Raw genomic sequence first — 57,671 nt, forward strand, 5'->3', positions numbered from 1 at the left:
CGCGATAGCCTGCCTCGTCCAGGCGATAGCTCTGGATCATCGAGCCATAGGGCCCGTCCTTGATCAGGATACGCTCGCTGCCGATCTCGCGCAGCTGTTCGGCTTTCTCTTCCCGTGTCATCGCGGACGTACTCCCAGCAGATGGCAGATCGCGAAGGTGAGATCCGCACGGTTCAGCGTGTAGAAGTGGAACTGCTCGACGCCTTCGCTCTGCAGGCGGCGGCAGAGGTCACCCGCAACAGTGGCGGCGATCAGACGGCGCGTCTCGACATCGTCGTCCAACCCGTCGAACAGGTTGGCGAGCCAGGCCGGTACCTTCGAGCCGCAGAGGCCCGCCATCTTGGTGATGCCCTGGAAATTCGAGACCGGCATGATGCCTGGCACCACGGGCACGTGGACGCCCGCCGCGGCGGCGCTGTCGCGGAAGCGCAGGAAGTCGTCGGCCTCGAAGAAGAACTGCGTGATGCACCGGTCGGCGCCAGCATCGACCTTGCGCTTCAGGTTCTCGAGGTCGGCCTTGGCATCGGCTGAATCCGGATGTTTCTCGGGATAGCCCGCGACGCTGATCTGGAACGGCCCGATCTTCTTCAGGCCGGCGACCAGCGCAGCAGCATTCTCATAGCCGCCCGGATGGACGCTGTACTTGCCGCCCATGCCGCCCGGTGGATCGCCGCGCAGTGCCACGATGTGGCGGATACCGGCATCCCAATAGGCACGGGCGACGTCGTCGATCTCGCCCTGGGTCGCGGCAACGCAGGTGAGGTGAGCGGCTGCATCGATGCCGGTTTCGGATTTCAGGCGGGCAACGGTCTCGTGTGTGCGCTGGCGTGTCGATCCGCCCGCACCGTAGGTCACCGAGAAGAAGGTGGGGTGGAGTGGCGTCAGGCGGCTGACGGTTTCCCAAAGCGTACGCTCCGCTGCCTCGGTCCTGGGCGGCGAGAACTCGAAGGAGACTTTCAGCCGCTGCGGTGCCCGTGCGGGAAACTCGGCGGCATGAGTGCTCGTGCTGAGTGGACCCGTATCGGGGCTCATCGGGAAACTCCTTGGGCGGGAAGAATGGTGGGTCGCGCGGTGGCGCGGGCCGGCAGCTCGCGCTCGCCGCGCCAGATGCCGGTCATCAGGCGCCGGCCGGGGAAGTGGATCGGCTCCAGCGGGTTGAGGCCAGCACTGCGCAGCCAACCCTGCACTTGATTGTCGGCAAAACCGAGATGGACGTGGGCATGCTCGCGCTTCAGCTCGACGAGGTCGTGCGGCGAGAAATCGACCACCAGCACCGTGCCGCCCGGACGCACGACACGCGCGGCCTCGGACAGGGCGGCGGCGGGATCGTCGGCGTAGTGCAGCACGTGATGGATGGTCACGACGTCGAAGCTGTCGGCTTCGAAGGGCAGGGCATACATGTCGCCCTGGCGGATGTCGGCATTGTCGACGCCAGCCCGCGCGAGATTGGCTCGGGCCAGCGCCAGCATCTCGCGCGACTGGTCGACGCCAATGGCCTGTTCGACCTTGGGCGCCAGCACTTCGAGCAGTCGACCGGTGCCGGTGCCGATATCGAGCAGTCGGCGGGCGGACAGCGGCAGGTGATGGGCGAGGGCCCGTTCGATCTCGCGGTCGGCGACGTGGAGCGCGCGGAGCTCGTCCCAGCGCTGGGCATTATCGCGGAAGAAACGCACAGCGGCGGTCTGGCGGCGCTGCTGCAGGGCGTCGAGCCGGGCACGGTCGGCGGCAATCCGGGGATGCTTGGGATCGAGGCGGCGGACGAATTCGTGGACGAGGGCGGCATCTTCACCGCTCGGCGCCAGCCGGAAGCGCGTGAACTGCGCCTCCCGGAAACGCTCCAGCAGGCCGGCTTCGACCAGGAGCTTCAGGTGGCGCGAGACGCGTGGCTGGCTCTGCCCCAGCACGTGGACATAGTCGCTGACCGTCAGATCCTCGCGGGCCGCCAGCGCCAGGATGCGCAGCCGTGTGTCCTCGGCGGCTGCTCGCAGCAAGGTAAGCAGATGATCCATAGATTAAAGAATATAAGCATATCTTTATGTATGCAACACCAAAAAGCATCGATTGCGCGGGGGCGGAAAAATTGTAGCGCGAGAGTCACGATACAACTGTGTCTCTTCGGGCCCCTTCAAAGCGCACCGTGCGTGTGCGACACTCGGCACCTGTGCGGCGCTCTGCGCCGCCTTTTGTTCCAGGGGCCAATGCCTTGGGGCGGACGGAATGAACTCAGGGTTGCGTGTATGATCGACGGTGTGAGGAAAGCCATGGCTGCAAGCATCCGCCGATCGGTTGTTGCGCTTGCCTTATGTGGCGGTCTTGTCGGGGGCTGCGCGAGTGGGGACACCGGCGCCGCCGAGGTCTGGGACCCGCTCGAAACGCCCAATCGCTTCATCTTCTCCATCAATCGCGCCGTCGACATCATCGCGCTGCGACCGCTCGCGGTCATGTATCGCGATCTCGTGCCGGATCGGGCGCAAACGTCGGTTCGCAACGCGCTCGACAATCTCGGAGAGCCGGTCACCGCGATCAACGAAGTGTTCCAGGGCGACCCGAGCCGCGCTGCCACCACGGTGGCGCGCTTCCTGGTGAACTCGACCATCGGCTTGGCCGGCCTGTTCGATGTCGCGGCGAGTTTTGGGCTGGAGCGCACCAAGGAAGATGCGGGCAAGACGATCGGCATGTGGGCCGGTGTCGAACCCGAGAATGGCGGCTTCTATCTCATGCTGCCGCTCGTCGGTCCGTCCAACGCACGTGACGGTACGGGCATGATGATGGACTATCTCGTTGATCCGTTCCGCATCCTCACGTTCAACCTCGCTGGCGGCAATTGGGACGCCTGGCAGTTCGGGCGCTACGGCGCCAACGTGATCGACTATCGCTCCCGCACGATCTTCGCGCTGGACGATCTCGAGAGGAACAGTGTCGACTATTATGCGGCGCTTCGCTCAGCCTACACGCAGAATCGCGCGGATGCGATCCGCCAGAAGCGTGAGAAGACCGATACCAAGAGCGAACTGGAGCGCCGCGAAAACCTCTCGCTGGTGAAGTAGCGGGAGGGGCTGCGGCGCTGGTGCGTTGATGCCGCGTCTGGGCTAGAACCTCCTTCCTTCAGTCTTATCATGGAGCGAACGGTGCCACTGCTCGCCTATCGTCGTGTCGTTTTTCGCCTCGCCGTCGCTGCCGCTGTTTCGGTTGCGGCCTTTCCTGCCATGGCTGCTGATCCGTCGCAGCTCGTGCAGAGCACGGCGCAGCAGGTGATCGATATCGTCAAGACCAAGACCGGTGCTGATCGCCAAGCCGCGATCCTGCAGGTGCTGCAGACGAAGTTCGACCTGCCGGCGATGGGTCGCTCGGCGCTCGGCACGCACTGGAATCAGGCTACCGAGGACCAGCGCACGCGCTTTCTCAAGGCCGTTGCTACTGCCGAGGCTCGCGCTTACAGCGAGCGGTTCGGCCAGTATGGCGGCCAGACGTTGACCGTCGGCAAGGTGACGCCGCGCGCCAATGGCGTGACGATCGTCGACAGCCGGCTGAATCAGAAAACCGGCCAGCCGATCAAGCTCGAGTGGGAGGTCCGCAACGACCGTATCACCGACGTGAAGGTCGAGGGCGTCAGCATGGTCATGACTAGACGTTCGGATTTCAATTCCTACATCCAGAACCATGGCGGAAAAGTGGACGCCCTGGTGCAGGAACTGGAAACCCGGGCCGCTCGCTGATCTCCCATAAAGTTGGGATGGAGTTTGGGGCCGAATTTGCGCCTGTAATGCGTTCGACGTAGTCTTCCCCTAGGGAGGCGCATCGATCGCTTCGCAGGTCATCGAGACGGTCGCGAAGCGAAGGAGAGCGCCATGGACAGCGCAGTTGCCAAGAATGCGGCCAGCAATTCGGCCGAGCTGAGGACGGTCGATCCGGTCTGGGGCCGGATTCGCGAGGCGGCCCTCGCGGCTGCGGCCGCCGAGCCGGTTCTGGCTGGCACCCTCCACGCCACGATCCTGAGCCAACCCAGGTTCGAGAACGCGTTGAGCTATCATCTGGCCCGGCTCACGGGCACGACCGAGGTGCCGGCGGCGCTGATCCGCCAGACCTTCGACGAGGCGCTGACCGCCGATCAGGGCATCGGGCTCGCCGCGCGGGCCGACATCATGGCTGTCGCCGAGCGTGACCCCGCCTGCACGTCCCATCTCGATCCGCTGCTCTGGTTCAAGGGCTACCATGCCCTCCAGACCTATCGGGTGGCGCATTGGCTTTGGCTGCAGGGCCGCCAGGCGCTGGCCCATTACCTGCAGAGCCGCGCAAGCGCGCTCTTCGGGCTCGACATCCATCCCGGCGCGGTGATCGGCAAAGGCATCTTCATCGACCACGGCACAGGCGTGGTGATCGGCGAAACGGCCGTCGTCGAGGATGGCGTTTCCATGCTGCATGGCGTGACTCTGGGCGGCACGGGCAAGGAGCGCGGTGACCGCCATCCCAAGGTGCGCCGCGGCGTGCTGCTGGGCGCCGGCGCCAAGGTGCTGGGCAATATCGAGATCGGTGCCTGCGCCAAGATTGCTGCCGGCAGCGTCGTGCTCGATCCTGTGCCGGCCGGCTGCACGGCCGCCGGTGTGCCGGCGCGCATCATCGGTTGCGTCGATGTGCCGGAACCGGCGCTGGAGATGGATCAGCGGATCTGATCCGGCGTGGGGGACAAGGTGGCGCACAATTTCGCGGGCCTAGCGCTTCACCTCTGGACGATCGATACCACACCACTCGAAGCGGCTCTCAAGGCTGCCAAAGCAGCGGGCTTCGATGCCGTCGAACTGCGCCGGGTCGACTTCAAGCGCTGCCATGAACGCGGCCTATCGAATGAAGCCGTTCTCACCCTGATCCGGGATAGCGGCCTGAAGGTCAGCGCCGTCGGTGCGGAGTATGGTTGGACTTTCGCGGCCAAGGACGATCGCGAACGCTTGTTCGCATCGCTAGAGGAGACCTGCGAGAACGCCGTCGCCCTAGGCTGTGCGACCGTGATGAGCGGCATTGGTCCCGGGACCGCGCCATTCGACGAGGGCGTGGCCAATGTCCGGCGTGCCGGCGAAATCGTCGCGCGCCATGGCCTCAGGCTGGCGCTCGAATATCAGTTCCAGCACCCGATCGTGCGCAACCTCGACATCCTGCGCGATCTCATCGCGCGCGCTGCCCAGCCGAGCGTAGGGCTGCTGCTCGACGCCTATCACTTGCAACGCGGCGGCAGGCCCGGCCGAGGCTTCGAGGAGGTCTCTGGCCCGGAGATCTTTTATGTGCAGTTCAGCGACGTGCCCGATGGGCCGCCCAACGGCGTGCCGCCGACCGATCGATTGCCGCCCGGCAAGGGTATCGTGCGCTGGAGCGACCTCTTCCAGTCACTCGCCGCCAAGGGTTACGGCGGCTTCCTGAGCTACGAAGCGCCTAATCCTGCGCACTGGGCACGCGACGCGGCCGACGTCGCCCGCGAGGGCGAAGAGGCCACGCGCCGTGCCCTCATGCAAACCTTCGGGCGGGCGTCCCAAGCTTAGCCGCGCACCAGCGGCTTGTACTTAATGCGATGCGGCTGGTCGGCGTCGGTGCCGAAGCGGCGGTGCCTATCGGCCTCGTAGTCCTGATAGTTGCCTTCGAACCACTCGACATGGCTGTCGCCTTCGAAGGCCAGCATATGCGTAGCGATGCGGTCCAGGAACCAGCGATCATGGGAGATGATGACGGCGCAGCCGGCATAGTCGACCAGTGCCTCTTCGAGCGCGCGCAAGGTGTCGACGTCGAGATCGTTGGTCGGTTCGTCGAGCAGCAGAACGTTGGCGCCGCTCTTCAGCATCTTGGCGAGGTTGACGCGATTGCGCTCACCGCCCGAGAGCTGGCCGACCTTCTTCTGCTGGTCACCGCCCTTGAAGTTGAACGAGCCGCAGTAAGCGCGGCTGGAGATTTCTCGGTTGCCCAGCTTGATGATGTCGAGGCCGCCTGAAAGCTCCTCCCACACCGTCTTGTTGGGATCGAGCGTCTCACGGCTCTGGTCGACATAGCCCAGCTTCACCGTCGGGCCGACCGAGAAGGTGCCGCTGTCGGGCTTGTCCTGGCCGGTGATCATCTTGAACAGCGTGGTCTTGCCCGCGCCGTTGGGGCCGATCACGCCAACGATACCGCCCGGCGGCAGGTTAAAGGAAAGGTTGTCGATCAGCAGACGGTCGCCGAAGCCCTTGGAGACACCTTCGGCCGTGATGACGTGATCGCCGAGCCGCGGACCGGCCGGAATGACGATCTGCGCCCGGTCGAGCGTCTCCTGCTTGTCCTCTTCGACCATCTGGTTGTAGGCCGCGATACGCGCCTTGCTCTTGGAGCGTCGCGCCGAAGGGCTGGTGCCCATCCATTCCAACTCGCGCTGCATGGTGCGGCGCCGGGCGTCGGCGGTCTTTTCCTCCAGCTCGAGGCGCTTGTCCTTCTGCCGCAGCCAGGAGGAGTAGTTGCCCTCCCAGGGAATGCCGCTGCCGCGGTCGAGTTCGAGGATCCAGCCGGCAACATTGTCGAGGAAGTAGCGATCGTGGGTCACGGCCACGACTGTGCCGGGGAACTCCGCGAGGTGGCGCTCCAGCCAGGCCACCGACTCGGCGTCGAGATGGTTGGTTGGCTCGTCGAGCAGCAGCATGTCGGGCTTGCTGAGCAGCAGGCGGCAGAGGGCGACGCGGCGGCGCTCGCCGCCCGAGAGCTTGTCGACGGCGGCGTCCGAAGGCGGGCAGCGTAGCGCGTCCATCGCGATCTCGACGGTACGTCCGAGGTCCCAGCCGTTGCCGGCGTCGATCTTCTCCTGCAGGTCGGCCTGCTCGGCGATCAGCTTGTCCATGTCGGCGTCGGGATCGGAGAAGGCGTTCGACACCTCCTCGAAGCGCGCCAGCATCTGGGCCATCTCACCGGCGCCGTCCATGACGTTACCCAGCACATCTTTCGTGGCGTCGAGCTGCGGCTCCTGCTCGAGGAAGCCCACCTTGACGCCCTCGGCGGCCCAGGCCTCGCCGGTGAAATTGTCGTCTTGGCCGGACATGACCCGCAGCAGGCTCGACTTGCCCGAGCCGTTCAGGCCCAGCACGCCGATCTTGGCGCCGGGCAGGAATGACAGCCAGATGTCCTTCAGCACCTGCTTGCCGCCCGGATAGGTCTTGTTCAGACCCTTCATGACGTAAATGTACTGATAGGCAGCCATTGGGGCGCTCCTGACGACAAACGGGGCAGACAGGGAAGGCGAGCCTTGTAGCGGCCCGGCAGTTTCTGTTCAATGACAGTGGGGGAAACGCGCACGCATGCTGGCAGAACCGACCGTTCTGGCCCTGTCCTTGGCCTATCTCGGCCTGCTGTTCGCCGTGGCCTATTTCGGCGACCGGTACGCGCGCGACTGGTCGGCAAGCTCGGTCGCCCCGGCCGTCTACGGCCTGTCGCTGGCGATCTACTGCACTTCGTGGACCTTCTACGGCGCGGTCGGCCGGGCGGCGACCTCGGGTATCGACTTTATCCTGATCTATACCGGCCCGGCCCTAGTGGTGACCCTGGGTTATCCGCTGCTGCGCAAGATGGTGCGGCTGGCCAAGCAGCATAACGTGACTTCGATTGCCGACTTCCTGGCCTCGCGCTACGGCAAGAGCCGTGCCGTCGGCGTCACCGCCACGCTGTTCGCCACGATCGGCGTGCTGCCCTACATCGCGCTGCAACTCCAGGCGGTGTCGTCCTCTTTCCGCACGATCGCCGCGCCCGCACCCTGGGTCGATGGTCATCCCGGCGGCGTGGTCCATGCCGATACGTCGCTGATCGTGGCGGCGCTGATGGCGCTGTTCACCATCCTGTTCGGTGTCCGCAACGTGCAGGCCTCCGAGCAGCACCGCGGCATGATGGTAGCTATCGCCTTCGAATCGGTGGTGAAGCTGCTGGCACTGCTGACGGTCGGGCCGTTCGTCCTGTGGTTCCTGTTCGACGGTACCGCCGACATGATGAGCCGCCTCGCCGAGGCGCCGGCGCTGGCCGAACGGGTCACACGCGAAGGCTCGCCGCTCACCTGGATCGTGACCTCAATCCTCTCCGGCATGGCCTTCCTTTGCCTGCCGCGTCAGTTCCATGTCGCAGTGGTGGAACATGGCCATCCGGCGAGCCTGCGCACGGCCCGCTGGCTGTTTCCGCTCTATCTTGTGCTGATCAATCTTTTCGTCGTGCCGATCGCCGCGGGTGGCCTGCTGCTGCTCGGCCCGCAGGTCAGCCCTGACCTTTATGTGCTGCAGCTTCCGCTCGTCCATGGCGCGAGCTGGCTCTCGGTCTTCGTTTTCATCGGTGGCCTGTCGGCTGCGACCTCGATGGTCATTGTGGCCTGCATGGCGTTGTCGGGCATGATCGGCAACGAGCTGGTCATGCCCTACCTGCTGAAGCGACGGGCCGGCGAAGCACGCGAAATGGGGCCGCTCGTTGTCTTCGTGCGTCGCGCTGCTGTCGTGCTGATCCTGATGGCAGGCTATGCCTACGAGCGGATCATCTCGGGCTACCTGCCGCTCGCCTCGATTGGCCTCATTTCTTTCTGCGCCGTCGCCAATTTTGCCCCTGGCCTGATCCTGGGTCTCTACTGGCGGCGGGCGCATCGCTTCGGTGTGGTCGCAGGCCTGGCCGGTGGCTTTATCGTCTGGACCTATGCGCTCCTCTTGCCGACTCTCAAGCAGGAGACGGGCAGTGGCCTCGAGGTGCCGCTCAAGGCCTATCTGCCCCCTATGCTCGCCGAGCTCGATCCGGTGAGCCAGGGCTTCATCGTCGGCATCCTGGTCAACACAGCGCTGCTGGTCGTGGTATCGCTGCTGGCGCGGCCCATCGCGCGCGACCGTGCGCAGGCGGACGCTTTCGTTCTGGGTGCCGACAGGTTGGGAGAAGCCGAGTTGCCGGCGCGGCAGACGCCGGTCGATGCGGCCCGGATCGAGGAGTTGCGCCAGCTCCTCGCGCGTTTCGTCGGTGTCGAACGCGCCGCCCGCGCCCTCGCTGGTGAACAGCTCTCGATCGAGGCCGCGCTGACGCGCACGGAACGTGTGTTGTCGGGCACATTGGGGGCAGCCTCGGCGCGTGTGATCGTCGCGGCGTTCAGCCGGCGCGGCCGGCTGTTGCCGCGCAGCGCTCGCGCCATCATCGACGAGGCGTCGGAGGCGATCCGCTACAATTACGAGATCCTGCGCAACACGCTCGACCATGTCGGCATGGGCATCGCTGCCTTCGATCGCGAGGGCCGACTCGAGATCTACAACGATCGCTTCACCGCGCTCCTGTCGCTCGACGACGACGCTGTCGCCGTCGGCGCCGCGCCGCGCGAGTTCGGCGCCACGGCCGAAGTCGTGGCGCTGCTGCGCCGACCGGAAACACCGCAGACACACGAGATCGTCACGCGCGAGGGCCGGGTGATCGAGCTCCGGCTCGATCCACTGCCCGGCGACGGCTTTGTCGCCACCTGCAACGACGTAACGGCGCGCGTGCGGACTGCCGAGGCACTGCGCGACAGCGACCGCCAGCTTCGCCAATCGAAGGAGACACTCGAGCAGCGAGTCATCGAGCGTACGGCCGAACTGGAAGCGAGCCGTGCCGAAGCCGAAGCCGCCAATCTCGGCAAGACGCGCTTCATCGCCGCCGCCAGCCATGACCTGCTGCAACCCCTGCACGCCGCGCGCCTGTTCACGGCGGCGCTAATCGATCGCGCTCCAGAGAATGATCTCAGCGGCAAGATCGACGCGAGCCTCGGTGCTGTCGAATCCTTGCTCGATGCGCTTCTCGACATTTCCAAGCTCGATGCTGGCGCCTTCAAGCCGGAGAAGCGACCCTTCGCGCTACAGCCGCTGTTCGAATCGCTCGCCACCGCCTTTGCGCCGCTGGCGGCCCGCCGTGGCGTCGAGCTTGTCGTGGCGCCAACCCACGCCTTCGTCGATACGGACCCGGCCTTCCTGCGGCGCATCCTGCAGAACCTGCTGTCCAACGCGCTGCGTTACGGTCAAGTCGAAGGCCGACCGGCGCGCGTGCTGCTGGGCTGCCGTCGCATCGGCGAGGAGCTGCGCATCGAAGTGCGCGACAACGGGCCGGGCATCGATCCCGACAAGCAGACGATCATCTTCGACGAATTCGTGCGCCTGCATCCCGAGGATGACAGGCCACGCGAGGAGCGGGGGCTGGGGCTGGGCCTTGCCATCGTCGATCGTATCGCGCGCATGCTCGACCTTCCGGTCGGATTGGCGTCGGCACCGGGCGAGGGCTCGACTTTCTCCGTTACCGTGCCGCGTGTCGCCGCCGTCGTGGCCGCGCCGCTACCGCCGCCGGTACCGCAACCGGCGCTGTCGATCGAACGTGAGAGTTTCGTCCTCTGCCTCGACAACGAGGCGAGCGTGCGCGAGGCAATGGCTACCCTCCTGGGCGGTTGGGGGTGTCGTGTCGTGACAGCCGCCACGCAGGCCGAAGCCCTGACGGCGGTGGCCAAGGCCGGGCGGCTGCCGGATCTGGTCCTGGCAGATCTTCACCTCGACGAGGGGCCGGATGGGCTGGAAGTCGTCGAGGCGATGCGGACCATCTGGGGCCAGATCGTGCCAGCGGCACTGGTGACGGCCGACCGCGAACCTACCTTGCGTCTGCGCGCTCGCCTGCGGCAGGTCGAACTGCTGCACAAGCCGGTGAAGCCGGCTTCGCTCCGTGCGTTGCTACGGCTGCGCAGTTCGGCTGTCGGTCGTCTTACGGCTTGAGCGTCTCGGCAGCGGTTGGAAGGGCGAGGCCTCTGGCCTCGATGACGGCCTGGGTGCGTGAGCGTACACCGAGTTTGCGCAGGATTACCGTCACATGTGCCTTCACGGTGGCCTCGCCCACGCCCAGCTTGTAGGCGATCACTTTGTTCTGGTCGCCATGCACCATCAGCGCCAGCACGCGCCACTGTTGAGGCGTGAGCTGCGCGGCGCGCTGGGCAATGGTATCGCCAGCCACTGCTTCGGGCGGTGTGAATATCTCACCATCGAGGACGGCGCGTACGATGCCCGCGATCTCCTCGAGCGAGGCCGATTTGTCGATATAGGCCGACGCGCCGAGTTCGTAAGCGCGCCGGACGACCGCTGCCTCGCGCTGCGCTGAAACCACGACAATCGGTACAGTCGGATGTTCGGAGCGCAACCGGGCGAGGCCGGTAAGGCCATCCATACCGGGCATGTCGAGGTCGAGCAGCACGGCATCGGTTTCCGGTGCTTGGTCGAGGGCAGCCTGTGCCTGGCCAAGCGTCCCCGCCATGCTGAAACGCGCGCCGGTGAAGGATTGGGCAAGTGCGGAGACCAGCGCATCGCGGACCATCGGATGGTCGTCGGCAATCAGAAAGGACAGCGTTTCCTCGACCATTGGTTTCTTCTTTGTGCGCCGCCGCATTCCATGTTGCGTCGCACTATTCAGCGTGTCTTGGACCTTGGTCGAATTGCACCACACAAGCTCTGCGAATTACACCGGAATTAAGATGGGGTCCGTGTACGGACACCTATCGTACCTTGGGGAGTAACGCACATGGCCGTAGCAGCACTGGCCGACGATCGCCGTCGACCCATGACGCGCGAGGAGAGGAAGGTCATCGTTGCCTCCTCCGTCGGTACCGTCTTCGAGTGGTATGATTTCTATCTCGCGGGCGCGTTGGCCGCGAACATCAGCGCCGCCTTCTTCTCGGGCGTCAACCCGACCGCGGCCTTCATCTTCACCCTGCTGGGCTTCGCTGCCGGCTTCGCGGTCCGCCCGTTCGGCGCGCTGTTCTTCGGCAGCCTGGGCGACCTGATCGGCCGCAAATACACCTTCCTCGTCACGATGACCTTGATGGGCATCGCGACTTTCGTGGTCGGTATCCTGCCGACCTATGCCTCGATCGGCATTGCCGCTCCCGTACTGTTCATCGCCTGCCGCCTGCTGCAGGGCCTGGCGCTGGGTGGTGAATATGGCGGTGCCGCGACCTACGTCGCCGAGCACGCGCCACAGGATCGTCGCGGCTTCTACACATCGTGGATTCAGACCACTGCCACGGTTGGCCTGTTCCTGTCGCTGCTCGTGATCCTGGGGCTGCGCCTGTCGATGTCACCTCAGGCGTTTGCGGAGTGGGGCTGGCGTATCCCGTTCCTGCTGTCGATCATCCTGCTGGGCGTCTCGATCTGGATCCGTTTGCAGTTGCAGGAGTCGCCTGCCTTCACGCGTATCAAGAGCGAGGGCAAGGGCTCCAAGACACCGTTGCGCGAGGCCTTCGGCAACTGGAAGAACGCCAAGATCGCGATCTTCGCCCTGCTCGGCGGTACCGCCGGCCAGGCGGTGGTCTGGTATACGGGCCAGTTCTACGCCCTGTTCTTCCTCACCCAGACGCTGAAGCTCGATGCGACGACGTCCAACATCGTCATCGCTGCGTCGCTGGCGATCGGCACGCCGTTCTTCATCTTCTTCGGCTGGCTATCGGATAAGATCGGTCGCAAGCCGATCATCCTCGCGGGATGCCTGCTTGCGGTGTTCACCTACTTCCCGTTGTTCGGCGCCCTTACGAAGGCCGTGAACCCGCAGCTCGAACAAGCGCTGCAGAAATCACCGGTGACGGTCATCGCCGATCCGAACGAGTGCTCGTTCCAGTTCAACCCGACCGGAACGGCGAGCTTCACGACATCGTGCGACATCGCCAAGTCGTTCCTCGCGCGCAACGCGGTGAACTACCACAACGAGAGGGCTGCTCCCGGCACGCCGGCGCAGATCAAGATCGGCGACAAGGTCATCACCTCCTTCGACAAGAGGGCAGCGGGGGCCGAGGGCGCAGCCAAGGAAAAGGCCTTCAACGAGCAGGCGACCGCGGCCATCCGCGCCGCCGGCTATCCGGCCGCGGCCGACAAGGCCAAGATCAACATGGTGGCGGTCATCGGTATCCTGACGATCCTCGTCATCTATGTGACGATGGTCTACGGCCCGATCGCGGCCATGCTGGTCGAGCTCTTCCCAACCCGCATCCGCTACTCGGGCATGTCGCTGCCGTACCATATCGGCAACGGCTGGTTCGGCGGCTTCCTGCCTCCGACGGCCTTCGCCATCGTGGCAGCGACCGGCGATATCTACTCCGGCCTCTGGTATCCGATCATCGTGGCTGCGATGACCTTCGTCATCGGCCTGCTGTTCGTGCCTGAGACCAAGGATCGCAACATCTACGCGGACGATTGATCGTCCCCGGCCAACGTGAAAGAACCGGCGGCTTCTCAGAAGCCGCCGGTTTCTTTTTGTGCTTTCGGCGGCCAACGTTCAGGATTGCTGCATGAACCTCGACGCCATCGCGATCGGTCAGAACCCGCCGGAAGACGTCAACACCATCATCGAAGTGCCGATTGGTGGGGAGCCTATCAAGTACGAGATGGACAAGGAGGCCGGCACTCTGGTCGTCGACCGCTTCCTCTACACGCCCATGCGCTATCCGGGGAACTACGGCTTCGTGCCCCATACCTTGTCGGACGACGGCGACCCGATCGACGTGCTGGTGGCAAATACGCGGCCGATCATTCCCGGCGCCGTGATCAATGTGCGACCGATCGGTGTCCTGCGCATGGAGGATGACGGCGGCGGGGACGAGAAGATCATCGCCGTGCCGTCGCCCAAGCTCACGAAGCGCTATGTCCATGTGAAGACCTATACCGACCTGCCCGAGATCACCCGCCAGCAGATCGAGCACTTCTTCATCCACTACAAGGATCTCGAACCCGGCAAATGGGTGAAGCTGCTGGGCTGGGGTGACGTCGACGAGGCCCGCCGGCTCATCAGCGAAGCGATCGAGCGCGCCAAGAAGGCAAAGAAGAAATAGCCTGATCTTCGCTCGGCCCTGCGCAACGGAGGGCGTGATGGCAAACGGTGTTTCGCGTCGTAGCTTCAACATCGGGGTGCTTGCGACCGGCCTTGTCGGCTCCGTCGCGCGGACGCCTCTGGCACAGACTGAACCTCGACGTGGCGGAACACTGGTTGCCACTTTCGGTGGCGGCGAACCGCAAGCCTGCTACGTGCCGGCCGGCGGCGGGAACAGCCCGATCTTCACCGCCTCCAAGATCCTGGAGCGGCTCGGCCGCCGCAAGTCGAGTGGCGACTTCGAGGGCGAGCTGGCGGAAAGCTGGAAGCCGTCGGCCGATTTCAAGAGCTACGCAGTCAAGGTCCGAAAGGGCGTGAAGTTCCACGACGGCAAGGACATGACCGTCGACGACGTCGCCTTCTCCGTCGCCGAGATCTGGAAGAAGTACGCCGCCGTGTCGGCTCTGACCGACTTCGTCGGTATCGAAGCCCCCGATGCCGAGACGGTGGTCCTGAGGTTCGACAAGCCGACGCCGGAATTCTTCTTCTCCGCCCTGGTCTCGGCACCCACGAGCTTCATCGTTCCCAAGCACATCTACGCCGGCACCGATCCCGCCGCCAATCCGGCCAACAATGCGCCGATCGGCACCGGTCCGTGGAAGTTCAAGGAATGGGTGCGCGGCAGCCACGTCGAGTATGTGAAGAACGACGCCTATTGGCAGAAGGGCCTGCCGTATCTCGATCGATTGATCATCCGTTACATACGAGATCCGGCCGGGCGAGCTGCCGCGATGGAAGCGGGTGACATCCAGATCGGCGTGTTCAATCCGGTCACTCAACCCGACATCAAGCGGCTCACCGCGACCGGTAAATTCGTGGCAACGGCCAATGGTTATGACGAGGCCGTGTGGTCGACCACCCTGGAATGCAACATGCGCAATCCAATCTTTGCCACGCGCGAGGTCCGGCAGGCCATCTTCCACGCCATCGATCGCGATTTCATCGCCAAGACCGTCTACTACGGTCATGCGCGGCCGGGCACGAGCCCGATCTATTCGCGAAACAAGGAATTCTTCACTACCGAAATCTACAGGACCGCCTTCAATCCGAGGAAGGCGGCGGCCCTGCTCGATGCCGCCGATTACCGGAAGAAGGCTGATGGCAAGCGCTTCACCTTGAGCTTGCTGGCAGCCGGCTGGTTTCCGGAGAATGGCAAGGTCGGCGCCTATGTGAAGCAGGCACTGGAGGATATCGGTATCGGCATCGATCTCTCGGTGCCGGATCGCCCGACCTCAATCAAGCGCATCTACACCGACTACGATTTCGATCTCGCGATCTCGAACCAGGCCAACCCGTCGGAGCCCGTGCCGTCGACGATGCAGTACTTCTCGACCGACGGCATCATGAAGGGCGTACCCTTCCGCAACGCCTCCGGTTACTCCAATCCCGACGTCGATGCGTTGGTTGCCAGGATCAAGGTCGAGACCGATCCGGCCAGGCGCAGGGCACAGATCGCGGAGTTCCAGAAGATCGCGACCTTCGAGGCGGTGCTGCTGCCCCTGGTCGAGATCGAGTCGATCACCGTGGCCAGCACCCGTGTGCAGAACCACTCGAATGATCCCGACTTCCTCGCCGCAACCTGGGGCGATCTGTGGCTATCCAGCTAGCGCGATCGGCGTTCAGCCACGAAATGTTGCGGAACACGCCAGGATAGAAATCTAATCGGTCGCTCTCCATTCGTGTGCGCTCGCCGTGCATGTATGTTATCTTCCGAACCATTCCTGGTGGGTGGGAGGAATATCAGCCCAATGTCTTGGAGAACTGCCATCGCGTCGCTGGTTGCGGCGGGTGCGGCGTTGCCTGCGTCTGCCCAGACGCAGCCCGTCACCATTCCAGCAAAGGATTTTGGCCCGGCCTGGACCGGCTTTTATATCGGCGCTGCCTTCGGTGCAGGCGGCCTGGTCAACAGGATCGATACCGGCGGCGGTGGCCTCGGCGCGAGCTTCAACTCGGGCGGCAGCGGCGTCCTGGGTTCGATCTATGGTGGTGTGGACTATCAGGTCCTGCCGCGGGCCGTGATCGGCGTGTTGGCCGAAGCAACTCTGTCCAGCATCTCGAGCACGAACTCGGCGACCGTACCGGGTGCCAGTGCAAGCATCACTTCACGGCCCAACTTCGAATGGGCTGTGCTGGCGCGCGCGGGCTTCCTGGCCAATTCTTCGACGCTGTTTTACTTCACCGGCGGATATACGGGACAGAATATACAGACCTCGGGCACTGCATTTGCCGGCGGCCAGGCAGCGAGCTTCTCGCGCACCGATACGTTCAGCGGCTGGACGTTCGGTCCCGGGTTCGAGGCCATGCTGGGCAACAATTGGGCGACCAAGCTCGAATACCGTTATAGCCAGTACGGCGGCCAGTCACTGGGTGGCACGGGCTTCACCATGTCGCCGTCGACGCACACGGTTCGTGCCGGCCTCACTTACAAGTTCGGCGGACTTGGCGTGGCCCCAGCGGAAAGCAGGCCGACCTTCAACGAACCCGCTTTCAACTGGACGGGCGTCTATGCGGGTGTCGCGGCGGGAGCAGGGATGAGCTCAGGGCCGGTAACCGCGACAGCGGGTGGCGCCTCGGCAACGTTCGACACCGGTGGCCAAGGGCTGCTGGCGGGTGTCTTCATCGGCGCAGACTACCAGTTCGCGCGTCAGGCTTTGGTCGGCGTGATGGCCGATTTCACCTGGAGCGGGATGCAGGAAACGGCGACACTCACGACGCCGGTCGGGACGGGCTATGCGGCCGTTTCCCCCAACCGCTCGTGGAGCGTGATGGGACGTGTGGGCTATCTGCCGATTCCTTCGACATTGCTCTACGGCGCGGTCGGCTACACGGGCATGAACGTGAAGGCGACCGGTACGGCGGTGATGGCCGGCGGCGGGACGATGTTCGGTGAGAACGACACATCCGTGAGTGGCTGGACCGTAGGACCGGGCATCGAGACGGTGATCTCCGGCGGATGGACGACGCGGCTGGAGTATCGCTACAGCCAGTACGAGCAGAAGCAAGTCACATGGGGCGTGACGGCTCAGCCGTCGATGCACACGATCCGGCTGGGCATTGCCTACAAGCTGGGTGTCGGCGCCAACAACAACTCGATAGCTGCTGCCGATTGAATCGGGGAGTGATGCAGAGGGGGAGACGATGCGCTTTTTCAGGTTTGGTCTTGCCGCGGCGCTTGCGCTCGGCACAGCAAGTGTAGCGTTTGGTCAAGCCGGCAACACGATCAGCGTGCCGGTGAGCGGCTTGCGCAACAGCAACGGCGATGTCCGGTGCGGGTTGTACAATTCTGCCGCGACTTTCCCCAAGTCCGGTCAGGAATTCAAAGGTGTCGTCGCATCGATCGCCAATCAGCAGGCGACCTGCGTCTTCAGCAACGTACCCTCCGGAACCTACGCCGTCGCGCTGTTCCACGCCGAGAAGGGCGAGACCAAGATGCGCACCGGCTTCTTCGGTCAGCCCGAGGAAGGCTATGGCTTCTCGCGCAATGCCAAAGGCAGCATGGGGCCGCCGGATTTCAGTGCGGCGGCCTATGCCTATTCGGGCGGCAGCACCAGCTGGCCGGTGACGATCACTTATCCGTAAGTCTCGTCAGGCCAGCTGGCGATTGCAGTCTGGCTCGGCCGCTTCAGCCGAGCACGGCGATCTCTACCGGCGGCCGCAAGGCCAGACAGACGGACAGGGCTTGATGAAGGTCGCTGTCGAGGAAGTTCCGGAAGAGGGCCGGATCGGACGGCGTGCCGTGATCCATGGTTGGCAGCACCGTTTGCGTGACGGCGTAATCGAAGCGCGGCGCCCATTTGCGAGCGCCGAGCCGCGCTGTCGTCGAGCAATTGTCGACCATGTAGGCAACGTCGCGATAGTCCATGTAGGGGTTGAGTGAGTCGACCGCTTCGATGATCGATTCGTTGACGATCTCCGAATAGGGGTGGCCTTTCTCGAGCAGCAGGTCGGCCTGCGCCATCATGGTCGCGACATAGATGCCGGCGGTGACCGGGTTTACGCCAGCCTCGCGGTTGGTCTTGGGGTGCCGCGCGACCTGCCACATCTCGGTATTGGCAATCTCGTGCATGGGAAAGCGGTCCAGCCGCCGCGCGGCGCTGACGACGCTGCGGATTTCGTTGCCGCCTTCGACCTCGTCATAGATTTCATGCAGCAAGTCGGCTGCGGAGCGATAACTCGCGGTGTAGGCCTTCTCGAAGAGCTTCTGGTCCTGTGGGCTCAGCGATTGGTAGACGCCCAGAAGGCCACCCTGGGAGATCTTCTTGCTGATGGCGGCCGTCACGCTGCGGGCGGACTCGAGGAACGCATCGTCTGCTTCCATTCCCTGCGTACGGAACCAGCGGTAGAGACTTTCGGAGATGCCATGCACGGCGCCGAGCAGGATGCCGCGCTCGCCCATGATGTCGGATTTGTACTCCTGCGTGAGCGTCGTTTCGAAGGTGCAGGGGGAGCCGATGGCGACTGCCCATGCCAGGGCCTGGTCGGTGGCGCGACCGTCGACGTCCTGGTGAACAGCGAAGCTGCAGTTGATGCCGGCGCCGTTGACGTCCCGGCCCTGCTCGTAGAGGCGGCGCACTGATCGCCCCATGCCTTTGGGGCAGACGCCGATGACATTGATGTTCGATGGGAATTTCTTCCCCGCGCTGTCGAGGTGGGCCAGGAGGAAGCCGTGCGACAGGCCCAAAGTCGTTCCAGGCCGCAGGGCGGCAATGATCCTGTCGTAGTTCTCCACTTGGGCCGCATCGGAGATCAGCAGCAACACCAGGTCAGATTGGGCGATGACGTCGTACATCTCCCCCAAGGTTCCATTCGCTGCGGTGAAGCCGACAGCCTCCGCCGCCGACCACGAGGGCGAGCCGGCCCGCAGGCCCACTTTCACTCTGATGGCGCTGCCTTCCAGCGACTCGCGAAAGTTCTGCGCCTGCGCCGGGGCCTGCGAGGACCAGCCGATGACTCCGATCTGGCGGACCCCCTTCAGCGCGTCCGGCAGACGCGCAAACAGGTGACGGCCTCCGCGCACGATCCATTCCTCAGTGCCGCCCAGTTCGATCCGTTCCTTCTCGAACACCACTGATGAGAAAGCCATTGATTACTCCATTGTGTGGTCCATATAATGGACCTATATTCATGATCAGGATCCATAAATTGACTCGTAGTTTTGAAAAAATGAAGAAAATAATGATTATTGAAGTACCATATAGTGGACCATAGAAGGATGAAACATCTCAAGCCGACGAAGACAGCCGCCTTTCCTGCAGACCCACCCGGCGGCGGGACGCAGAGCATTGAGCGCGCACTCGGACTGCTGCTCGATGTCGGGCGCGCAGATGAGCGCGGCGCGCGCTTGACCGATCTCGTGACAAGCTCCGGGCTGGCCAAGCCGACGGCACGAAGAGCCTTGGGTGCATTGGTCCGCGCCGGGCTGGTCGACCAGGACGAAGTGAGCCGGCGCTACCATCTCGGTCCCGAGAGCTATGTCCTCGGCATGCTCGCGGCACGGCGCTTCGGCATCCAAGCCCAGGCGATCGACGGACTTACGCGTCTCAGCCAGGCCACCGGCGATACGGCCTTTCTGTCCGTGCGGCGCGACCTCCATGTCGTCTGCCTTCACCGGGAGGAGGGACCGTTTCCCATCCGTAGCCATGTGCTGCAGGCGGGTGACCGGCATCCGCTTGGCATCGGCGCCGGCAGTCTCGCCGTTCTGTCGGCCCTGCCGGATGACGAGATCGAACACGCGATCGCAGCCAATGCCGCAACCATTCAGGAGAAGTATCCGGCTTATTCATCCAAGAGCCTGCGCGATGCGGTGACGCGCACGCGGAAGGAGGGATATGCGCTCAACCCCGGTCTTTTGATGAAGGGGTCCTGGGGCATCGGAGTGCCGGTGCGCAATCTTCAGGGACGGCCAGTCTATGCCGTGTCGCTTGCGGCGATCGAGGATCGTCTCGATGAAGCCAGGCGGCGCGAGCTTGTGCCGATGCTGAAGCTCGAGGCTGCGAAGCTCGAGCGTCTGTTGCAAGATGCTTCGGCCTGACAACGCCTGCCAACCTCCCGAAGGCTACCCTTTGTAGCCATTGAAGGTGACCAAGCTCCCCAGTAACGTCTCCAGTGGGAGTTCGGGCGAAAGAGGAAAGCAATCTCATGGCGACCGCTTCCGAAGGCGGGCAAGGCATGCGACGGCTCACAATGCCTGTCGTGACTTGTGCCATTGTCCTGGCGTTGCTCGGCGGGGGTGCTTTCGCGCTCCGGGATCACCTTCCCCCCATGCCCGGAAGTGGCCACGCGTCTCTTTCCATTTCCAAGGCGGCGCAGGTGAAGCCGGTGTACGTTGGTGAGGGGCTGAAACTGCCACCACGTCCCACGGAGCCTGCGGCGATAACACGGGCTAATCCGGAGCCTGCTCAGGAGCTTGGAGTGTCGCCGTCGCCACCGCAAGCCGAAGCGAGCAACGGAGATCCGGTGGGCTTGTCGGCGAAAAATCTGGAACCACCAAAGACCTTGTGCGCCGTTGATATCGGTCCCTGGCCCACCGACCGGACGAACCAGGTCAAGTCCATCCAGCTTCTCTTGCGTGATCTCGGCTTCTATAGCGGCACGACCTACGGCACGATCGGTCCCGCGACGCGCGCGGCCATCGGCAAGTTTCAGCTCGCTGCTAACGAGGCCGAAACGGGTGAACCCAACGAGATGCTCTTCGAAGCGCTCAAGAAGAAGTGCATTTCATCGGTTCCGTGAACGACGCGGCAGGATCTGGCGGAGCGCTCGCTGTCGTTTTAAACCTAACTTCTCCAGTCGCGCAGCGCCTGATCGTCCGAAGATGAAAGAGTGACCGTCATGTTGGCAAAGACAAGCGTCCAGGAATTCTTTCCGACGCCAATCTGGATCGTCGATTTGGAGCCCGAGTTTGCGAAAGGGTTCAATGCTCGGCTGATGACGAATATCGAACGGCTTACCGGCTCACGCCCGCCCGTTGCGCCAGGCGCTACTCTGCAGACCGATCCGGACATGCAAAACCGGCCGGAGTTTGCCGAACTCACGTCTCTCTTGCGGCAGGCTGTCAGTGGCGGCCTCGAGTTCATGCAGATCGACTATCGAGAGTTCGCGATTACCGGTTGCTGGGCGAACTTCAATCCACCCGGAGGGCTCAACAGTGCCCATACCCACCCCAACAATTACCTGAGTGGTGTCTATTACGTCAGGACGCCTGGTGGTGCGGACATCATCGAGTTCACCGATCCCAGGCCAGCCGCCGTCGCACTGATGCCGCGTGTAAAGCAGCTCAACCGCTTCAATGGAAATCGCATGACCGTTCAGGTCAAGCCGGGACGCCTCGTGCTCTTTCCCGCGTGGCTCTCCCACAGTGTGCCGGTCAATCGGACGAACGAAGAACGCGTCAGCATTGCCTTCAACGCAAACTTCCTCTCTTTCGGCGAGACAATGAGTGCGCCTTTGTGGAAGGGAACGCTTCCATTCAAGCCAGCATCCCGCCGATAGTTGAGTCATTCGGGCTGGTCAGTTCGTCGAGCACCCCGCAGTTCATTCTGTTACGTAAAGTCCGATCACCTCGAACCATTCGAGTTGCACAGCGGAAGGAAAACAATGAGCGCGCTCCTCGACGATGTCGACCTGGTCGATCGCATCCTGGCGCATGTCGACGCCAAGTCGACGGACAAGGGCACGTCGGTGTGGCGCGAGCCGGCCGCGAACTACAGCTCCGCAGAGCGCTTCGCCGCCGAGCTGGAGGTGCTGCGTCGCGTGCCGATGGCCTTCTGCCCCTCGGCGGCCTTGCCGGAGCCGGGCTCGTACATCGCGCGCACCACCGTCGGGACGCCGCTTCTCGTGGTGCGGGGACTGGACGGCATCGTCCGTGGATTCCGCAATGCCTGCCGTCACCGCGGCATGAAGCTCGAGGAAGGTGAGGGCTGCAAACGGGCGTTTGCCTGCCCTTATCATGCCTGGATCTACGGTCTCGATGGCACGCTGCGCCATGTTCCTGGCGAAGAGGGCTTTCCGGGACTGGACAAGGAAGAGCACGGGCTCGTGCCGGTAACGGTGCACGAGAAGGGCGGTCTCATCTTCGTGACGCAAGACGCGCCGTTGTCCGATGGCGCGTTGCCGGACGTGCCGGACCTATTGCCGCCCGACTACGTGCTCTTCAACAAGCTCGAATTCGACGACAAGGCCAACTGGAAGCTGATCGGCGAGACTTCCATGGAGGGCTATCACATCAAGGCCCTCCACAATCAATCCTTCTACCCCTACGGCTACGACAACCTGAACGTGGTCGAGTTGCATGGCCGCAATTCGCGCATCGTCTTTCCGTTCCGCCGCATCGAGAAGTTGCGCCAGATGCCGCGCGAGGAGTGGAACGTCCAGGGGCGTCTTACGGACACGCATCAGCTCTTCCCCAATACGCATGTCAGTTTCCTGTCCAGTCATGCCATGCTCGTCATTCTGGAGCCGGTGACGCCCTCGGAAACGCATTGGGTCGTCTATCAGCTCGCTCCGCGAATCAAGAACGGCAAGCCGCTCGATATCGCCGAGGCGAGGCGCGACGCCAACTTTGTGCAGGATGCAGGTTTGACCGAAGACCGGCAGGCGGCCTGCGCCATTCAGGCTGGATTGGCTTCGGGCGCCAACACGCATTTCACCTTCGGCCACTACGAACAGGCGATCGGCCATTTCCACCGCCACCTGACGGAACACATCGAGAAGCTGAAATTTCGCAATTGCCCCACTGCGTGACGCTGTCGCTTGCTTGAGTCAGACGCTCTGAACTAGGGTCCCGCCGGATTTCGGGGCCCACAAGGTCTCGCGGACATAGGGAGATAATATTGAATCCGACGCGGCGCCGCATCATCGCGGCTAGCGCGGGCGTCCTGGCGACCCCCGCCTTGTTCACCACTTCGTCTGCGCAGAGCACCTTCCCGTCGAAGCAGATCCGCATCGTCGTGCCCTATCCGGCCGGCGGTCAGACCGACGGCATCGCACGCTCCTTTGGCGACTACCTCTCGCGCAAGCTCGGCCAGACGGTCATCGTCGACAACAAGGGCGGCGCCAGCGGCACCATCGGCGCCGCGGAGGTCAAGCGCGCGGCGCCTGACGGCCACACGATCCTCTGCACCATCTCCTCGTCGCTGATCCAGAATCGCGTCACGATAAAGGATCTGCCCTACGATCCGGAGAAGGACTTCACCTATCTGACGATGACGACCAGCCTCGGCGGGCCGGTGATCGCGGCCGAGAAGACCGGTGCGACCAACCTCAAGCAGTTCGTCGAATATGCAAAGAAGGTCGACAAGCTGAACTGGGGCTCCTACGGCCCCGGCTCGACCCCGCATGTGCTGATCGAGACGATGGCCAGGCAGTACGGGCTGAAGTTCGAGGTGGTGCAGTATCGCGGCGAGGCAGCGATGTGGGCCGACGTGGCCTCCCAGGCGCTCGATGGTGCGTCGGGCAGCCCCGCCGCGGCGGCGCCGGTGATTACGTCCGGTAAGGGCAAGATCATCGCCGTCCAGGGCGACCGTCTGCCGGCCTATCCCGACGTGCCGAGCATGACGGAGCAGGGCGCGGTCGGCAGCTCCTACGAGACGCGCGCGTTTGCCGCCTTCGCCGTTCCGTCTGCGACGCCGAAGGACATCGTGAAGAAGCTTTCCGACACGCTGATCGAGGCGGGCACCGACGAGAAGGTGAAGCAACTTCTCGCCAACTACATGATCATCGGCCCCCTCAGCTTCGAGGCCACAAACGCCCGCTTCAAGCGCGACACAGAGATCATGCTGGCGGTGCTGAAGGAGATCGGCCTCAAGCCGGAGTAGGCGTAAGCGTCGTCGAAGATCTCAGCCTCAAGCTAGGAAAATCCCGTTTCATGCGGTGTTTCTGGTTAGACCGTCCATCGCCAAAGTCTGTGGCGATGGCTAGGTCGTAGTGGGTAGTTTTTCTCGCAAACGACCCCAAGAAGCGGCGCACCCGCACTGATTCTTCTGAGTTGGAACGCTCTGCAACGCTCGGCGTTGGCGCTCATAGCACCCAAACCACTGATGGTGCTGACGCCTGTCTGTTGTGGAGATATCCATGGAACGCACCATTGTTGCCAGCTTCGCAACCCGTCGCGAAGCAGACCTCGCCATCGAACATCTTGTTCAACAACACGGCATCGACCGCACTGACATTTTTGTCAGAGTGCCGGGTGAGGCCAATAGCGCGGGAACAAAGGCGGCCGGTGCCGATGTCGAAAGTGGGCATCCTGGGGTCAAAAAGGATGGCCGCCCTGAACTCGCAGGACCAATCGAAGTATCGGTTGACTGTCACAGCGGTAAAATTGCCAACGTGGAAGCAGCCTTCCGGGAGGTTGGGGCTTTGAAACTGAAGGCGCAGTGAGCGGTCTAGGATTTCCGAGGCGACGGCAGCCGTTCGGTCGTCAAGTACATGCTTCGTCGCCTATCTCTCGCTTGCAGGAGGGAAATGCCATTTGCCGTCGCGGATCGGCAAGAAGTGGCCATTGTCTTCGCCGACTTCCTCCGCGACGCGGCGGTTGGCTTCCTGATTCAAGGCGACGATGAGATCTCCGTTTCGCTTCCGGTCGATGGCGAGATTGGTCATCTCGTCGGGGTCGTTGTGGAGATCGTAGATCTCGACGTCGTTCATCGCGAAAAGCTCTTCCAGCGAACCAGGCGTGTTGAACCGGATCGGAGAGAAGTAGCGCGAGAAGCGATAGCGGCCGTCCCAGATGCTACGGATCGCCACCCTGTTGAGGAAGTTCGGCGGGTGTTTCGCCAGCGCAGCCAGCTGTTCTTCCGGCCTCGCCGCACGATATGCGCGAGTGTCGACGGTCATCGCCGCCCATTTCGGATCCTGAAAGGACAACATGTCGAAGTTGTAGAGCGAAGCGGGCCTGATCGACTGCAGTTCAGCCTGTGCCGGGTTGCGCAGCCACGTCGAAAAATCCTTACCCTTTAGCCCTTCTGAAGCGCGCGTCCTTGCCGTCACGTCCTTCCCGGTCAGGCCGATGATGGTCGGCGTGAGGTCGAGCTGCGAGGTGATGGCCTTGCACTCGGTGCCACCCTCGAATGCAGGGTGATGGATCATCAGGGGCAGATGGTTCTGCTGCCGGTAGGCGTTCGTGCCTTTGCCCCGCATCTGATGAGTGCCGCCCAGCTCGCCATGATCGGCTGTGAAGATCACAATGGTGTTCTTGTCCATACCGTTGTTGCGCAGCGCGTCGAGCAACAGTTCGACCTTGCGGTCGCAATCGCGGATGGCGTTGAAATAGTAGTCGCGCAAAGCCCGCCAGCGGCGATCTTCGTCCGGCCATCGGCCCACCTGCAGATCCAGGATCTGCTGGTAGAGTTTCTGGGCGACGGGGCGGCCGGGGCTGTCGAACGACTGGTGCCGGCTGGCTGGCAAGGGAGAATTGTCCCAGGTCGCGCGGTAGAGTTCGTCGTCGGGTGCCCGCGCGATCGGCATTGCATGGTTGGCGCTCTGGATGTTCTCCGTCGGCAGATCGGAGTTGTAGTACATCACGTCATGCGGATTGACGAAGTTCACGGCCAGGTACCAAGGCTGGCCCTTGGTCCGCAGCGTTTCCGCTTCGGTCCGCAACCACGTGATCGCAGAGGCCAGTGTCGAATCGTCGTAGCTGTAGCCACCGAGCGTGCCGTCGATCAGGTCGCCGACGCCGAAGAAGTCCTTGAAACCGTAAGACGCGATGGTCTCGCGGTACTTGAGCAGCGGCGCATCGATAGCCTTGGCGTTGAGATCCAGATTGGCGGACAGGTGCCACTTCCCTTGATAGGCAGCGTGATAGCCGAGTTCACCGAGACGGTGGCCGACGGTCTTGATGCTGGTCGCGAGGTCGCGCTGCCAGATGTAGTTCAGGTTGTCGGCGATGCCTGTGTGCTGGATGTGCTGACCCGTGTAGACGACGGACCTGGCCGAGGAGCACACGCACGACGCTGCCTGATGATTGAGGAAGGTGACGGCTTTCTTCTTGATGGCTTCGCGCGCTGGCACCGGGAACGGCCACTTCGGAAAGAAGTGCTCCTGATCGACCAGCACGAACAGGATGTTGTAGCCAGACGGCATTGCGGCCGTCGGTGCCGAAGCCGGTGTCGTGCCGGACTGGGCATTGGCCGACAGGCCTCCAAGGATCGTAGAGCCGAGCAGGGCTGCTCCTGAGGCCATCGCGACGCGGCGCGAGGTGTTGGCTGGGTTGTCGTCTTCGGTATTCGACATACTAGTCTCCTCAGTCAGCGCTCGGCGGATTCAACCGAGCCTCTTTCAAGTAGCGCTCGACGGGTGCGAGCTCTTCGATGCGAGGCATGGTCCTCACGACCTCGTCGGGCTGGCACCAGGGATAAGGCAGGCTGGTGATCCAGCTCATGATTCTGTCGAGCTCACTTGCCGGAAGGACCTGCATCACATCGATGGTGATGAGCAGTTTCTCGACAAGGCACTTGAGGTCGGGCGAAAACTGCCAATCGTAGCGCCCCACCCCGACTCGCAGGGCGCCATCGGCCCTGGCCGACATGGCCACCAGCCAAGGGCAGGAGAAGCGACGTCGATCGACCTCCGTCGGCTGTGCCAGTCCGAAGGAATAGACATTCTCAAAATCGGTCGCGATGCGACGAACGAGAACCTCCTCGATCTCGACCAGTCCGCGCGCTGTGCTCGGGAAGGAAATGGCCTCCGTCTTCACGACCATTTCCAGTTGAACGCCTTCGGCAAAGGCCTGGCGCATCAGGAACGGGCGGTTCCCGTCCTTGGCGTGGAAGTAGGTGGTGACGGCGTCAAAGGGACTGGGCATGCGCATTCGCTCGCTCTAGCTTTTCCAGAGAGACTGGAACGGTGTCGCCACGACATCGCGGTAGGCGGGATGGCCGTGCAGGATCCCGAGATCGCGGGCGAAGGCGTTCATGCCGGCGACGGACTTTTCCGAAATCGTAGCGTCATAGAAGGGCAGGTCGCGTCGCACCAGTTCGGCGATCAGGGCGGCCTCGGCGGGCGGAAAGAGCTTCTCGCCAACCGCCGTCGCGCGCTGGAAATCCTGCTTCAGCGCCTTCTGCGTCTTGACGATCGCGCGCACGGCGGCAGCAGCCGTTTCTGGCGAGCGCTCGATCAGCGCGTCGGTGGTGGAGATGGCGGCCATCGTATAGTAGAAGCAGGGCTTCGGCCCGTCACCGCGGCGAACGTCGAGGACGACCGTGCCGACGCCGCGGCGCACGGCAACCTCGGCGCCCATGCCATTGGCCCAGAAGCCATCGATTTTGCCGTCCGCCAGAGCCTCGGCGGCCGTGACGCCGAAATTGACGGTGTCCCCAACCGCACCGGGCACGGGCATGATCTGGACCTGGCCGCGCTCGATGTCGATGCCGCCTTCCAGCAGAAGCCGCCGCAGGGCCAGGTCGACCCAGGGGGCTGCTCCGATCCTGCGGCCTTTGACGACGCCGAGATCATTCCGTTGAGGAGCCAGGTCAGAGCGCATGACCAGGAACCAGTAGGTGCCCTGGGCCTGGGCACAGAGAAGCTTTACGCCCTTCCATTCCGGGAACGCCGCCAGAGCCGAATGCGCCGAGCCACCGACCAGATCGATCTGTCCGTCGCGCAGCGCGGCATAGGTCTTGTCGACCGGGAAGATCAGCTCAAGCGCGACGTCGAGCCCTTCTTCCCTGAAGAAGCCCAGCTCGACCGCCGCCGCCGCCGGGAAGTAAGAGTTCGACACCAGATCGGGGACGGCGATCTTGAGCGGCATGGAACGATCCTCCCGAGCGCCTACCGCTTGTCGATTTCCGGCAGGTCGAAGTCGCGCCACCCCGGCACTTCGGAAACTTCCGGGAACTCGACGCCGAAGGGCTTGGTTGCATCGATACCGACCGAAGACGAGAAGCCACCGTCGGTGTAGGGGTCAAGCGGTGCGGTAGCCGTACGGTCGACGACGAACACGTCGTCGCTCGGCTTAACCCGAAACGACTGGGCCCATTCGACCTCGGCGGAATTGCGGATGTCGATATCGGGGTCGACCGTGATGACCCACTTGGGATGGAGGTTAGATGCCATGGCGGCGAGGATCGCGTGCCGCGCCTCGCCCTCGTAGCGCGGCTTCATGGCGATGACGACGTAGACCTGCACGCCACCCGAGCTGTTGATCGAGATGTCGCTGATCGTCGGGAACTGAGCCTGGAGTTGCCGCAGGATCGAGGTCTCGAACGGGATCTGCTTCAGCACATGGTTCTCGGTGATCGGCTTGCCGGTCAGCAGGCCTTGGAAGATCGCGCTCTTGCGGTGCGTAATCGCCGTTATCTTCGCCACGGGCTTGAGCGAGGCTGCCGTGTAGTAGCCGGTGTATTCACCGAGCGGCCCCTCGATCTTCTGGTCATTGGTGTCGACCGTGAACTCGATCACGATCTCCGCGTGCGCCGGCACCTTCATGTCGTTACTGACTGCCTTCACGAGCTCGACCGGCGCGCCGCGCAGCCCGCCGGCAACGAACCAGTCGTTGGTGGCGTCGCTCGACTGCACCTGGCAGGAGTACATGGTCAGCGGATCGACGCCGATCACGATCGCGCCGTGCAGTTGCTTCCCCATCGCTGTCGCATGCGCGATGTTCTTGCCGAAGCGATGGTTCGGCGCGGAGAACACGCCTAGCTCCTTCGGCCCGTGAACCTGGAAGCGGTAGTTGCCGATATCGGGTGTGCCGGTCTCGGGATTCTCCGACACCACGATGCCAGCTGTAATATAGGGCCCACCGTCCTTGGGGCTGTAGGTCGGCACCGGCAGCTTGGTGACATCGATCGCATCGCCCGTCAGCACGACTTCCTGGCAAGGCGGCGCTCCCTTGAAGTCCACGGGAGCGATCTGGTTGTTGATTCCCTTCAGCACCTTCTCGTGGATCGTCTGTTCCGTCGCCTCGAAGGCCTTCAACGCCAGGCGGCGATTGCCGTAGACACCTGCCACCAGCGGAAACTCCGTGCCGGTGTCCTTGAACATCAGAGCCGGGCCCTGGATCGAACTCGTCTTGGCAAGAGCTTTGGCAATGTCGTACTTGAGGGCGATCGGACGTGTGATGTCGACGAGGTCACCCGAGTTCTTCAAGGCGGTCAGGAAGGCGCGCAAATCTTGATAGGGCATGGTCAGTCCGTCCTTGCTTTCCGCGAGTACAACAGTTGATGCGTCGCTCTCTTGGCCAAATCCGCCGTGACGATGTCGAGGACGCGCTGCGCGTCGCTCTGGCAGTCGGCCTGCCGCTGCTGGCGCTTGATGCCGTGGGCCGTCTCGACCTTGCCGTCTATGCCGCCTTCGGCGGATTGGCGATGCTCTACGGCCACGGCGAGTCTGCCAAGCAGCGCGTGACGACGCAGATCGTGGCCGGTGCGGGCCTGGTCGTCACCATCGCGGTGGCCATGGCCTATGCGGCCGCGCAGGCGCCGCTGCCGGTATTGGGCGTGCTGCTCGCCGTCACTGTGGTTGCCGCTGCCACGCTCGGCGCGGCGATGCGATGGGTGCCGCGCGGCGAGATGTTTTTCGTCCTGGTGCTGCTGATCATCGCCAGCATCCCCACGAGCTGGGACCGCCTGCCGATCGGCATAGCAACCGGCGCAGGCGGTGCCGCCTTCTCGGTGCTGCTGGCGTGGCTGAGCGGTGTGCGCAATGGCAAGTCTGGAGAAGAACCGAGACCCGATGGATGGAGTCGCCGCCTCGCGGCGGGTTACGCCACTCTCGACCATCGGCAGCATCTGATCCTGATCGGTGCCGCCACGCTCGGCGTGCTGACGGCTTGGGGGCTCGCCATTGCCCTCGGTATCGGCCACGCCTTCTGGGCGGCAGTGACCGTCGCCGCCCTGATGCCCGCGTTGGCCGCCACCGACGTCTGGCGCCGCACGCTGCATCTCATGCTGGGCACCTTGGGTGGCGTGGGCGTGGCCACCTTCCTGTTCTCGTTCGAGCCCGACCATCTCGCGCTGATTGCGATCATCATCGTCTGCCAGGCGGCGGCGGAGATCGCCGTGGCGCGTAACTACGGCGTAGCTCTGCTCTTCTTCTCGCCGCTCGCTATCGGCATGAGCAACCTGAGCCGCGGCGCGCCCTGGCCGCCGCTGCTGGTCGACCGGCTGGCCGAGGCAGCGCTCGGCACGGCAGTCGCCTTCCTGACGATTCTCGTGGGACGCAGGATCCTCAAAGTGACTTGAGCGAGCGGGCCGCACGCGGTGCCTACTTGGGTGGCTGGTCGGAGACCTGGAAAGGGATGTCGCCTGCGACGGCTTTCTCTCCCTGCAGGGTGATCACCGCCCAGTGCAGGGTGTAGTCGCCCGGCGGCAAGGTCGGCGCTTCCGCGAACAACACTTCGGGCGCCGATTCGAGGCGCGGGTGCAGGCGTTCGATCACCTTGTCGCCCTGCTTGATGACCAGGGTCGACTTGCGATGGTCGACCGGCCGATCGAAGCGCACGAAGAAGGCACTGCTGCGCCGGCCGATACGGGCATGTGCCTTCGGCGCCGATTCCACGACACGTACATCAGCGGTCTGCGCACGTGCCGACGAAACTCCGCCAGCGACGGTCAGCATGGCAGCAATCGCTGCGCGACGGTGCATCACTTTGGAGTCCTCCGCCGGGGCGGTAGGCCCGACGGACCTGTCCAGCGGGGAAAGGCCTTGGTGTCGAGACCGAACAGATCGAGGGCGCGGGCGACTGAATGGGTGACGATGTCGTCGACGGTGCGCGGCCGCGCATAGAAGGCCGGAACCGGCACGGCGACGATGGCGCCCATCTCCGTGACTGCCAGCATGCTCTTGATGTGCCCGGCATGCAGCGGCGTCTCGCGGAACATCAGGACGACGCGGCGGCGTTCCTTCAGGCAGACGTCGGCTGCACGGGCGACCAGGCTCGACGTTACGCCGGTCGCGATCTCGCTCAGGGTGCGCACCGAGCAGGGCGCCACGATCATGCCCATCGTGTGGAACGAACCACTCGAGATGGCCGCGGCGATGTCGCCTGGCGCATAGACCTTGTCGGCGAGCGCCCGGATCTCGGCCGCCGACATATCGGTTTCGAGTGACCGCGTCTGGTCGCCCGCCTTGGAGATCACGAGATGGCTCTCGATCTTCATGGCGCGCAACATCTCCAGTACACGGATGCCGTAGACCGTTCCCGAGGCGCCGGTGATACCGACGACCATGCGCCGGACGGGCTGGCTGGCTGCCATGCGAATGCTCAGCCGCTGGTTTTGATGTGGCGCGGATCCGAATGGTTCACGGGCTGCGGCTTCGCCTCCCACGAAAACGGCGTGTCGGAAAGCGTGTAGCGATACCAGGGCGGGTCATTGGTGCGACCAAGCTTGTGGCGCAGATTGCCGAAGGCCCGATAGAGCACCGGATAGGGCTGACCGTGATACTGCTTCAGGATGTCATGCCAGGCACGCGGTTCGGCCCGGATGAACGCCTCCATGTCCTTGGTCAGCGCCTCTTCCGTCATGATCTTCAGGTTGGCCGGCGGATCGCCGAGGTCGGTGACGGTGCTGCGCACGAATTCGTTGGGGTTCCATTCCGGTCCCAGCGGCACGGTGCAATCCATGCCGATCTTCGAGGCGATGCCCAAGGTGGTGCTCTTCGGATCGACGGTCATGGTGTTGAGCCCGTCGAGCCGCACGGTGTCCTTGTCCGGCATGTAGCGGTAGGCCATGGCGGCCAGCACCGCCTGGTCGTCCCAGATGTCGACGTCGGTGTCGAACACCATGGCGACCTTGGGCAGTCCCTGCTTGGAGCAGGTCAGCATGATGCCCAGCGCCTGCTTGGAATCGCCTGCACCCAGCGGGTTGATCTTGGCGTAGGCGATGTTGGACAGGCCGCCCAGCGGGCAGCGCACCTCGCGCACGTCGATGCCGCCCTGTTTCAATCCGTTGAACAGGTCGGCCTCGATTGCCGGCAGCTGCAGCATGTTGTCGGTGTACCAGGGATGCAGGCCGCCGATCGTGCAATGCTGGAAGATGCCGCCCTTGCGGTAGGTCATCGCCTTCACCTTGAGGCGATAGTTGTGCTTGATGCCGCCGCCATACATGCCGGTGAATTCGCCGTACGGCCCTTCGTCGTAGACGAGGCCTTCGAGCGCCATCAGCTCGCACTCGAGTACGATCTCGGCGTTCGCCGGGACCATCACGTCGATGGTCTCGCATTTGATCATCTTGGCCGGCGCACCGTAGAAGGCGCCGAGCACTTCGAAGTCGTCCGTGTCCGTGGTGACGCCGACCAGGGCCGAGATTTTGTCGATCGTCGGACCACCCAGCACGATCGCAACCTCCAGGTTCTGGCCCTTCGCCGCCGCCGCCATGGCGTGGATGCGCTGGCGATGTGACGTGCAGGTCATGTCGACCGACTTCTCGTTCTTCGTACGGAACATCGAGCGGTAGATGCCCCAGTCGTAGACGCCAGTGTCGGGATGCTTGCTGATGAAGAGATTGTCGTTGGTGTAGGCGTGCCCGTCACGGTCGTGATGCAGGAACAGTGGCAAGCGCGTCAGGTCAACATCGTCGCCCTTCAGGATCACTTCCTTGCAGGGAGCCGTCGTCACCGTCTCCCATTTCACCCGTCCCTTGGAGCGCGCGACCATCTCCAGCCCGGTCCGCGTCTTGTCACAACCCATGGCCCAGGCGAACATCTCCTGATTCGAATAGGCGTTGGCCAGGACCGAGAATTCGGTGTCCTTGATCTTCTCCACCAGGATGGCCTTGGTGGGATTGGTCTCCATGAGCTTTGGGATCTGGTCGACGCGGACCTCGTCCTTGATGCGCACGAGGAAACCCGCCTTGTCCATGGCGGTGACGAATTCGACAAGTGACTGCTGCATAGTCTGCACCCCGTTCTGAAAAAAACGCGTCAGGAGTAGGCGGGCGCGACCATCCCTTTCTCGACGTAGGACCGGAGGTGATGCAGCATCATACCCCACAGGGCGTTGCACTTGTCGAAGTTGCCCTGTTGGTGTGGCCAGCCGGCATGGGAGAAAGCGATCTGCACGCGGCCGTGCGGCGTCTTGGCGAGATCGAAGGCGACCGTCGTGCCGGCCGAGTCACCCGGCCCCGAGGTGCACTTCCAAGCCACCTTATGATCATCCTGTGCCGTGATCTCCCAGACGAAGGTCGGGCCGCCCGGATATTTCAGTGTCCACTTCGAGCCGACACCGCCGCTACCGGAGACCTCGGCCATCGTCCAGCCCTTCAACCCTTCGAGGGTCGTGAGTGCGGTATGTACCTTGGCAGAATCGCCGGCGATGTTGACGGCATGACGCAGAGAATGGCCTGACACGGACGTAACCTCCCACCGAATAACACTCGCTGAGCAGCGGGCACGTAAACCAGGCTGCATGCGTTCTGTAGTTAAACGATAGCTGTGCGAATTGTCGGGTTCAATCGTTCGACGGGCGAATCTTGCGGGACGGGTAGAGATCTTGATTACAGAGGCGTGAAGAAGCCCGCTGCGGACAAGGGTTATGCTTCGCAAGGAGGCGCGGACACCCGCGGAGCACCTGCCTCTAGACGGCAGCAGCGGGATTATCAGGCCAGTTTTGTCAAAGCCGTCGATTCCGGACCGCACAATCCCGTTCAAGCATTCAGTAGGGAAGTGACGTCCGCCGTTGAAACCACATCTGCGAATGTCAGCACATGGCGTCGCGGGCGGTCGACTCGCAGCAGATGCTGGTCGCGCAACCGGTGATGATGACGGTGTCGATGCCGCGCGTTTGCAGACGCTGGTGAAGGCCCGACGAACCAGTTGGACCAGCTTTTCTTGCCCTCCTCGCTGATCGAGTTCTGAACGAAGACGTTGGCCAGCCTGCATTATCTGTCACGAGATGAGCCGTCCGCTTCGGATCAATACTCTCGAAAAGCCGAAGATGCCCCCGCCTTCCGAGCGCAATGACTACGATATCGTCGTCAAGCTTCGCTTTGTGCACACGACTCTCCGGATGGCCGCGCAAAAGTGACGATGGTTGGAGGAGGGCAACATCTCCCGGTCACGCACCCCTCTTTTCATCGACATCAGCGTCGGCCTGCGCTACCTGCGATTCGCAGTGGATCAATCGGGGGGAGCAGGGTCATGGCCATACGGCGCATCGCGGTGGAAGAAGCCTTCGTGACACCCGAGATCATGGCGCAATGGCAGGTCGTGCTCGCAAGCCGCGATGTCGAACCGGGCTTTGCCAAGATGGGCGAAACCATCCTGGCGCAGACGCCCGCCAATAAACCGTTGGACGATCGCCTGCTCGATATCGGTGCCGGCCGCATCGCTCACATGGATTCGCTCGGCATCGACATGCATATCCTCTCGATCACATCGCCGGGCGTGCAGGTGTTCGAGAGTGCTCTGGCGACACGGCTGGCGGCGGAATCGAACGACGCGCTCGCGGCTGCGGTGAAAGCCCATCCGACTCGCTTCGCCGGCCTGGCGGCGATCGCACCGCAGGATCCGGCGGCAGCGGCGCGTGAGATCGAGCGCGCCGCCCGCAAGCTCGGCCTCTGTGGCCTGATCATCAACTCCCATACGATGGGCGAATATCTCGACGCGCCCAAGTACCAGCCCATCTTCGAGGCGGCCGAGGCCCTCGACATGCCGATCTACCTCCATCCGCGCGAACCCGCGCCGTCGATGGTGGCACCGTATCTCGATTACGCCCTCTATTTCGCCGGCTGGGGCTTTGCCGCCGAGACCGGGCTGCATGCCATGCGCCTGATCATGTCGGGCACGTTCGATCGCTTTCCCAAGCTGAAGATCGTGCTCGGCCACATGGGCGAAGGCATACCGTTCTGGCTGCAGCGCATCGACAACCGCTATCTGCTCGAAGTGAAGATCGGTGCGACAGACAAGCTGCCCAAGCTGCCGAGCCAGTATTTCCTCGACAATTTCGTCATCACGACCTCCGGCGTGACGTCGATGCCGGCGCTGCGGCTCAGCCTGGACGTGCTCGGGGCCGAGCGCATCCTGTTCGCGGCCGATTTTCCTTATGAAGACGACGCCGAAGCCGTGCGCTTCATGGACAGCGCGACCGTGACCGAGGACGAACGCAAGCAGATTTATGAGACGAACGCCCTGCGCGTGTTCAAACTGAAAATGTAGCTCAATGCGGGTCGCAGGCCGTGAATGAGCAGTGTGGCAGTCGTTCCAGGAAAGCCTATTCGGCAGCGCGCGGTTCTCGCAGCTGCAGTCGGTCCAGGCCGATTTGGCGTGCGATCTTTCGGAAGCGTGGCGCGCCATGTAGCGGGCGGAAGGACGGAGCCTCCATCAGGAAGGACATGTTGGTGGAACGCTCGGCGAGGCCGCGCTCCAGTGCGTCCAATGCACTGTCGGGCTCGCCGGCGGCCATCCACTGCTGTGCAGCTTCCGGCCACAGGTTCACACGCTCCACGATGGGAAGCCACTCCATCATGGCCGCCTTCCATCCGCTCCTGTGTTCGAGTTCGCGCAATTTGCTCCCGGTCGCGAGTTCGCCGCAGATCTGCAACCACATGCAGCGGTCCGCCATCGCCTCATCGTGACGGCCGACCTGATCGAGGAGCAGCATCCGCCGGAAGTATGCCCGCTTCTCCGGCGGTGGCAGGGCGATTGCCCCAGCAAATGCCGCCAGCGCAGGTTCGATCCGGCCAGCATACCAGCAGGCCTGGCCGACGAATTCCAGGGTCTCGCGTCGGGCCGGCTCCAGCGTCCGGGCCCGGTTCAATACGTTGATCGCAGAGGCGTGCTGGCCGGTTGCCGACAGGAAACGTCCGCAGGCCATGAGCGTATCGACATCGTCAGGAGCAAGCGCCATCGCGTGATCGAGATCTGCCTCCGCGCCCTGCCAATCCCATTCGTAGTTCATCTTGAGCTTGCCCAGCGTCGTCCACGCCTCGGCGAGCGTTTCGTCGAGCGCGATCGCCCGTTGAGCCGATTGGTACGCCAGGCGCGTTGCCTCCGCGAGCGGTAGCGGCCGCAGGATCGAGCTCGAAGCCATCTGCAGGTAAGTGGACGCGAGCCCGGCATGGGCCGTGGCATAGTCGGGATCGAGTGCCAGCGCCTGCTCGAACAGGTCGAGCGCCTTCAGTGTCGGTTTGCGCTCGGCGATCTTGAGCAGCGCTCTGGCCTGAACTTGCAGGAAGTAGGCCTCTGCGATGCGCGGCCTGTGGCCGGGCAGGGGCAGTTGATCCGGCATCGGCAGAAGCGAGCCAGTCCATTTCGCCACGCTTATGGTGATCGTGTTGCGCGGAGCGACCTCGGCAGGCTCGACATTGTCGTGCAGGGAACGGACTGGAGGCAACAGGCGATAGCCGGCGCCGGCAACGGTCTCGATAATGCCGTCGGACGAGGGAGCGTCGCCGAGCAGGCGACGCAAGGTCGAGACGTGAACGGTAAGAGTGCGATCCTCGACGGCAGCGCCAGGCCACAACCGCTCGTGAAACGTCCCGCGCTCGACCAGCCGGCCGCCAGCCTCGGCGAGTAGCTGCAGGATCTGCAATGCCTTGCCGCCGATCGGTACGCGCTCACCGTCTCGCGTCAGACGTCTCTCGACAGTGTCGAGGACAAACGGGCCGAACTCATAGACCGACATCGTCGGGATACTCACTAAATCGAAACTTGATCTGATCTTGACCTGTCTCGACACGCGCCCTCCGGCGCGCGGCCGTAGTTGGTACGGGACAACTTCGCAACAATGGCAATCAGCGGTCAAGTTTGTACTCGGCGCCTTCGACGAACAAAAGAGCGCAGCGATATTGAACGATGGAACGCTCGTTCCTTAGCGACTCGTGAAATTTGTCGACAGCCTTCTCGTGGCGGCGGCGCCCATGGCGTCGCCGGTCTTTGCTCAAGGCAGTCGCATTGTACTCAAGAGGGAGACATCATCATGAAAGCGCTCGCGCGCAGATTCTTTCTGTTCGCTCTGGCCGCCGCACCGACGACGTTCGCCGCTCGGACGTGGGCCCAAGACGCTCTGCCAGACGCGCGCTTTGTTGGCTTTGCGCAAGCCGTCAACGATTTCGAACTCGCTTCGGGGAACCTGGCGTTGGCACGGTCGGCGAACGAGAACATTCGCGGCTATGCCTCGAGGGCGATCGCCGAAGCCAACAACGACGCCCAGTCACTCAGCAGGTCACGCTCGGAAGCGGGCGTGTCGTATGCCCCGGATGGCAGCATGGGGCAGAAGACGGCCAGTCTCATGGCGCAGCTCAACGCCCTGCAGGGGGCGGTGTTCGACACCGCTTTCGCCAACGCGCAGCTCAGCGTCATGACGGATGCGGAAGCCCAGTACGGCGCCTACTCGCAGAGTGGCAAGAGTGGCCCGCTGCGGCGCTACGCACAGCTCATTCTCCCCAAGGCTCAAATGCAGCTCGAGTATGCCCGGCGCATCGCCGGTGGTCGCTGATCACCAATCCAGCGAAGGCCGCTCCCGCGAGACGCCTCAGCGGCCGAAGATATTCGGGATGCGTGGAGTGGGAACCGAGATGCTGGGCATCGGCACATGCGGCAACTTCTGGAGAATGCCGGTCACCCCCGGCGGATCGTTGGCGGAACCGCGCGTCGCATGGAATGAGGGCGAGCCGAGAGGGCCCCGGGCCGTGACGATCAGGTAAGGCGTCGCGGGCTCCTCGGCGAGCATGAAGTTGATCGTGGTGTCGGTCGTGGCATTGGCCAGATTGGTGTGCGTGACGACGCGGGCCGTGGCGCGGTTCCCTTGCAGGACCAAGTTCTTGTCGTTCAGGACGCCATTCGCGATCTCGATGTCGCCCGAGAGCGGATTGTCATGGTTGACGAAGCGGTTCAGCACCAGCGAGATCGCATTCAGGAGGTTGCCGACGCCGACGCCGCCCTTGTCGCCAAGAACACTCATGATGTTGCCCAGCGTCGCGTCGATGACGCCGCCTGCCATTCCTGTCGCGGCCGAGCCCAGGAGTTGGAGGAACTTGTCGGCGCGCGTCTGGACGTGACCACTCAAGCGGGCGTGTCCGGCCATCGAGGCCCTGATCTCGGCAACGGTTGTCCCGGCGCCACGCAGTTCCAGTCCAGTTGCGGTCAGGCTGCCGTCGATGGCGATTCTGATGAGGCTGCCGATTTCGTTGCTGCCCGAACTGCGACGCAGCATGTCGCCGATATTGAGGCCGTTTGCCTCGCCCTTGAAGTCGAAGGATAGCGAAGGCCGGCTGCCGTCGATCACGCCTGCAAGGTTTATGATCCCGCCATAAAGGCCACTCTTCAAATGGGAGACGCTGAGCACGCCGTCCTTCAAAGTTGCGGCGATCTCGGTATTGCCAACTGGCATCGGCGTGCCACCGAGGCTTGCCACCGAGACCTTCAGTGTGCCGTCGATGCTGCGCAATGGCGTTCCGATTGGCTGCGATTCAAAGGTGGACATGCCGCGCGGCGGCCGCTGCGCGGGCCTGTTCCCACCGAGCTTGCCGAAATCGAGCGCGTTTGTTCTGAGATCGGCGGCAATGACCGGCTTGCTGCCCGAGAGGTCGGCATCGATCGAGGCTTCGATCGGCTGGTCATTGACGACGATGCTGCCTTTGTAGGATGCCGATTTGATCGTGCCCTGCGCCGCCCCCGGCAAGGCGAGCGCGCCGTTTGCCAGTACGCTCCATCCCATGGCGTTCAGCGTGCAATCGCGCAGGGTGAGGCGTTCCCAGCTGCCAGCGATGCCGCCGCGCATGCTGAGTGCGCCCATGCCGGCCGGCACGGTGCCCGCGAGCTTCAGCACGCGATCCATGTCGGGTGCCTGGATGTCGAAGGCGAAGTCGGCTTGCGGCCGAGGCGTCCAATAGCTGGCGATCGCGCCACGCAGGGCGATCCGCGCGCCTGCCAAGTTCGCCACCTTGAACTCGTTGAGCACCATCGTGCCGGCGCGGCGCTCGAGATCGATATCGATACCCGCCACCGTGTCGCTGCGGTAATTGATCCTGGCCACCTTGAGCTTGAACCCGATCGACGGGCCCAGGAGGGCCAGGATCGGCGTCACCGACGCGACGGGCGAGGCCGAGGGTGCCGCATTCTGGTCGGCCGGCGGCAGGTAGGAGTCGAGATCGAGCGCGTCGAGATCGATATGCGTTACTACCGACAGCGGCACGGTGAAATTCACCACGATGCCACCCGCAGCCTTGAGGTCGTCGAGCATGAAGACGGCATCGCTCACCTGGACGTTGCCGCCACGTGAGCCCATGCGACCGGTGACGCTGAGCCGTGTGAGCTTGTTTTCTGGCACCGACGAGACATCGACCGCGAGCCACGCCAGGGTCTCGCGCAGCTTCGGTCCGCTCAGGCTAAAGTCTCCGGACGCGATGGGCCGCACCGGATCGCCCGAGAGGATCGACTGTACCTGCACTGTGAGGTCGCCTGGCAGGGTGGCGGCAAACTTCGGCACGGCAACGGCGCCGCCCCGTGCTTCGAGCTCCAGGGCCAGGTTGCGGACGGGTTTCTTGTTGTAGATCACCTCATCGACGTCGAGGGCGAGCTTGGCACTGAAAGCGGCCAGCCAGCCAGGACCAGCTGGTTGCGCGCGCGGGGCAGGCGAGGCTGCAGGCGCAGTAGGTGGTGGCGGCACCGCCAACTGGTCCGGAAGTGCGATCGCTGCCAGCCACCGGTCGAGATCGAGTCGGGAGGCCGTGAACCTGGCCTCGACGACGACGGTGGTCGTCAAGGTGAGCGCAAACGAGCCCAAACCGCTGTCTTCTCCCAGGACGAGCTTGAAGTCCTTGGCCGCGACCGATGTCGGGGAGAGATCGACGGGACCGTCGAACTTGAACTTGCCGGCCAGCAAAGGCGGCAGGTGAGGCTGTGGTTGACCGGCGATCCTGATCAGCGTCTCGGCAAAAGCCACCAGGTTGTCCGCCGAGGCCGATGCTCTGCCCGATAGCCGCGCCGCGGGGCTCAGCTCATCCAAGGAACCCTTGAACGACGCCTTGCCGCCGCCCGCTTCCAGTGCAACGTCGACGGCGTAACCGGCCGCACTCTTGGCACTCACCGCCAGATCGATCTTGAGGGGCGCGTCGTTGACGACGGCGCTCCCGGCCAGCGCGTAGGGCCCGTCGATCGAGCCGGCAGAGACGTTGAAATTGGCCTTTTCGGCCATCACGGACAGGCCGGCCTTCGAATCGCTGAAGGTCAGCGTGCCGTTCTCGACGGTGAGCCGGCCAGGCGGCGACGGCTTGGGTGAGCTTGGCTGCGCCACCGTTGGCATGGATGCAGCGACGGAGGGGGCGACCTCCCAATTGGGCTTGCCTGCGGTATTGACCTCCAGAACGATTTTCGGCTCGACCAGTGTTACCTCGGCGATCTCGACGTCGCCCACCAGCAGGGGCAGCAGCGAGGGTCTCACGGTGACCGACCTTGCCTCCATCATGTTGGGCGCCTTCGAGCCCGGCAGATTGGAGAATCTCACGCCATCGAGCTCGACCCTCGGTGTCGGCAGCAGCGAGAAGCGGATCGGACCTTCGAGGGTAATGTCGCGGCCCGTCATGCGTTTCACCTGCGCCACGATCTCGGGCTTGTAGGCATTGGCGTCGATGAACGCAGGCAGAGCCAGCAGGGCGGCGACCAACAGGCCGACGATGCTGGCGCCGATCAGAAGCCTCTTACGATTGTCGTGTACCATGGAACGTCCTGTTGCCCGGCACCGGGATGCTGACGCATCTGTGGTGGCAGGACACAGAGTTGAGCGCATCTAGTCGGGCTTGAACAGCTCCCGGGTGGCTCGGGTTTTCCCGCTCTCGATATCTCGCACGTTCACCATCGGATAGCCGACTGGGGCGTCGGCGCTGGCGAGCCAGGCGTCGACGATCATGTCGCGTACCGCCGTAGCGCCGGCCGCAAGTCTCTCGTCGGCAAAGGCAATGCCGCGTCGGTCGCCACGTTCGAGGCCGCCCTCCTTTTCAAGGGCGTAGAGCGGTTCGACCTGGGCAAGGGTGGCGAGCAACAATGCCTTCGTGCGTTGTTCGATCGAGCAGCCGCACGAGCGATAAGGACCGACTTTCGCGGCTATCGCCGACCGCACGAGGTTGTCCCGCACGAATTCGCTCTCGAATTGGGCATCGATATCCCTGTTCGTATAACCGTTGGGATTGGGATAAGCACCCCAGCCTTCGTAGTGTACGGAAACATGCAGGGGTTGCGAGGCATCGCCCACGTAGTGGCTCCACACGCCGATGTCCCGAAGGATAAGTTTCTCCCGCAGCCGACGATCGGCTTCGAACCAGGCGCGCTCCTCGGCCGACAACGCCGTCTCTGCGCCTTTCTTTGTGGCACGCCAGTAGGCGAAGTCTTTGCGTAGCTGCTGCCAGCCGTCGACGATCGCATAGGGTAGGTAGCCTGCCTTGTATTGGGTAAAGCCCTTGGCCCGCAGCAGTGTGTCGTACTGTTCGCGTGTGTCCGGCAGATCGGCCAAGGGTAGGACGCCGACAACCGAGCCGTCATCCGCTAGGGAGACCCAATGTCCCGGATCGCGTTCGGCGTCGTGCGTCCGGCCGGCGCCTTTCGAGCGGTCGAGCTCACGGCCCATGACGGCGATATCGGCGATGGCAGCTTGTGTCCGCACGAAGGCGGGAATGGACTCCGGCAGTTTCTCGATCGCAATGCCACTGATCCATTCATGACCGGTGGCACCCCATGCCCAGCAGGGCGCAGGCGCGGCCACCAGGCCGACCCACAGCGCGGCAAGCCATCCAACCGTGCGATCCATCCCGTCTCCCCCTGCTGCGCTCAGCAACCCATCGCCGCATATAACCCGAAGAACATCGCACGATCCCGGGGCGGGCCCGCCATCATCGACTGCAATCCGCCCGTCAGGCAAATCGCGCAGGTTTGCCATAGCGACGCTGGAACCAGAGCAAGCTCAGGCCAGACAGGGGGATGACGATATCCATGTAGAAAGTGACGCCCGCATTGCCCGGCGCGAAGTTGTGCTCGATCACCATGTGATAGATATGGACGACGGCAGCCCCCAGCATGAAGAAGCTCGGTCCGACGATGGCGGCGAGGCGCAGATCGAAACTGCGGAACGCAGCGAAGAAGCCGACAACGGAAAAGCCGAGACTTGCGGTGGCGACTTCGAATTGAAACGGGCTGTCGGCCCAGCCGATGAAGGCGGCGGCCATCTCGCCGAACAATCCGTGCATCACGAAGTTATAGAAATTGAAGACGCCGACGGCCCAGAAGACGTGCCAGGCCAACAGCTTTTCGACGATCATCGACGCGCCCACGGGCTTTGGCTGGCGAGCAATCGCCACCATCGAGAAGAGCAATCCGACGACGAAGAATGTCAGTGGATAGTTCGCCAGAACAAAGCGGATCCCGGTCCGGATGATATCAGCCATGGTCCGCTTCTCTGATATGTGAATGACCAACCGAGGTCATCTTTCCATTCCCTGATATCCGCCCATTCCTGATACCCGGATCGACGTGAGGCCTGCAGAAGCCCCGCACTGGGGTCGCCAGGCGGGGCTTGAAGAAGGGATGTGCAGGCGATCAGGCGAAGAGGAGACCGGCACTGCTGGCGTGGATGCTGATCACGACGTCCTGGAAGTCGTTGTCGCCGGTGGCAGTCGGCAAATCCTCGAAGCCAACGAACAGTTCCTGGCCGCCCGCCGCTACGCCGGAAAGCACCTGCATGGCGTCGTTCGGATTGAGCGTGGACATCGAGTGGAAGATGGTCGCGCCGGCAAGGTCTCCCAGCGTAGCGCTGTGGAGGACGGGGTCGGCACCGGTCCGGATATCCGCCGGGTCCATGGTGCCGGGTGCCACGAAGGAAAGATTGTCCGGCAGCGTCCCGAGTTTGGCGAATCCATTCTGGATCAGGAAGAAGGCGATACGTTCGCCGGCCGCCGGCGTGCCCAGATCGACTTCACGCGCGCCAGCGGCCACGTTCAGTGTGTTGTCGAAGAGCACCTGGACGTCGCGGATGGTGCCGTCTGCGGCGATCTTGTAGGCGCCGAGCGTGTTGGCGAAGGTCGAAGCGGCGGACTTCAGCGATACCGAGAAATCGACAGAGCCGTCCCCGCTCAGGAACGGCTCATTGGCAATGCCGTTAACGAGAGTCGGATTGACGGCCTTGCCTTCCGCCAACGAGGGCAGAAACGGCACGAACGTCACACTGCTGCTGGCATCGGCGCCCGTGCCACGGGCCACGATCATGAAATCGCCACCGGAGTAATCGCCGGCAAGCTCGAAGCTCGAGCCTCCAACCTGGAGCGTTGTTGCCTCTGCGCCGTTGGTGACGGCCAGATCCGAACGATCGACCAGCGTTCCCTGAATGGCAATGGCGTCGTCCGTGCCGAAATCAAAGAAGGTGTCGCCGGCGAGATCGGCAAGAGTGTCACGGGCGGTGTTCGAGCCCGGACCCATGTAGAACCTGTCGCTACCTACACCGCCCGTCAGGATGTTGAAACCTTCGCCGCCGATAAGACTGTCGTTACCGGTGCCACCGTCGATCACGTCGTTGCCCTGACCACCTGCAAGGGTGTCGTCGCCGGCATCGCCGAACAGGGTGTCGTTGCCGGCGCCGCCCTCAATGCCGTCGTTGTCGGCGGTGCCGTTCAGAACGTTGTCGGCACCATCGCCCATCAGGGTGGCGACGCGCTCCACCTTCACGTAGTCGACATCGAAGAAGTACGATTTATTCTCCGCCGCGCTTGTGGCGGGCAGGAAAGTCGGATCGCCCACTGGCGGGCCGTTCTTGTCGCCGTCGGAAGGACCCCAGTTTTTGGGCACTCCCCACAAGTTCAGGTGGAGCTGCTGCGCCGTGGTCGGGACATGATTGGTCTCGGTCCGGATCTCTTTGCCATCGACGAACCAGCGGACATAGCTCGCCGTCCATTCCATTCGATAGGTGTGCCAGACCGTCGTGCCATCCGGGATGGCGATGGAGAGCGGATGGGCGGTCTCCTTCAGCGTTTCATGGGCGAAGACATTGGTCGAGATCTTGGCAGGATTACTCGTGATGATTTCGTAGTCGATCTCATCGTGAATGTCGCGATCGGCTCCCATCGGAAACTGCTGGAAGGTGAAGAACCCGGCGATCATGCCGCCTTGCGTCGAGTCGAACTTGAACTTGCCTTCGAAGGCGACGCTGCCACCGGAAAGATCCCAGGCTTCCTTGGTGATGGCCTCCGATCCTTTGAACCCGTTGCCATCGAGCCAGGTGTCCAGCCTGATCCGCGCCACGCCATTCTGGGCATCCGGCAACTCCTGGCGCATCTGCGTCAGGCCCAGCCAGGACGGGTTGTTGGTGGCCTGCCAGTGATTGTAGTCCCAGCTTGCGGCGTTCAGCTTGCCGTCAGTCGAAAAGTGATCCTCGAACAGCACAGTCGTCGATTTGAGCGGTGTTGCCATTTTCTCCCAGCCTCAAAAATTCCCAATCCCACGGCTCGCAAACTGCATAAGCCCACGGCGGGATAGTACTGGGAGCCTGTCGACGAACGCGTGTTCGAGCAGGTCAAGGAAAGGTCAAACTTTGGTCAAGCAAGCCGCGTCGATCGCCGTATCCACGTGAGCGGCCTGATTGCACGATAAGCCGCTCACCCCAAGGTCATCGCGCTTTAGAGGATGAAAAGGCCGTCGGTGTGCCGAGGTCGGCCACGTAGTCGTTGATGGCGTTCAGCACCGTTTCTGGCGCTGGGTTTGAGCTCGACATCGTAGTCATGACTATTTTCTCCAAGCACTTCTTTTACGACACCAGATGAGACGCTTCGCAATCGTCGACAAACGATCGACAGGAGTCTTCGGTCTCCCTTACAGTCATCTCCTTGCTGTCGAGGACTCTTTTCCCGACTGCTCGTCTTCCCGCCAGATTGGAAAAGGCGCTCTCGACACTGACAGGAGGAGGCGCACGTGTGCCTCGCTGCTTGATGCAGGGAGTTGGAAAGCCGGCTACTTTGAGTTTTGAAGGAGCTGAAGATGGCGCGGAACGACTACGTGCCAGTGCTGGCGATCTGAATATCGCGGGAGGCGAGGCGGGATCCGGCGCTACCCTAATCAAAGGCCATGGATGGATCTGCCATCACAAGATAGAAGTCCGAAGCCATCGGCCTTTCTTTTGGTATCCTATGTCACGCTAGAGCAGCCAGATCGTTCGTCTGCTAGGTCGTCCAACGGCTATTTTCTCATTTCTCCAGAAGCTCGAGTGGAAAATCCCGGAATTCTCTGTCTTTTCCAAAGCAGAGGTGAGCGGAAATTGAGCTTTTCCTATAACAACAGTTGGAGGCGAGATCGCTGGCTGTTGACGCTTCCGTAAACGAGCCAGGGTTGTGCGCTGGAAGCTCGGGTGTCCCAGCGTGCTCCATTGATCATACTTATCGGCCTCGTGGCGGCGATGTCCGGACTACTCATCGGATACAACACGGCCGTCATCGCACCGGCACTTGAGTTTGTTACGGCGGACTTTGCCCTGAGTCCGTTCATGCAGGGCGTCGCAGTATCATCTGTCCTGTTCGGCGGATTCGTCGGTGCTTTGCTTGCTGGCGCGCTGGTCCGTCACACCGGCGAGCGGCCGATGCTTCTCGCCACTGGCGTTCTCTTTGCCGTCGGTGGTGTTGGGGCTGCGCTTTCCGAGTCCTTCTTGCCGTGGCTTCTGTGGCGCACGGTCACTGGTCTTGGCGTTGGGGCGGCGACCATGGTGGCGCCCCTCTATGTCAGCGAAACGGTACCGCCTCGCGTGCGAGGCGCACTGGTATCGATCATCCAGCTGACCATCACTTTGGGAATTCTTGCGTCGTACCTCGCCGGGACGGTCTGGACCCCCGCGCGAGCATGGCAGCCCATGCTTATCGTCGGCGCGATACCGGTGCTGCTGTTGATGCTTGTCGTGTTCGCGGTGCCAGAAAGCCCACGATGGTACCTGTTGCATGGTCGCCGGGAAGAGGCAAAGCAAGCACACAGGCGGTTGAACGAAGGGAAGGGAGACCCATTACTCGAACAGGCTGGTGATGCCGCGACGGTAGATTGGCGCAATCTCTTTGCGGGTCGCAATTTGTTGGTTTTGATCCTGGCGACTGGTCTTTTTGCCTTCGCCAATCTCAGCGGGATCGATGCCATTCTTTATTATGCACCGGTGATCTTCGCACAGGTCGGCTTCGGCGGTACCTACGGACCAATTCTCGCGACGGTCAGTATCGGCGTGGTCAACGTGGTCGCGACGCTCGTCGCGATGGCCTTGATCGATCGCCTGGGGCGGCGGCCGTTGCTGATCGGCGGCTTGGTGCCCATGGCGGCAAGTCTCATCGTTCTTGCCATCGTTCTTGCAAATGGCCAGGGCGCTGCGTGGGCAAACATCGTCGCGGTGTCATGTCTGGGTCTGTTCGTGCTGGCCTTCGGCGTCAGCCTCGGCCCGCTGCCCTACGTCCTCATGTCAGAACTCTTCCCGCTGGCGTTGCGCGGGGCGGGAATGGGCATCGCCTCTGCCACCGCCTGGGGCGTCAATGTCCTGGTGTCCCTTACGTTTCCGGTGCTTGTCGAAGCGTTCGGGTTGGCGCTTGTCCTCGGGTTCTATGGAGTCATTAGCATAGCCGCATTACTCTTCGTGCTTGCGCTCGTGCCCGAAACGCGGGGACGTTCGCTGGAACTGATCGAAGCCAATCTGGCGAACGGCCGGCCGATACGCGATCTCGGCCTGCCGCTTCCTGCCAGTGCTCGAAGTGCCTGACCGCAACGCGATGCCGAAGGGAAGGGGTATGGAACCATGACGATGTCACCGACTTCCGCGTTGATCGCCGACATCGGAGCGACCAATGCCCGCTTCGCCCTGCTTGTCGATACGGACATCGCCATGTCCGAAACGTACGCCGTTGCCGACTACGCCTCGCCGATCGAAGCGGCGCGCGCCTTCCTCGCAGGACCTGCGGCCGGGCATGCGCCGAACCGGGCGCTGATAGCGGCGGCCGGGCCTGTCGAACATGGTCGTATCGCTTTGACAAATGCCGCATGGATCGTCGATTCGGACCGCATCTGCAAAGGTCTGAATATGGCTGACGTTCAAGTGCTGAACGATTTCGAGGCACTTGGCTGGTCGCTCCCGGCATTGCGACCCGACGACCTTGTGACGGTGGGGGCGGCGCGTGCGGCAGGGTTGGGAACAATGGCCGTGATGGGGCCGGGCACCGGCTTCGGATTGGCCGCCATGGCATTTGGCGCGGCGGGCGAAGCCGTATTGGTTACAGAAGGCGGCCACGCCACCTTGTCCAGTGAAAACCGGCGCGAGGACGCCATCATCCTGGCTCTGCGGCAGCAACTGCACCATGTCTCTGTCGAGCGCATCCTGTCCGGTTCCGGCTTGATGCAGCTGTACCACGCCATCGCCCGGATCGATGGCACGACGGTGCCGGAGCGAGACAACAGTGAAATCGTCTCGCATGCGCTGACTGGCGATTGCGAGGTCAGCCGCGAAACTCTTGAACTGTTCTGCGCTTTCCTGGGCAGCACTGCGGGCAACATCGCCCTGACGTTGGGAGCGCGAGGAGGCGTCTTCATTGCCGGGGGCATCGTACCTCGCTTCACCGAGTTCCTGCGCCGATCGGCGTTTCGCGAACGGTTCGAGGCAAAGGGACGGATGTCGACGTACCTCTCTCACATTCCCACCGCTGTCATCGTGCATCCGACGCCGGCGTTTATCGGCTTGGCTCATCTGGCGAAGGTTCGGAGCCGGTCGCGTGCACCTGACCAAGCCTGGTGAGGGTGAGACTTGTCGTGTTTCTTTTGATTGAGCGGGGGAGATTGCAATGACAGACGCACGCCATCTGTCGAATCGGTTGGCCATTGATGGTGGTACGCCGATTCGCTCTACGCCGTTGCCCTGGGAATTGCCCGGCGCCTATTACATCGACGATGAAGAGAAGCGCCTCGTCAATCAGGTGATCGAAGCGCGCAGTCCATTCCGTTTCTACGGTCTGGACGCGCAGGGCATGGTCGACCGGCTCGAGTCCGAATGGTGCTCGACCTTCGGCCACAAGCACGCATTAGGCGTCAACAGTGGAAGCGCCGCGCTCCATATCGCGCTGGCGGCCTTCGGCGTCGGCCCCGGGGACGAGGTGCTGGTGCCGGGCTATATGTGGGTGAGTTGCATGAGCGCCATCGTGCGCACGGGCGCCATTCCGCGCCTGGTCGATATCGACGGCAGCTTCTGCATGGATCCAGTGGATCTCGAGCGCAAGATCGGTCCGCGTAGCAAAGCCGTCCTCATCGTGAACATGAGCGGCGTGATGGGGCGCAATGACCGCATCGCCGAGATCTGCCGGAAGCACAAGCTGAGGCTGCTCGAGGATTGCGCGCAGGCGATCGGTGCTTCGCTGAAGGGCCGTTCCGCCGGCTCGTACGGCGACATCGGCATCTATAGCTTCCAGCTCAACAAGAACATGACGAGCGGCGAGGGCGGGTTGCTCGTCACCGAGGACGGGGATCTCTACAAGCGCTGCGTGGCGCTGCACGACCTCGGCTATGCGCGCAATGCTGAGGGCCGGCTCGACCCGTCGGACGAGCGCTATCAGTACTGGGGCATCGGCAGCCGCATGTCCGAACTTTCGGGTGCCATGGCGCTCGCCCAGATGCGCAAGGTGCGGACGATCACGGGCAAGATGCGGGAAGCGAAGTGGAAGATTCGCGAGGCCATCAAGGATATCCCGGGCATCGGCCTGCGTGAGGTCGACGATCCGGCCGGAGATACCGGGCCGGTCTTGATAACGGTCTATCCGACGGCCGAGGCATGCCAGCGCTTCGTCGATGCCATCAGGGCCGAAGGCGTGCGTGGACCCGAAGGAAGCCTCACCTGCATCACGATGCGCGAGTGGGGCATGCACTGGTACTTCAACATCCCGAGCCTGGTGAAGAAGCGCTCCAATGCCAAGGAGGGGTTCCCCTGGACACATCCGGCGAACGCCTTCGCCGCCGATTACAGCTACGCAAAAGGTGCCCTGCCGGTCTGTGACGCGATGTCGGAGCGTGCAGCGCTGCTGACCGTCGCGTCCGTTCTGTCGGATGCGGACATCGACGACATCATCGCCGCGTTCCGCAAGGTCGGAAACGCCTTTGCCACCTACATGAAGGCCGCCGAGTAATGCACCCGCTAGCTCCCATCCTGTTGAGCGACGCACGCGCCGTCGCCAATGCTGCCGTCGACTGCCTGGTCATCGGCAGTGGCACGAGTGGCGTGACGACCGCTATCGAACTGGCAGAGCGCGGCCTGAAGGTCGCGATCCTTGAAGCCGGCCCGCTTATCCTGACGGAGCATGTCGGCTCCGGTCCCTTTGCTAACCGGGCGGACATCGTCCCCCAGATCCATGACCTCGTGCGCTTTCGTACGCTATGGACATCGGAGAAGGGGCTGGCGTCGGCGCAGGCGCGGACGGCCGAGACCAACAACAATGCGTGGTCCATCGTCGGTGGGCGAACGGTCTTCTGGGGCGGTTGCACGCCGCGCTTCCGCGACGAGGACTTCGCCGAGTGGCCGTACGACGCCGATGAAATGCGCTCGTGGTACGTTCGAGCCGAGCACCTGATGGGTGTCTCGGGGAGCGAAGGCGACAACGATGCGCCGCCTTTCATGACGCACGCCGCGCAGGAGCGCCTGCTGGGCCGTCTCGCTGCCAAGAACATTCCCGCGACGCACGCGCCATTGTGCATCGATACGCGCGCGGTCCATGGCGGGCGTATGTCGCTCGGTTTCGACTCCTCGGTCTCCCGACTGCTGCGCTGCCGGCATTTCGGCCGCATCGAGGACGGCGCCCGCCTGTCGCTTGCCGCCGAAACGGAAGTGCTGCAGCTCGTTCACGACGGCAATGTGGTCAGCGCCGTCACCGTGCAGGATCGGACCGGCGAGACCTTCGCCATTCCCGCACGCCATTTCGTGCTGGCGGGAGGCTGCATGCAGTCGACGCGGCTCGCCATGGCTTCCGGCTTGGCCGATGTCGATCCGATGGTCGGGCGCTATATGGGTGACCATCTTTTCCGCCAGGCCGTGTTCGAGTTGCCCGAGTCCTTGCAGGAGAAGTCACTCTACATATTCATTCCGCCGACGGCGAAGCGGCCGTTTCACGCGCAGCTCCAGGGTATGTTCCAGGAGACCTGGTACAGTCCGCTACACGCGACTTGCTATCTCGATGGCGACGCCAGCGGGCGCTACATCCTGTTCTACTGCTTCGGCATCAGCAAAGCGGAAGAGGCAGGACGCATGGTGCTGTGTGGCGACGGCAAAGCGAAGACCGACTACTGCATCGTCAACGAGCGCAGCCCGGGCGATTCGAAGACCCTCGCGGAGATGGCGAGGTTCACTGCGGATGTTGCGGCCGGGATCGGTGCGAAGGTCGTTCGTACCGAGGAGAATGCCGCGGGTTCGGCATTGCACGAATTCGGCGGGCTCCGCATGGGGCGTGACCGGGCGTCTTCGGTAACCGATCCCGATGGCCGTTTCTGGCGGATCGGCAACCTGAGCTGCGCCGACGCGGCAATCTGGCCTCATCAGGGTAGCGCCAATTCCTACCTGACTATCACGGCCGTCGCGCTGCGCAATGCATCGCGGTTGGCGGCGGGGATGGAAGCAGGACAGACGGCGATGGCGGCGCAATAGCGCCGCCTCGCCTTTCTCGGTGTGCCGTTCGATTCAATGAATTGGTGAGGGTGCGTACTAGGGTGGGAAAAATCGTGTGGCGCATATGCACAACTTTGATCGCGATCGTCGCGGGGGTGCTTGCTTGCGGCGTTGCGTATGCTGAAGGACCGACCGCACCTCCGCAGCCGTCGCAGCCGTGGCTGCTCGGTAACTGGGGCGGGTTCCGGACACACCTCTTGGAGAAAGGCGTCGACTTTCAGATCACTTACGTCAGCGAGGTCGGCTACAACCCCGTCGGTGGCGCCAAGTCGCTTGCCACCTATACCGACCAGGTTTCCGTCGGCGCGACCCTGGATCTCGAGAAGCTGATCACCCTGCCGAATTCGCTGCTGCAGATAACCTATACCGAGCGTGCTGGCCGCAACCTCGTGGAGGACGCCGGACTAGATACGTTGCAGCTCGTCCAGGAGGTCTACGGTCGCGGACAGACCGTGCGGCTGACGCAGTTCTACCTCGAGCACCGTTTCTTCAACGATCTGATCAATTTGCGCTGGGGCCGCTCGGCGATGGGCGATTCCTTCGCCGTCTTCTCCTGCGACTTCCAGAATCTCACCTTCTGCGGCTCGCAGCCCGGCAACCTCGTCGGCAATTACATCTATAATTGGCCGATCAGCCAATGGGGTGCCCGCGTCAGGGTGGCGATCGACGGCTTCGGCTATGTCCAGGCTGGCGCCTACGACCAGAATGAGCAGTATCTTGGATTCGAGAACAAGCTCTGGCCGGTCTGGTACTCCGGCTCGACCGGCGTGCTGCTGCCGTTCGAGCTGGCCTGGCTGCCAACCTTCGACAATGGCCGCCTGCCGGGCAGCTACAAGATCGGCGCCTGGTATTCGACGTCGGCGCTGAACGACCTAATTCTCGACGTGAACGGCAACCTCGCCGCCTTGACGGGCGATCCCGCCATGCAGCGGCGCGGCCTCTATGGCGGCTACCTGACCTTCCAGCAGCAGGTCACACGCAACAGCTCAAGCGACCCGAATGCCGGCCTCAAGCTGTTCCTGAACGCCGCGGTCGCCGATGGCGAGACGTCGGCGACCAGCTTCCAGGTCGCCGCCGGACTTCTCTACACCGGTACGTTCAGCTCGCGACCGCACGATTCCATCGGCTTCGCCATCGGCACGACTCAGGTCAACCACCGGCTGACTGATCTGCAGAACCTGCAGAACGCCATGGGGCTGGGACCAGTGCCGGTCAGGAACTCGGAGTACGTCATGGAGCTCTTCTACACCATAGCGCCGGTACCCGGCCTCCTGATCCGGCCGAACGTCCAGTACATCGCCACGCCGGGTGCCACCAGCCAGAACGCCAACATTTTCGTCCTCGGTCTCAAGAGCGTGATCAGTTTCTGACGTGATGCGCCGATCCCCCAAATAGCGAGTCCTTGCAATGATTTACTTCCTGGCTTTTGTCGCGGCGATCGCCGGCTTCCTGTTCGGTTACGACGAGGGAGTGATCGCCGTTGCGCGAGCCTCCCTCGACAAGGACTTCCCCATGGGGCCGCTGGTCGGCGGCTTCATGACGGCGGCAGTGCCGCTCGGCGCGCTGGTCGCGGCAAGCGTGGCCGGCCGGATAACCGACCGCTTCGGGCGGCGCTCCGTGCTGATGGCGGCCGCTGCCCTGTTCATGGTCGGCGCTCTGGTGGCCGCGGGCATCTCGGCGGTATGGATGTTGATCGTCGCCCGCTTCGTGCTCGGTCTTGCGATCGGCGTCGCCGCCGTTGCCGCGCCGCTTTACATCGCCGAGTGCGCTCCGTTTGCCATCCGCGGTGCGCTGGTATCGACCTACCAGCTCGCGATCACCGTCGGCATTCTCATGTCCTACCTGACAGGCATCCTGATCGCCGGCGACGGTACCTGGCGCGTGATGTTCGGTCTCGGCGTCGTCCCCGGCGCGCTTTTCTTGGTCGGGCTCGCATTCCTGCCGGAGTCGCCGCGCTGGCTGGTCCTCAAGGGCTTTCCCGACAAGGCCCGCGCGGGCCTCAGCCGGTTGCGCGGTCCGGGCTGGGATGTCGATCGTGAACTCATTGAGATGGTCCGCACGGCCAAGGAAGAGGCCGGTCAGCGGGCCGGCTACCGCGCGTTGCTCGAGCCAGCAATTCGCCCAGCGCTGATCGTCGGTGTCGGTCTGTTCTTCCTGCAGCAATTGAGCGGCATCAACGCCGTGATTTACTACGCGCCCGAGATTTTCAATCATGCCGGCTTCGACAGTGCCAACACCCAGATGCTGGCCACCATTGGCATCGGAACGGTCAACGTGCTCACGACCATCGTCGCGATGTTCCTTATCGACCGGATCGGCCGTAAGCCTTTGCTGGTGATTGGCTTTTTCGGCACGGCCTTCACCATGCTGGTGATCGCAGCCGGGGTGATCTTCCCGGGGACGATGCCGTCCTGGATCATCATCGCGATGCTGCTGCTCTACATCGCTTCCTTTGCGATCGCGGTCGGGCCGCTACCGCATCTGCTGATGTCGGAGATTTTCCCGCTGCGGGTACGCGGTCCAGGCATGAGCATGGCGTCTCTCAGCAACTGGGGATTCAATTTCCTCGTGGTCTTCGCCTTTCCGCTCATGCTGGCTGGCCCTGGCTTGGCCTTCACCTTCACGGTGTTCGCGGTCATTTGCCTGGGAGGCATCGCCTTTACGCTTACGCGTGTACCCGAAACCACCGGGCACTCGCTGGAAGCAATCGAAAGGCATCTCATGTCGGGCAAATCGCTGGGAGCGATGCGGCGTGAAAGTTCAGCAGTCGCTTCTTGAGCAAGTTGGAGCGGCAGCAATCGGCTCTGACATGGAGGCAGCCTAAAAGCCCGCTTCCCTGTCGGGGGCACACCACTGGGCGACCGTGAAGTCGACTTCGGTCAACCAACGTTCTGTCGCCGACGCCCAGTTGAACGACGCGATGCAACGGTCGTCGAATTGTGGATCGCATGCGGGACCACGCCACCGAGTGGCGCGTCATCCGACGAAATCGTATCCTGTCGCGGCCACAGCGTGGGAAATGACGGGCGGCAATGCACTTCTACCGTCGGACTGTTACCGATAGTTCGGAGGAACTGGGGCGAGCCATCCCGGGTGCGAACTTCCACTGCGTGGCCGACTCTGGTCCCTCGTTCGGCGGGCGTTACTGGCACCTGCACCTGGAGGGGGTCGTTCTCAGCCGCCTGGAGATGGACCAGGCGAGCGTCTTGACCGTAGACGAGAGAGTTCCGGATTTCAGTGTCTGGCATGTCATGAGCCCGCTATGCTCGGCCAATGGTAGAGATGTCGGCCTCCAGGATGTCGTCATGGTGCGGCCTGGCGAGGGCGGCACGATGCGCAGCGCTGGTGACGCCCATGTCGCGACTTTCGGTCTGGAGCCCTCGTTGTTCGCCAAGGCACCGGATCTAGATCTGCCGTTCGGCCCCTCCAACGCGGCCCGTGCAGGCCGCTGGCATGTCGCCTCGGACGCGGCGCGACAGCGGTTCAACGCGCTCAATCAGACGGTGCTGGCGCAGCTCGACACCCAGCCGCAGATCCTCGAAACGCCGGCGACGCGTACGACGCTGCGCAATGCCATACTCGACGCGATCATGGCGGTCGGCGAAGCGGCTACGTTTCGGCCCGACCGGGCGGCGGTCGGCAGACACACCAAGATCATGGCGCGGTTCGAACGCACTATCGAGGAAGCCGGCGATGAGCCGATCGATATGCTGGAACTTTGTCGCAGGAGCGGGACATCGCGGCGCTCGCTCGAAGCAGTGGTCCAGCTCCGAACTGGCAGGTCGCCCCAGGACTATCTGCGCTGGCGCCGGCTGTGGCGGGCCCGAACAATGCTCCGTCGGCCCGCAGAAGGCACCACCGTGACCGGCATCGCCTTCAAGTTGGGCTTCTGGCATCTCGGCCGATTTGCAGCCGCCTATGCGTCGGCCTTCGGCGAACGCCCCAGCGCTACCCTGGCTCGGGCAATCCGGCACTGAGCGCGCCCCGGAGTTCCTGGTTCCTGAGCAGGAGGGGGAGAGGCTCTCCACCATCGGGCGGCGCAGCATGAATTTTGCGCAAACTGGATAGCGGCGGGTGATGGCCATCTGCTGTCATCGCATCGACGCCCGAACTTGTTGTCAGGTGTCTTGGCACAATGATGACGGCGCTTCCGACGTGGAGCGACTCGCTTCAATCCGTATGTGCCGAATTGAGCGACCGCGAGCCCGTCATGCTGTTTCAGAATCTTCTGCTGCACCTGGTCGTGGCCCCTTTGGAGAGAGACGACCATGCCAGGACCGATCACCATCTTCAGCGCCAGGAAGATCATCACCATGGATCCCGCCGTTGAAGAAGCGACACACGTCGCGGTGCGGGACGGCATTATCCTGGAAGTCGGCACGCTCAATGAGTGTGCGGTCTGGGGCGACCACACGCTGGACGACCGCTTCGGCGACAGCATCCTCATTCCGGGCCTGATCGAGAGTCATGCCCATCTCCTGGATGGGCTGCTCTGGGCCAAGGCGGAGTATGTCGGCCCGATCGACCGCCGTGATCCGTCGGGCAAACTGCACAAGGGGCTCGCCAGCATTCCGGCTCTCGTGAAACGATTGAAGGAGGTCGAAGCCGCGATCTCCGACCCGACGGCGCCGCTTGTCGGCTGGGGCGTCGATCCTTCGCTCAACGATCTCCCCGATCCGATTACGCGTCACGACCTCGACCAGGTCTCGAAGACCCGCCCGATCTTCCTGCTCGCCGCGAGCTGCCACATCGCCTACGTCAATTCCGCGACCCTCGAGCTGGCGAACTATGCCGCCATCAAGGCGCCCGGAGTCCTGCGCGATGCTTCGGGCGCTCCAACCGGCGAGTTGCAGGAAATGGCGGCCATGATGGCGGCCATCAAGGCGGTCGCATCGAACCTGGTCGGCGCCTCGACCGACGCCGAGCAGTTCTTCAATTTCGCCAAAGTTGCCCAGGTGCGCGGCGTGACGACCATCGTCGACGGCGGCGGCAGCACATATTTCGAACCGGCCTTCCTGCAGGCCGCTCTTGCCGCCACTGGCTCACCGGATTTTCCGGTGCGCATCGTCGCTCACAACAATGGCATCACAGTCCCCAAGGTCGAGGACATGATCGAGGCCGCGACAATGCTGAGGGGTAAGGGCAACGACAAGCTCGTCTTTCAAGGCATCAAGATCCTGCTGGACGGCTCCAATCAAGGCTTCACCGGCCGGCTGCGGCCGCCGGGTTATCTTCGCACCGGAGCCAATGGTCTGTGGAATCGGGCGCCCGAGGAGCTGAGGCGGATCGTGTCGGCAATGCATGCCGCCGGCATGCAGATCGTGGCGCATTGCAACGCCGATCAAGCCTCCGAAGCCTTTATCGAGGCCGTGGCGGCAGCACAGGCCGAAAAGCCGCGCTTCGATCACCGGCATTTCATCGTCCATGGTCAGCTCCTGAACGAATCGCAGCTGCGGCGCATGGCGACGCTCGGTATCTCCGCCACGCTGTTCTCCAACCACATGTACTACTGGGGCGACTTCCATCGCACCCATACGTTCGGCGCCTTCCGCGCCGCCGCGATGAATCCGGCGGCGACGGCACTCCGTCTTGGAGTCATCGTAGCGGCGCACAGCGACACACCGGTGTCCCCAGTCGACCCGCTTCTCACGATGTGGGCCGCCGTCAACCGCGTCACCACGACGGGACGGGTGCAAGGCCCGAGGGAACGGGTATCCGCCTACGAGGGCTTGCGGATGATGACGTACAATGCCGCCTGGCTGCTGCATCGCGATCACGAGATCGGCAGCATCCGCGTCGGCAAGCGCGCCGACTTCACCGTACTGGCGCATGATCCCCTGGCGGTCGAGCCAATGGCCATCAAGGACATTCCGGTGCGGGGTACCATCCTGGGTGGGCGCGTCTTCCCGACGGCGGGCTGACAGTCCGTGAACATCCCTGTCACTGTCATCGGCGGATATCTCGGGGCCGGCAAGACGACCCTGCTCAACCGCCTGCTCGCCCACCCGCAGGGGGTGAGGCTCGCCGTCGTCGTCAATGACTTCGGCAGCGTGAACATCGATGCGGCGCTGATCGCGAACCGTGACGGGGAGACTATCAGCCTGACCAACGGCTGCGTCTGCTGTTCGATCGGCGACAATCTGGCGCTTGCCCTGTATGACCTTGCCGAGCGCCCGGATGGTCCCGAGCATATTGTCGTCGAGGCGAGCGGCGTCGCCGATCCGGCCAGGATCGCAGGCTATGCGGCGAGCCATCCCCGCCTGTTTCTCGACGGTATCGTCGTGGTGGCCGACGCGGAGACAGTCCGCGCGCGAGTGCACGACGCGTATGTCGGCGATCTCGTGCGGCGTCAGCTCGAGACGGCCGACTTGATTGCGCTCAGCAAGACGGACCTGGTCGACGCCAAAACCGTCCAGCAGGTACAGGAATGGATTTCTGTCGAGGTGCCGGATGCCCGCGTCGTAACCGCACCCAGGGCAGGCCAGGTCGCGGACCTCTTGCTCTCAGGCCCCGGTGGACATGCTGTCCTGTATGACGCACTGCCCGGTGGCGAGCACGCCCGACAATTCATGACCTGGAGTTTCGTACGAGGAGGGGTGCTGGATGGCGACGCCTTGCGCACGGTGATTGCGGCGCTCCCGGCGGCGGTGGTGCGCGCCAAGGGCGTCGTGCGGCTGGCCGAAGCGCCCGATCGCCGCTTCGTATTGCAACTCGTCGGCCGCCGCTGGTCGCTTGAGCCTGATCATGTCGAGAACCGGGACACCGTGGTGCCGGACCGTAGCGTGATCGTCTGCATTGGGCTGGCCGATCAACTGGAGCCGGAGCGCCTCGAAGCGCTTTTTGCCCCAGTATCGGTCGCGGTCGTCCCGCGAGCCGTAAAGGCCTTACTGCAGGGAGTAGAGAGGCCATGAGCGATACGGCGCGGGCGCTGGAGGGGGAGAGGGCCCGAGTGGTCAGCGGATCGGCGCTGCTGGCGTTGGTTGGCGCCTCGCTGCCCATGAATCTCGATCCGTCGATCCACAACATCGCCGTCGTAGCGGCGGGCAATGCACTGCATATGACCGGCGCCGAGCGATCACTGGCGGCGAGCCTCGGAACGCTCTGCATCGCGGCCAGTATCATGGCGACCGGAAGCCTGGGCGACCGGATTGGCCGAAAGAAAGTGATGCTGCTCGGGCTGCTGGTGACGCTGGCCGGCGGGCTGACAACATCGTTGGCCCCGAACGCCACCGTG

48 protein-coding genes and 1 pseudogene (2 of these 49 cut by a window edge) are annotated in these 57,671 nt (G+C 63.3%); 29 read left to right on the plus strand and 20 right to left on the minus strand.

Going from position 1 to position 57,671, the window contains the following annotated elements; all coding sequences use genetic code 11:
- From metH to EPO50_RS09475, 3 genes and pseudogenes are all read right to left on the minus strand, one after another.
- Positions 1–121, minus strand: a pseudogene (metH, locus tag EPO50_RS09465) (methionine synthase) (it extends 3,601 nt beyond the left edge of the window).
- A complete protein-coding gene (gene metF / locus EPO50_RS09470; protein ID WP_296343265.1) occupies positions 118–1,032 on the minus strand; it encodes a methylenetetrahydrofolate reductase [NAD(P)H] in 915 nt (304 codons plus the stop codon). The pseudogene metH and the gene metF overlap by 4 nt, the downstream one beginning before the upstream one ends.
- Positions 1,029–2,009, minus strand: a complete 981-nt coding sequence (locus EPO50_RS09475) for a metalloregulator ArsR/SmtB family transcription factor (protein WP_296343267.1) — start codon at positions 2,007–2,009, stop codon at positions 1,029–1,031. The genes metF and EPO50_RS09475 overlap by 4 nt, the downstream gene beginning before the upstream one ends.
- A gap of 252 nt (positions 2,010–2,261) precedes the next feature.
- Between EPO50_RS09475 and EPO50_RS09480 the strand changes: the two genes are divergently transcribed.
- From EPO50_RS09480 to EPO50_RS09495, 4 genes are all read left to right on the plus strand, one after another.
- Entirely contained in the window at positions 2,262–3,047 is a 786-nt protein-coding gene (locus EPO50_RS09480; protein WP_296343269.1) for a VacJ family lipoprotein, read from the plus strand.
- A 69-nt stretch (positions 3,048–3,116) separates the two neighbouring features.
- On the plus strand, positions 3,117–3,716 hold the full coding sequence (locus EPO50_RS09485; RefSeq protein ID WP_296343271.1) for a phospholipid-binding protein MlaC: 600 nt from the start codon (positions 3,117–3,119) through the stop codon (positions 3,714–3,716).
- A 132-nt stretch (positions 3,717–3,848) separates the two neighbouring features.
- Positions 3,849–4,670: a serine O-acetyltransferase gene (cysE, locus tag EPO50_RS09490; RefSeq protein ID WP_296343274.1), complete on the plus strand. Its 822-nt coding sequence runs from the start codon at positions 3,849–3,851 to the stop codon at positions 4,668–4,670.
- Between the two features lie 6 nt (positions 4,671–4,676).
- The gene (locus tag EPO50_RS09495; protein ID WP_296343276.1) at positions 4,677–5,528 is read left to right on the plus strand and encodes a sugar phosphate isomerase/epimerase; all 852 of its coding nucleotides are present in this window, start codon (positions 4,677–4,679) and stop codon (positions 5,526–5,528) included.
- On the opposite strand, the gene ettA is transcribed toward EPO50_RS09495, so the two are convergent.
- Complete coding sequence (ettA, locus tag EPO50_RS09500) at positions 5,525–7,201, minus strand: energy-dependent translational throttle protein EttA (protein ID WP_296343278.1); 1,677 nt, start codon at positions 7,199–7,201, stop codon at positions 5,525–5,527. The genes EPO50_RS09495 and ettA overlap by 4 nt on opposite strands.
- Before the next feature lie 97 nt (positions 7,202–7,298).
- Between ettA and EPO50_RS09505 the strand changes: the two genes are divergently transcribed.
- On the plus strand, positions 7,299–10,736 hold the full coding sequence (locus tag EPO50_RS09505; RefSeq protein ID WP_296343282.1) for an ATP-binding protein: 3,438 nt from the start codon (positions 7,299–7,301) through the stop codon (positions 10,734–10,736).
- Here the strand turns inward: EPO50_RS09505 and EPO50_RS09510 are convergent.
- Positions 10,726–11,373, minus strand: coding sequence for a response regulator transcription factor (locus tag EPO50_RS09510; RefSeq protein ID WP_296343284.1), 648 nt, complete (start codon positions 11,371–11,373; stop codon positions 10,726–10,728). The genes EPO50_RS09505 and EPO50_RS09510 overlap by 11 nt on opposite strands.
- 159 nt (positions 11,374–11,532) lie before the next feature.
- On the opposite strand from EPO50_RS09510, the gene EPO50_RS09515 reads away from it, so the two are divergent.
- From EPO50_RS09515 to EPO50_RS09535, 5 genes are all read left to right on the plus strand, one after another.
- On the plus strand, positions 11,533–13,200 hold the full coding sequence (locus tag EPO50_RS09515; RefSeq protein ID WP_296343286.1) for an MFS transporter: 1,668 nt from the start codon (positions 11,533–11,535) through the stop codon (positions 13,198–13,200).
- Positions 13,201–13,291: 91 nt separating this feature from the next.
- A complete protein-coding gene (gene ppa / locus EPO50_RS09520) occupies positions 13,292–13,831 on the plus strand; it encodes an inorganic diphosphatase (protein WP_296343288.1) in 540 nt (179 codons plus the stop codon).
- A gap of 37 nt (positions 13,832–13,868) precedes the next feature.
- Positions 13,869–15,476 carry an ABC transporter substrate-binding protein gene (locus EPO50_RS09525; protein WP_296343290.1) on the plus strand — a complete coding sequence of 536 codons (1,608 nt, stop codon included), beginning with the start codon at positions 13,869–13,871 and terminating at the stop codon, positions 15,474–15,476.
- A 141-nt stretch (positions 15,477–15,617) separates the two neighbouring features.
- Positions 15,618–16,979, plus strand: coding sequence for an outer membrane beta-barrel protein (locus EPO50_RS09530; RefSeq protein WP_296343292.1), 1,362 nt, complete (start codon positions 15,618–15,620; stop codon positions 16,977–16,979).
- 28 nt (positions 16,980–17,007) lie between these two features.
- The gene (locus EPO50_RS09535; protein WP_296343294.1) at positions 17,008–17,448 is read left to right on the plus strand and encodes a DUF2141 domain-containing protein; all 441 of its coding nucleotides are present in this window, start codon (positions 17,008–17,010) and stop codon (positions 17,446–17,448) included.
- Positions 17,449–17,491: 43 nt separating this feature from the next.
- Here the strand turns inward: EPO50_RS09535 and EPO50_RS09540 are convergent, their stop codons facing one another.
- Complete coding sequence (locus tag EPO50_RS09540; protein ID WP_296343295.1) at positions 17,492–18,952, minus strand: hypothetical protein; 1,461 nt, start codon at positions 18,950–18,952, stop codon at positions 17,492–17,494.
- A gap of 129 nt (positions 18,953–19,081) precedes the next feature.
- Between EPO50_RS09540 and EPO50_RS09545 the strand changes: the two genes are divergently transcribed.
- The 6 genes from EPO50_RS09545 to EPO50_RS09570 all read left to right on the plus strand — a co-directional run bounded on the left by EPO50_RS09545 (position 19,082) and on the right by EPO50_RS09570 (position 24,246).
- Positions 19,082–19,900, plus strand: a complete 819-nt coding sequence (locus EPO50_RS09545) for an IclR family transcriptional regulator (protein ID WP_296343297.1) — start codon at positions 19,082–19,084, stop codon at positions 19,898–19,900.
- Positions 19,901–20,007: 107 nt separating this feature from the next.
- Entirely contained in the window at positions 20,008–20,601 is a 594-nt protein-coding gene (locus EPO50_RS09550) for a peptidoglycan-binding domain-containing protein (protein WP_296343299.1), read from the plus strand.
- A 99-nt stretch (positions 20,602–20,700) separates the two neighbouring features.
- Positions 20,701–21,360: a TIGR02466 family protein gene (locus EPO50_RS09555; RefSeq protein ID WP_296343301.1), complete on the plus strand. Its 660-nt coding sequence runs from the start codon at positions 20,701–20,703 to the stop codon at positions 21,358–21,360.
- Positions 21,361–21,465: 105 nt separating this feature from the next.
- Positions 21,466–22,611 carry an aromatic ring-hydroxylating dioxygenase subunit alpha gene (locus tag EPO50_RS09560; protein ID WP_296343303.1) on the plus strand — a complete coding sequence of 382 codons (1,146 nt, stop codon included), beginning with the start codon at positions 21,466–21,468 and terminating at the stop codon, positions 22,609–22,611.
- An 89-nt stretch (positions 22,612–22,700) separates the two neighbouring features.
- On the plus strand, positions 22,701–23,684 hold the full coding sequence (locus EPO50_RS09565) for a tripartite tricarboxylate transporter substrate binding protein (RefSeq protein WP_296343305.1): 984 nt from the start codon (positions 22,701–22,703) through the stop codon (positions 23,682–23,684).
- Between the two features lie 256 nt (positions 23,685–23,940).
- Positions 23,941–24,246 (plus strand): hypothetical protein, encoded by a 306-nt coding sequence (locus tag EPO50_RS09570; RefSeq protein WP_296343307.1) that lies wholly within the window; start codon positions 23,941–23,943, stop codon positions 24,244–24,246.
- Between the two features lie 60 nt (positions 24,247–24,306).
- Here the strand turns inward: EPO50_RS09570 and EPO50_RS09575 are convergent, their stop codons facing one another.
- Genes EPO50_RS09575 through EPO50_RS09590 form a run of 4 tightly spaced genes read right to left on the minus strand, consistent with a single transcriptional unit; the run spans position 24,307 to position 28,992 of the window.
- On the minus strand, positions 24,307–26,100 hold the full coding sequence (locus tag EPO50_RS09575) for a sulfatase-like hydrolase/transferase (RefSeq protein WP_296343309.1): 1,794 nt from the start codon (positions 26,098–26,100) through the stop codon (positions 24,307–24,309).
- A gap of 10 nt (positions 26,101–26,110) precedes the next feature.
- Complete coding sequence (locus EPO50_RS09580) at positions 26,111–26,671, minus strand: hypothetical protein (protein WP_296343311.1); 561 nt, start codon at positions 26,669–26,671, stop codon at positions 26,111–26,113.
- A 15-nt stretch (positions 26,672–26,686) separates the two neighbouring features.
- Positions 26,687–27,616 (minus strand): ABC transporter substrate-binding protein, encoded by a 930-nt coding sequence (locus tag EPO50_RS09585; protein WP_296343313.1) that lies wholly within the window; start codon positions 27,614–27,616, stop codon positions 26,687–26,689.
- Between the two features lie 20 nt (positions 27,617–27,636).
- Complete coding sequence (locus EPO50_RS09590; RefSeq protein ID WP_296343315.1) at positions 27,637–28,992, minus strand: UbiD family decarboxylase; 1,356 nt, start codon at positions 28,990–28,992, stop codon at positions 27,637–27,639.
- Between the two features lie 38 nt (positions 28,993–29,030).
- Between EPO50_RS09590 and EPO50_RS09595 the strand changes: the two genes are divergently transcribed.
- Positions 29,031–30,050 carry an FUSC family protein gene (locus EPO50_RS09595; protein WP_296343316.1) on the plus strand — a complete coding sequence of 340 codons (1,020 nt, stop codon included), beginning with the start codon at positions 29,031–29,033 and terminating at the stop codon, positions 30,048–30,050.
- Between the two features lie 22 nt (positions 30,051–30,072).
- Here the strand turns inward: EPO50_RS09595 and EPO50_RS09600 are convergent, their stop codons facing one another.
- The 5 genes from EPO50_RS09600 to EPO50_RS31530 form a co-directional block, all read right to left on the minus strand.
- A complete protein-coding gene (locus EPO50_RS09600; protein WP_296343410.1) occupies positions 30,073–30,453 on the minus strand; it encodes a copper resistance protein CopC in 381 nt (126 codons plus the stop codon).
- Positions 30,453–31,064, minus strand: a complete 612-nt coding sequence (locus tag EPO50_RS09605; RefSeq protein ID WP_296343318.1) for a UbiX family flavin prenyltransferase — start codon at positions 31,062–31,064, stop codon at positions 30,453–30,455. Before EPO50_RS09605 ends, EPO50_RS09600 begins: the two co-directional genes overlap by 1 nt.
- An 8-nt stretch (positions 31,065–31,072) precedes the next feature.
- Complete coding sequence (locus EPO50_RS09610; RefSeq protein ID WP_296343320.1) at positions 31,073–32,701, minus strand: UbiD family decarboxylase; 1,629 nt, start codon at positions 32,699–32,701, stop codon at positions 31,073–31,075.
- A gap of 29 nt (positions 32,702–32,730) precedes the next feature.
- Positions 32,731–33,156 carry an SRPBCC domain-containing protein gene (locus tag EPO50_RS09615; RefSeq protein ID WP_296343322.1) on the minus strand — a complete coding sequence of 142 codons (426 nt, stop codon included), beginning with the start codon at positions 33,154–33,156 and terminating at the stop codon, positions 32,731–32,733.
- A 349-nt stretch (positions 33,157–33,505) separates the two neighbouring features.
- Positions 33,506–33,802, minus strand: coding sequence for an isochorismatase family protein (locus tag EPO50_RS31530; protein WP_367268036.1), 297 nt, complete (start codon positions 33,800–33,802; stop codon positions 33,506–33,508).
- 143 nt (positions 33,803–33,945) lie between these two features.
- Here EPO50_RS31530 and EPO50_RS09625 point away from each other — a divergent pair, with 143 nt between their 5' ends.
- A complete protein-coding gene (locus EPO50_RS09625; protein ID WP_296343323.1) occupies positions 33,946–34,962 on the plus strand; it encodes an amidohydrolase family protein in 1,017 nt (338 codons plus the stop codon).
- Positions 34,963–35,017: 55 nt separating this feature from the next.
- On the opposite strand, the gene EPO50_RS09630 is transcribed toward EPO50_RS09625, so the two are convergent.
- Positions 35,018–36,445, minus strand: a complete 1,428-nt coding sequence (locus EPO50_RS09630; RefSeq protein WP_296343325.1) for a winged helix-turn-helix domain-containing protein — start codon at positions 36,443–36,445, stop codon at positions 35,018–35,020.
- A gap of 279 nt (positions 36,446–36,724) precedes the next feature.
- Here EPO50_RS09630 and EPO50_RS09635 point away from each other — a divergent pair, with 279 nt between their 5' ends.
- Positions 36,725–37,243 carry a DUF4142 domain-containing protein gene (locus EPO50_RS09635; RefSeq protein WP_296343327.1) on the plus strand — a complete coding sequence of 173 codons (519 nt, stop codon included), beginning with the start codon at positions 36,725–36,727 and terminating at the stop codon, positions 37,241–37,243.
- Positions 37,244–37,279: 36 nt separating this feature from the next.
- Here EPO50_RS09635 and EPO50_RS09640 read toward each other — a convergent pair whose 3' ends face one another.
- The 4 genes from EPO50_RS09640 to EPO50_RS09655 form a co-directional block, all read right to left on the minus strand.
- Complete coding sequence (locus tag EPO50_RS09640) at positions 37,280–40,465, minus strand: AsmA family protein (RefSeq protein WP_296343328.1); 3,186 nt, start codon at positions 40,463–40,465, stop codon at positions 37,280–37,282.
- A 69-nt stretch (positions 40,466–40,534) separates the two neighbouring features.
- The gene (locus tag EPO50_RS09645; RefSeq protein WP_296343330.1) at positions 40,535–41,548 is read right to left on the minus strand and encodes a hypothetical protein; all 1,014 of its coding nucleotides are present in this window, start codon (positions 41,546–41,548) and stop codon (positions 40,535–40,537) included.
- A gap of 103 nt (positions 41,549–41,651) precedes the next feature.
- Entirely contained in the window at positions 41,652–42,182 is a 531-nt protein-coding gene (locus EPO50_RS09650; RefSeq protein ID WP_296343332.1) for a DUF6790 family protein, read from the minus strand.
- Between the two features lie 151 nt (positions 42,183–42,333).
- Positions 42,334–44,196, minus strand: a complete 1,863-nt coding sequence (locus tag EPO50_RS09655; RefSeq protein ID WP_296343334.1) for a family 16 glycosylhydrolase — start codon at positions 44,194–44,196, stop codon at positions 42,334–42,336.
- Positions 44,197–45,145: 949 nt separating this feature from the next.
- Here EPO50_RS09655 and EPO50_RS09660 point away from each other — a divergent pair.
- From EPO50_RS09660 to EPO50_RS09705, 10 genes are all read left to right on the plus strand, one after another.
- Positions 45,146–46,504 carry a sugar porter family MFS transporter gene (locus EPO50_RS09660; protein WP_296343336.1) on the plus strand — a complete coding sequence of 453 codons (1,359 nt, stop codon included), beginning with the start codon at positions 45,146–45,148 and terminating at the stop codon, positions 46,502–46,504.
- A 36-nt stretch (positions 46,505–46,540) separates the two neighbouring features.
- Positions 46,541–47,530, plus strand: coding sequence for a glucokinase (gene glk, locus EPO50_RS09665; protein WP_296343337.1), 990 nt, complete (start codon positions 46,541–46,543; stop codon positions 47,528–47,530).
- Between the two features lie 46 nt (positions 47,531–47,576).
- Positions 47,577–48,908, plus strand: coding sequence for an aminotransferase class I/II-fold pyridoxal phosphate-dependent enzyme (locus EPO50_RS09670; protein WP_296343339.1), 1,332 nt, complete (start codon positions 47,577–47,579; stop codon positions 48,906–48,908).
- A gap of 23 nt (positions 48,909–48,931) precedes the next feature.
- The gene (locus EPO50_RS09675) at positions 48,932–50,416 is read left to right on the plus strand and encodes an FAD-dependent oxidoreductase (protein WP_296343341.1); all 1,485 of its coding nucleotides are present in this window, start codon (positions 48,932–48,934) and stop codon (positions 50,414–50,416) included.
- A 218-nt stretch (positions 50,417–50,634) separates the two neighbouring features.
- Entirely contained in the window at positions 50,635–51,807 is a 1,173-nt protein-coding gene (locus EPO50_RS09680) for a carbohydrate porin (protein ID WP_296343343.1), read from the plus strand.
- Between the two features lie 37 nt (positions 51,808–51,844).
- Positions 51,845–53,215 (plus strand): sugar porter family MFS transporter, encoded by a 1,371-nt coding sequence (locus EPO50_RS09685; protein WP_296343345.1) that lies wholly within the window; start codon positions 51,845–51,847, stop codon positions 53,213–53,215.
- A gap of 332 nt (positions 53,216–53,547) precedes the next feature.
- Positions 53,548–54,414: a helix-turn-helix domain-containing protein gene (locus EPO50_RS09690; RefSeq protein WP_296343347.1), complete on the plus strand. Its 867-nt coding sequence runs from the start codon at positions 53,548–53,550 to the stop codon at positions 54,412–54,414.
- Positions 54,415–54,705: 291 nt separating this feature from the next.
- Positions 54,706–56,358, plus strand: coding sequence for an amidohydrolase (locus EPO50_RS09695; RefSeq protein WP_296343348.1), 1,653 nt, complete (start codon positions 54,706–54,708; stop codon positions 56,356–56,358).
- Between the two features lie 6 nt (positions 56,359–56,364).
- A complete protein-coding gene (locus EPO50_RS09700; RefSeq protein ID WP_296343350.1) occupies positions 56,365–57,348 on the plus strand; it encodes a GTP-binding protein in 984 nt (327 codons plus the stop codon).
- Positions 57,345–57,671: the beginning of an MFS transporter gene (locus EPO50_RS09705; RefSeq protein WP_296343352.1), read on the plus strand. The gene runs 1,227 nt beyond the window's last position; only the first 327 of its 1,554 coding nucleotides appear in the window; it begins with the start codon at positions 57,345–57,347; its stop codon lies off the right edge, out of view. Before EPO50_RS09700 ends, EPO50_RS09705 begins: the two co-directional genes overlap by 4 nt.

It is taken from the genome of Reyranella sp., from assembly GCF_004297405.1.
In the GTDB taxonomy this organism is placed as follows: domain Bacteria; phylum Pseudomonadota; class Alphaproteobacteria; order Reyranellales; family Reyranellaceae; genus Reyranella.

What these genes read in the sequence shown, in the direction of transcription:
- metF (WP_296343265.1), bottom strand. Translation starts at nt 1,032, where the DNA reads ATGAGCCCCGATACGGGTCCACTCAGCACGAGCACTCATGCCGCCGAG.
- EPO50_RS09475 (WP_296343267.1), bottom strand. Translation starts at nt 2,009, where the DNA reads ATGGATCATCTGCTTACCTTGCTGCGAGCAGCCGCCGAGGACACACGG.
- EPO50_RS09480 (WP_296343269.1), top strand. Translation starts at nt 2,262, where the DNA reads ATGGCTGCAAGCATCCGCCGATCGGTTGTTGCGCTTGCCTTATGTGGC.
- EPO50_RS09485 (WP_296343271.1), top strand. Translation starts at nt 3,117, where the DNA reads ATGGAGCGAACGGTGCCACTGCTCGCCTATCGTCGTGTCGTTTTTCGC.
- cysE (WP_296343274.1), top strand. Translation starts at nt 3,849, where the DNA reads ATGGACAGCGCAGTTGCCAAGAATGCGGCCAGCAATTCGGCCGAGCTG.
- ettA (WP_296343278.1), bottom strand. Translation starts at nt 7,201, where the DNA reads ATGGCTGCCTATCAGTACATTTACGTCATGAAGGGTCTGAACAAGACC.
- EPO50_RS09505 (WP_296343282.1), top strand. Translation starts at nt 7,299, where the DNA reads ATGCTGGCAGAACCGACCGTTCTGGCCCTGTCCTTGGCCTATCTCGGC.
- EPO50_RS09510 (WP_296343284.1), bottom strand. Translation starts at nt 11,373, where the DNA reads ATGGTCGAGGAAACGCTGTCCTTTCTGATTGCCGACGACCATCCGATG.
- EPO50_RS09515 (WP_296343286.1), top strand. Translation starts at nt 11,533, where the DNA reads ATGGCCGTAGCAGCACTGGCCGACGATCGCCGTCGACCCATGACGCGC.
- ppa (WP_296343288.1), top strand. Translation starts at nt 13,292, where the DNA reads ATGAACCTCGACGCCATCGCGATCGGTCAGAACCCGCCGGAAGACGTC.
- EPO50_RS09525 (WP_296343290.1), top strand. Translation starts at nt 13,869, where the DNA reads ATGGCAAACGGTGTTTCGCGTCGTAGCTTCAACATCGGGGTGCTTGCG.
- EPO50_RS09530 (WP_296343292.1), top strand. Translation starts at nt 15,618, where the DNA reads ATGTCTTGGAGAACTGCCATCGCGTCGCTGGTTGCGGCGGGTGCGGCG.
- EPO50_RS09535 (WP_296343294.1), top strand. Translation starts at nt 17,008, where the DNA reads ATGCGCTTTTTCAGGTTTGGTCTTGCCGCGGCGCTTGCGCTCGGCACA.
- EPO50_RS09540 (WP_296343295.1), bottom strand. Translation starts at nt 18,952, where the DNA reads ATGGCTTTCTCATCAGTGGTGTTCGAGAAGGAACGGATCGAACTGGGC.
- EPO50_RS09545 (WP_296343297.1), top strand. Translation starts at nt 19,082, where the DNA reads ATGAAACATCTCAAGCCGACGAAGACAGCCGCCTTTCCTGCAGACCCA.
- EPO50_RS09550 (WP_296343299.1), top strand. Translation starts at nt 20,008, where the DNA reads ATGGCGACCGCTTCCGAAGGCGGGCAAGGCATGCGACGGCTCACAATG.
- EPO50_RS09555 (WP_296343301.1), top strand. Translation starts at nt 20,701, where the DNA reads ATGTTGGCAAAGACAAGCGTCCAGGAATTCTTTCCGACGCCAATCTGG.
- EPO50_RS09560 (WP_296343303.1), top strand. Translation starts at nt 21,466, where the DNA reads ATGAGCGCGCTCCTCGACGATGTCGACCTGGTCGATCGCATCCTGGCG.
- EPO50_RS09570 (WP_296343307.1), top strand. Translation starts at nt 23,941, where the DNA reads ATGGAACGCACCATTGTTGCCAGCTTCGCAACCCGTCGCGAAGCAGAC.
- EPO50_RS09575 (WP_296343309.1), bottom strand. Translation starts at nt 26,100, where the DNA reads ATGTCGAATACCGAAGACGACAACCCAGCCAACACCTCGCGCCGCGTC.
- EPO50_RS09580 (WP_296343311.1), bottom strand. Translation starts at nt 26,671, where the DNA reads ATGCCCAGTCCCTTTGACGCCGTCACCACCTACTTCCACGCCAAGGAC.
- EPO50_RS09585 (WP_296343313.1), bottom strand. Translation starts at nt 27,616, where the DNA reads ATGCCGCTCAAGATCGCCGTCCCCGATCTGGTGTCGAACTCTTACTTC.
- EPO50_RS09590 (WP_296343315.1), bottom strand. Translation starts at nt 28,992, where the DNA reads ATGCCCTATCAAGATTTGCGCGCCTTCCTGACCGCCTTGAAGAACTCG.
- EPO50_RS09595 (WP_296343316.1), top strand. Translation starts at nt 29,031, where the DNA reads ATGCGTCGCTCTCTTGGCCAAATCCGCCGTGACGATGTCGAGGACGCG.
- EPO50_RS09600 (WP_296343410.1), bottom strand. Translation starts at nt 30,453, where the DNA reads ATGCACCGTCGCGCAGCGATTGCTGCCATGCTGACCGTCGCTGGCGGA.
- EPO50_RS09605 (WP_296343318.1), bottom strand. Translation starts at nt 31,064, where the DNA reads ATGGCAGCCAGCCAGCCCGTCCGGCGCATGGTCGTCGGTATCACCGGC.
- EPO50_RS09610 (WP_296343320.1), bottom strand. Translation starts at nt 32,701, where the DNA reads ATGCAGCAGTCACTTGTCGAATTCGTCACCGCCATGGACAAGGCGGGT.
- EPO50_RS09625 (WP_296343323.1), top strand. Translation starts at nt 33,946, where the DNA reads ATGGCCATACGGCGCATCGCGGTGGAAGAAGCCTTCGTGACACCCGAG.
- EPO50_RS09635 (WP_296343327.1), top strand. Translation starts at nt 36,725, where the DNA reads ATGAAAGCGCTCGCGCGCAGATTCTTTCTGTTCGCTCTGGCCGCCGCA.
- EPO50_RS09640 (WP_296343328.1), bottom strand. Translation starts at nt 40,465, where the DNA reads ATGGTACACGACAATCGTAAGAGGCTTCTGATCGGCGCCAGCATCGTC.
- EPO50_RS09645 (WP_296343330.1), bottom strand. Translation starts at nt 41,548, where the DNA reads ATGGATCGCACGGTTGGATGGCTTGCCGCGCTGTGGGTCGGCCTGGTG.
- EPO50_RS09650 (WP_296343332.1), bottom strand. Translation starts at nt 42,182, where the DNA reads ATGGCTGATATCATCCGGACCGGGATCCGCTTTGTTCTGGCGAACTAT.
- EPO50_RS09655 (WP_296343334.1), bottom strand. Translation starts at nt 44,196, where the DNA reads ATGGCAACACCGCTCAAATCGACGACTGTGCTGTTCGAGGATCACTTT.
- glk (WP_296343337.1), top strand. Translation starts at nt 46,541, where the DNA reads ATGACGATGTCACCGACTTCCGCGTTGATCGCCGACATCGGAGCGACC.
- EPO50_RS09670 (WP_296343339.1), top strand. Translation starts at nt 47,577, where the DNA reads ATGACAGACGCACGCCATCTGTCGAATCGGTTGGCCATTGATGGTGGT.
- EPO50_RS09685 (WP_296343345.1), top strand. Translation starts at nt 51,845, where the DNA reads ATGATTTACTTCCTGGCTTTTGTCGCGGCGATCGCCGGCTTCCTGTTC.
- EPO50_RS09695 (WP_296343348.1), top strand. Translation starts at nt 54,706, where the DNA reads ATGCCAGGACCGATCACCATCTTCAGCGCCAGGAAGATCATCACCATG.